The 55,749-nt window shown below is 69.0% G+C and carries 52 protein-coding genes (1 of these 52 cut by a window edge); 23 read left to right on the top strand and 29 right to left on the bottom strand.

The genetic code is table 11. The features are described from left to right. Window positions 1-55 precede the first annotated feature (55 nt). Together H0B54_RS02430 and H0B54_RS02435 are read left to right on the top strand one after the other, a co-directional pair. Window positions 56-565 (top strand): disulfide bond formation protein B, encoded by a 510-nt coding sequence (locus H0B54_RS02430; RefSeq protein WP_246472223.1) that lies wholly within the window; start codon window positions 56-58, stop codon window positions 563-565. Continuing rightward, a complete protein-coding gene (locus tag H0B54_RS02435) occupies window positions 562-1,176 on the top strand; it encodes a demethoxyubiquinone hydroxylase family protein (protein WP_188259083.1) in 615 nt (204 codons plus the stop codon). The genes H0B54_RS02430 and H0B54_RS02435 overlap by 4 nt, the downstream gene beginning before the upstream one ends. 21 nt (window positions 1,177-1,197) lie before the next feature. Here H0B54_RS02435 and H0B54_RS02440 read toward each other — a convergent pair whose 3' ends face one another. Further along, window positions 1,198-1,383, bottom strand: coding sequence for a DUF1289 domain-containing protein (locus tag H0B54_RS02440; protein ID WP_211109119.1), 186 nt, complete (start codon window positions 1,381-1,383; stop codon window positions 1,198-1,200). A 27-nt stretch (window positions 1,384-1,410) separates the two neighbouring features. Next, entirely contained in the window at window positions 1,411-1,974 is a 564-nt protein-coding gene (locus H0B54_RS02445; RefSeq protein WP_094301906.1) for an HNH endonuclease, read from the bottom strand. 334 nt (window positions 1,975-2,308) lie between these two features. On the opposite strand from H0B54_RS02445, the gene H0B54_RS02450 reads away from it, so the two are divergent. From H0B54_RS02450 to H0B54_RS02460, 3 genes are all read left to right on the top strand, one after another. Continuing rightward, window positions 2,309-2,476 (top strand): hypothetical protein, encoded by a 168-nt coding sequence (locus tag H0B54_RS02450; RefSeq protein WP_014241314.1) that lies wholly within the window; start codon window positions 2,309-2,311, stop codon window positions 2,474-2,476. A gap of 83 nt (window positions 2,477-2,559) precedes the next feature. Continuing rightward, window positions 2,560-3,411 carry a tRNA glutamyl-Q(34) synthetase GluQRS gene (gene gluQRS / locus H0B54_RS02455; protein WP_188259084.1) on the top strand — a complete coding sequence of 284 codons (852 nt, stop codon included), beginning with the start codon at window positions 2,560-2,562 and terminating at the stop codon, window positions 3,409-3,411. A gap of 167 nt (window positions 3,412-3,578) precedes the next feature. Next, window positions 3,579-5,141 carry a hybrid sensor histidine kinase/response regulator gene (locus H0B54_RS02460; RefSeq protein ID WP_188259085.1) on the top strand — a complete coding sequence of 521 codons (1,563 nt, stop codon included), beginning with the start codon at window positions 3,579-3,581 and terminating at the stop codon, window positions 5,139-5,141. A gap of 10 nt (window positions 5,142-5,151) precedes the next feature. On the opposite strand, the gene H0B54_RS02465 is transcribed toward H0B54_RS02460, so the two are convergent. Next, entirely contained in the window at window positions 5,152-6,000 is an 849-nt protein-coding gene (locus H0B54_RS02465) for a DUF4743 domain-containing protein (protein WP_188259086.1), read from the bottom strand. A gap of 195 nt (window positions 6,001-6,195) precedes the next feature. Between H0B54_RS02465 and H0B54_RS02470 the strand changes: the two genes are divergently transcribed. From H0B54_RS02470 to H0B54_RS02485, 4 genes are all read left to right on the top strand, one after another. Continuing rightward, complete coding sequence (locus tag H0B54_RS02470; protein ID WP_094301910.1) at window positions 6,196-6,585, top strand: response regulator; 390 nt, start codon at window positions 6,196-6,198, stop codon at window positions 6,583-6,585. An 816-nt stretch (window positions 6,586-7,401) separates the two neighbouring features. Then, window positions 7,402-9,348 (top strand): PrkA family serine protein kinase, encoded by a 1,947-nt coding sequence (locus H0B54_RS02475; protein WP_094301911.1) that lies wholly within the window; start codon window positions 7,402-7,404, stop codon window positions 9,346-9,348. Window positions 9,349-9,398: 50 nt separating this feature from the next. Then, complete coding sequence (locus tag H0B54_RS02480; RefSeq protein WP_094301912.1) at window positions 9,399-10,691, top strand: YeaH/YhbH family protein; 1,293 nt, start codon at window positions 9,399-9,401, stop codon at window positions 10,689-10,691. Window positions 10,692-10,815: 124 nt separating this feature from the next. Beyond that, entirely contained in the window at window positions 10,816-12,372 is a 1,557-nt protein-coding gene (locus H0B54_RS02485; RefSeq protein ID WP_188259087.1) for a SpoVR family protein, read from the top strand. Between the two features lie 115 nt (window positions 12,373-12,487). Here H0B54_RS02485 and H0B54_RS02490 read toward each other — a convergent pair whose 3' ends face one another. The 5 genes from H0B54_RS02490 to H0B54_RS30460 form a co-directional block, all read right to left on the bottom strand. Next, a complete protein-coding gene (locus H0B54_RS02490; RefSeq protein WP_188259088.1) occupies window positions 12,488-13,720 on the bottom strand; it encodes an adenylate/guanylate cyclase domain-containing protein in 1,233 nt (410 codons plus the stop codon). 56 nt (window positions 13,721-13,776) lie between these two features. Beyond that, the gene (locus H0B54_RS02495; protein ID WP_188259089.1) at window positions 13,777-14,304 is read right to left on the bottom strand and encodes an SLOG cluster 4 domain-containing protein; all 528 of its coding nucleotides are present in this window, start codon (window positions 14,302-14,304) and stop codon (window positions 13,777-13,779) included. 17 nt (window positions 14,305-14,321) lie between these two features. Continuing rightward, window positions 14,322-16,862: an ATP-dependent helicase HrpB gene (gene hrpB, locus H0B54_RS02500; protein WP_188259090.1), complete on the bottom strand. Its 2,541-nt coding sequence runs from the start codon at window positions 16,860-16,862 to the stop codon at window positions 14,322-14,324. A gap of 88 nt (window positions 16,863-16,950) precedes the next feature. Then, window positions 16,951-17,349 carry an AAA-associated domain-containing protein gene (locus H0B54_RS29435; protein ID WP_211109120.1) on the bottom strand — a complete coding sequence of 133 codons (399 nt, stop codon included), beginning with the start codon at window positions 17,347-17,349 and terminating at the stop codon, window positions 16,951-16,953. Window positions 17,350-17,694: 345 nt separating this feature from the next. Continuing rightward, window positions 17,695-17,850: a hypothetical protein gene (locus tag H0B54_RS30460; protein WP_188259091.1), complete on the bottom strand. Its 156-nt coding sequence runs from the start codon at window positions 17,848-17,850 to the stop codon at window positions 17,695-17,697. Between the two features lie 458 nt (window positions 17,851-18,308). Between H0B54_RS30460 and H0B54_RS02515 the strand changes: the two genes are divergently transcribed. Beyond that, window positions 18,309-18,779, top strand: coding sequence for a ferritin-like domain-containing protein (locus tag H0B54_RS02515; RefSeq protein WP_014241291.1), 471 nt, complete (start codon window positions 18,309-18,311; stop codon window positions 18,777-18,779). 56 nt (window positions 18,780-18,835) lie between these two features. Here the strand turns inward: H0B54_RS02515 and H0B54_RS02520 are convergent, their stop codons facing one another. The 4 genes from H0B54_RS02520 to H0B54_RS02535 all read right to left on the bottom strand — a co-directional run bounded on the left by H0B54_RS02520 (window position 18,836) and on the right by H0B54_RS02535 (window position 21,897). After that, window positions 18,836-19,048 (bottom strand): hypothetical protein, encoded by a 213-nt coding sequence (locus H0B54_RS02520; RefSeq protein ID WP_094301918.1) that lies wholly within the window; start codon window positions 19,046-19,048, stop codon window positions 18,836-18,838. Window positions 19,049-19,141: 93 nt separating this feature from the next. After that, entirely contained in the window at window positions 19,142-20,404 is a 1,263-nt protein-coding gene (locus H0B54_RS02525) for a PP2C family protein-serine/threonine phosphatase (protein WP_188259092.1), read from the bottom strand. 19 nt (window positions 20,405-20,423) lie between these two features. Further along, on the bottom strand, window positions 20,424-20,741 hold the full coding sequence (locus H0B54_RS02530; protein ID WP_246472225.1) for an STAS domain-containing protein: 318 nt from the start codon (window positions 20,739-20,741) through the stop codon (window positions 20,424-20,426). A 160-nt stretch (window positions 20,742-20,901) separates the two neighbouring features. Further along, the gene (locus tag H0B54_RS02535; RefSeq protein ID WP_188259093.1) at window positions 20,902-21,897 is read right to left on the bottom strand and encodes a hypothetical protein; all 996 of its coding nucleotides are present in this window, start codon (window positions 21,895-21,897) and stop codon (window positions 20,902-20,904) included. A gap of 214 nt (window positions 21,898-22,111) precedes the next feature. On the opposite strand from H0B54_RS02535, the gene H0B54_RS02540 reads away from it, so the two are divergent. Then, on the top strand, window positions 22,112-22,528 hold the full coding sequence (locus H0B54_RS02540; RefSeq protein ID WP_188259094.1) for an HRDC domain-containing protein: 417 nt from the start codon (window positions 22,112-22,114) through the stop codon (window positions 22,526-22,528). A gap of 364 nt (window positions 22,529-22,892) precedes the next feature. Here H0B54_RS02540 and H0B54_RS02545 read toward each other — a convergent pair whose 3' ends face one another. From H0B54_RS02545 to H0B54_RS02555, 3 genes are all read right to left on the bottom strand, one after another. Continuing rightward, complete coding sequence (locus H0B54_RS02545) at window positions 22,893-23,321, bottom strand: NfeD family protein (protein WP_188259095.1); 429 nt, start codon at window positions 23,319-23,321, stop codon at window positions 22,893-22,895. A 31-nt stretch (window positions 23,322-23,352) separates the two neighbouring features. Further along, the gene (locus tag H0B54_RS02550) at window positions 23,353-24,417 is read right to left on the bottom strand and encodes an SPFH domain-containing protein (RefSeq protein WP_188259096.1); all 1,065 of its coding nucleotides are present in this window, start codon (window positions 24,415-24,417) and stop codon (window positions 23,353-23,355) included. Between the two features lie 69 nt (window positions 24,418-24,486). Then, window positions 24,487-25,599: an AI-2E family transporter gene (locus H0B54_RS02555; RefSeq protein WP_188259097.1), complete on the bottom strand. Its 1,113-nt coding sequence runs from the start codon at window positions 25,597-25,599 to the stop codon at window positions 24,487-24,489. A gap of 199 nt (window positions 25,600-25,798) precedes the next feature. Between H0B54_RS02555 and H0B54_RS02560 the strand changes: the two genes are divergently transcribed. Then, the gene (locus tag H0B54_RS02560) at window positions 25,799-26,260 is read left to right on the top strand and encodes a CreA family protein (RefSeq protein WP_246472227.1); all 462 of its coding nucleotides are present in this window, start codon (window positions 25,799-25,801) and stop codon (window positions 26,258-26,260) included. A 307-nt stretch (window positions 26,261-26,567) separates the two neighbouring features. Here H0B54_RS02560 and H0B54_RS02565 read toward each other — a convergent pair whose 3' ends face one another. Continuing rightward, window positions 26,568-27,629 carry an AbrB family transcriptional regulator gene (locus H0B54_RS02565; protein WP_188259099.1) on the bottom strand — a complete coding sequence of 354 codons (1,062 nt, stop codon included), beginning with the start codon at window positions 27,627-27,629 and terminating at the stop codon, window positions 26,568-26,570. A gap of 19 nt (window positions 27,630-27,648) precedes the next feature. Beyond that, complete coding sequence (locus tag H0B54_RS02570) at window positions 27,649-28,599, bottom strand: M14 family metallopeptidase (RefSeq protein WP_246472229.1); 951 nt, start codon at window positions 28,597-28,599, stop codon at window positions 27,649-27,651. Window positions 28,600-28,856: 257 nt separating this feature from the next. On the opposite strand from H0B54_RS02570, the gene H0B54_RS02575 reads away from it, so the two are divergent. After that, a complete protein-coding gene (locus H0B54_RS02575) occupies window positions 28,857-29,723 on the top strand; it encodes an N-formylglutamate amidohydrolase (protein WP_188259101.1) in 867 nt (288 codons plus the stop codon). A gap of 30 nt (window positions 29,724-29,753) precedes the next feature. Here the strand turns inward: H0B54_RS02575 and H0B54_RS02580 are convergent, their stop codons facing one another. The 3 genes from H0B54_RS02580 to H0B54_RS02590 form a co-directional block, all read right to left on the bottom strand. After that, on the bottom strand, window positions 29,754-30,608 hold the full coding sequence (locus H0B54_RS02580) for an NAD kinase (RefSeq protein ID WP_188259102.1): 855 nt from the start codon (window positions 30,606-30,608) through the stop codon (window positions 29,754-29,756). A 183-nt stretch (window positions 30,609-30,791) separates the two neighbouring features. Continuing rightward, entirely contained in the window at window positions 30,792-31,817 is a 1,026-nt protein-coding gene (moaA, locus tag H0B54_RS02585; RefSeq protein WP_014241273.1) for a GTP 3',8-cyclase MoaA, read from the bottom strand. A gap of 197 nt (window positions 31,818-32,014) precedes the next feature. After that, window positions 32,015-34,084, bottom strand: a complete 2,070-nt coding sequence (locus H0B54_RS02590) for a 4Fe-4S binding protein (RefSeq protein WP_188259103.1) — start codon at window positions 34,082-34,084, stop codon at window positions 32,015-32,017. Between the two features lie 140 nt (window positions 34,085-34,224). Here H0B54_RS02590 and H0B54_RS02595 point away from each other — a divergent pair, with 140 nt between their 5' ends. After that, window positions 34,225-34,788: a GNAT family N-acetyltransferase gene (locus H0B54_RS02595; RefSeq protein WP_094302032.1), complete on the top strand. Its 564-nt coding sequence runs from the start codon at window positions 34,225-34,227 to the stop codon at window positions 34,786-34,788. On the opposite strand, the gene H0B54_RS02600 is transcribed toward H0B54_RS02595, so the two are convergent. The 3 genes from H0B54_RS02600 to H0B54_RS02610 form a co-directional block, all read right to left on the bottom strand. Continuing rightward, complete coding sequence (locus tag H0B54_RS02600) at window positions 34,785-36,659, bottom strand: response regulator (protein WP_188259104.1); 1,875 nt, start codon at window positions 36,657-36,659, stop codon at window positions 34,785-34,787. The genes H0B54_RS02595 and H0B54_RS02600 overlap by 4 nt on opposite strands. A gap of 109 nt (window positions 36,660-36,768) precedes the next feature. Beyond that, window positions 36,769-37,251, bottom strand: coding sequence for an MmcB family DNA repair protein (locus tag H0B54_RS02605; protein WP_188259105.1), 483 nt, complete (start codon window positions 37,249-37,251; stop codon window positions 36,769-36,771). A gap of 94 nt (window positions 37,252-37,345) precedes the next feature. After that, complete coding sequence (locus H0B54_RS02610; RefSeq protein ID WP_246472231.1) at window positions 37,346-38,575, bottom strand: sensor histidine kinase; 1,230 nt, start codon at window positions 38,573-38,575, stop codon at window positions 37,346-37,348. A 455-nt stretch (window positions 38,576-39,030) separates the two neighbouring features. Between H0B54_RS02610 and H0B54_RS02615 the strand changes: the two genes are divergently transcribed. Continuing rightward, window positions 39,031-40,485: an ATP-binding response regulator gene (locus H0B54_RS02615; RefSeq protein WP_343068878.1), complete on the top strand. Its 1,455-nt coding sequence runs from the start codon at window positions 39,031-39,033 to the stop codon at window positions 40,483-40,485. Window positions 40,486-40,729: 244 nt separating this feature from the next. Beyond that, window positions 40,730-42,970: a sensor histidine kinase gene (locus tag H0B54_RS02620; protein ID WP_188259107.1), complete on the top strand. Its 2,241-nt coding sequence runs from the start codon at window positions 40,730-40,732 to the stop codon at window positions 42,968-42,970. Window positions 42,971-43,051: 81 nt separating this feature from the next. Here the strand turns inward: H0B54_RS02620 and H0B54_RS29445 are convergent, their stop codons facing one another. Beyond that, on the bottom strand, window positions 43,052-43,201 hold the full coding sequence (locus H0B54_RS29445) for a hypothetical protein (protein WP_211109121.1): 150 nt from the start codon (window positions 43,199-43,201) through the stop codon (window positions 43,052-43,054). A 348-nt stretch (window positions 43,202-43,549) separates the two neighbouring features. Between H0B54_RS29445 and H0B54_RS02625 the strand changes: the two genes are divergently transcribed. After that, the gene (locus H0B54_RS02625; protein WP_425489994.1) at window positions 43,550-45,004 is read left to right on the top strand and encodes a bifunctional enoyl-CoA hydratase/phosphate acetyltransferase; all 1,455 of its coding nucleotides are present in this window, start codon (window positions 43,550-43,552) and stop codon (window positions 45,002-45,004) included. Between the two features lie 14 nt (window positions 45,005-45,018). Continuing rightward, window positions 45,019-46,227, top strand: a complete 1,209-nt coding sequence (locus H0B54_RS02630) for an acetate/propionate family kinase (RefSeq protein WP_188259108.1) — start codon at window positions 45,019-45,021, stop codon at window positions 46,225-46,227. Between the two features lie 86 nt (window positions 46,228-46,313). Here H0B54_RS02630 and H0B54_RS02635 read toward each other — a convergent pair whose 3' ends face one another. Beyond that, entirely contained in the window at window positions 46,314-46,652 is a 339-nt protein-coding gene (locus H0B54_RS02635; RefSeq protein ID WP_246472233.1) for a hypothetical protein, read from the bottom strand. Between the two features lie 470 nt (window positions 46,653-47,122). Between H0B54_RS02635 and H0B54_RS02640 the strand changes: the two genes are divergently transcribed. Beyond that, entirely contained in the window at window positions 47,123-47,563 is a 441-nt protein-coding gene (locus H0B54_RS02640) for a CBS domain-containing protein (RefSeq protein WP_188259109.1), read from the top strand. Between the two features lie 70 nt (window positions 47,564-47,633). Here the strand turns inward: H0B54_RS02640 and H0B54_RS02645 are convergent, their stop codons facing one another. Continuing rightward, a complete protein-coding gene (locus H0B54_RS02645; protein ID WP_188259110.1) occupies window positions 47,634-48,911 on the bottom strand; it encodes a hypothetical protein in 1,278 nt (425 codons plus the stop codon). A gap of 178 nt (window positions 48,912-49,089) precedes the next feature. On the opposite strand from H0B54_RS02645, the gene H0B54_RS02650 reads away from it, so the two are divergent. Further along, window positions 49,090-50,247 carry a DUF3095 family protein gene (locus H0B54_RS02650; RefSeq protein ID WP_188259111.1) on the top strand — a complete coding sequence of 386 codons (1,158 nt, stop codon included), beginning with the start codon at window positions 49,090-49,092 and terminating at the stop codon, window positions 50,245-50,247. On the opposite strand, the gene H0B54_RS02655 is transcribed toward H0B54_RS02650, so the two are convergent. After that, the gene (locus tag H0B54_RS02655) at window positions 50,241-50,690 is read right to left on the bottom strand and encodes a YccF domain-containing protein (protein WP_094301941.1); all 450 of its coding nucleotides are present in this window, start codon (window positions 50,688-50,690) and stop codon (window positions 50,241-50,243) included. The genes H0B54_RS02650 and H0B54_RS02655 overlap by 7 nt on opposite strands. A gap of 232 nt (window positions 50,691-50,922) precedes the next feature. On the opposite strand from H0B54_RS02655, the gene H0B54_RS02660 reads away from it, so the two are divergent. Then, window positions 50,923-51,483, top strand: coding sequence for a hypothetical protein (locus tag H0B54_RS02660; protein WP_188259112.1), 561 nt, complete (start codon window positions 50,923-50,925; stop codon window positions 51,481-51,483). Window positions 51,484-51,710: 227 nt separating this feature from the next. Beyond that, window positions 51,711-52,481, top strand: a complete 771-nt coding sequence (locus H0B54_RS02665; protein WP_188259113.1) for an alpha/beta fold hydrolase — start codon at window positions 51,711-51,713, stop codon at window positions 52,479-52,481. Window positions 52,482-52,508: 27 nt separating this feature from the next. Here H0B54_RS02665 and H0B54_RS02670 read toward each other — a convergent pair whose 3' ends face one another. Beyond that, window positions 52,509-53,171: a LuxR C-terminal-related transcriptional regulator gene (locus tag H0B54_RS02670; protein ID WP_188259198.1), complete on the bottom strand. Its 663-nt coding sequence runs from the start codon at window positions 53,169-53,171 to the stop codon at window positions 52,509-52,511. 248 nt (window positions 53,172-53,419) lie between these two features. Then, window positions 53,420-54,109, bottom strand: coding sequence for a LuxR C-terminal-related transcriptional regulator (locus H0B54_RS02675; RefSeq protein ID WP_014241248.1), 690 nt, complete (start codon window positions 54,107-54,109; stop codon window positions 53,420-53,422). Window positions 54,110-54,671: 562 nt separating this feature from the next. On the opposite strand from H0B54_RS02675, the gene H0B54_RS02680 reads away from it, so the two are divergent. Then, window positions 54,672-55,749 carry the 5' end (the start) of an ATP-dependent helicase gene (locus tag H0B54_RS02680; protein WP_188259114.1) on the top strand. 1,274 nt of this gene lie beyond the right edge of the window, so only the first 1,078 of its 2,352 coding nucleotides appear in the window; it begins with the start codon at window positions 54,672-54,674; its stop codon lies beyond the right edge, outside the window.

Below are 55,749 nucleotides of genomic sequence, written 5' to 3' on the forward strand. Positions count from 1 at the left end.
CTGGCCTAAGCCTGTGGGGCGCGCTAATCTCACCCGCATGATGAACCGCTTCCCCATGGACGATCCGCGCTACACCGCCGGGCTGCTGGCCATCGCCAGCGCCGGCGTGCTGGCCGCCGCGCTGTTTTTCCAGTTCGCGCTGGGCTACCAGCCCTGCGTCCTGTGCCTGTGGCAGCGCGTGCCCTACGGGGCGGTGATGGCCTTCGGCATCGTCACCCTGCTGTTCCGCCAGTGGCGCGGGCTGGGCGACGCGCTGCTGGTGGCGAGCGGGCTGGCCCTGCTGGCCGGCGCGGGGATCGCCGCCTACCATGTGGGGGTGGAGCAGCATTGGTGGGCCGGCACCTCGGCCTGCGGCGCCAGCGGACGCGCTCCCCAGACTCTGGAGGAATTGCGCGCCCAGGTGCTCGCCGCGCCGGTCACCCGCTGCGACGAAGTGGCGTGGTCGCTGTTCGGGATTTCGATGGCGGGCTACAATGTCGTGATTTCGCTCGCGCTGTCCGCCTTCGCCTTCGCGGCGGCCCGCGCCGCCTACATCCGGACCTCGGTTTCCAGGACCTTCGCATGACACCGCTCGACGCCACTGCCGCCACCGCTTCCGCTCCGTCCGCCGGCGAGTCGCGCCCGCCCCGGCTCCGCCCGCGCGGACGCCTGCCCGGCGACCCGACTCCGGAACAGCGGCTGGCGCGGATCGTCCGCGTGGACCACGCCGGCGAGTATGGGGCCAAGCGCATCTACGAAGGCCAGCTCTCCGTCATGGGCCGGGGGCGGCACGCCAAGACCCTGCGCCACATGGCCGACCAGGAGCTGGAGCATCTCCAGTACTTCGAAAAGCAGCTCGTCGCCCGCCAAGTCCGCCCGACCGTGCTGCAGCCGCTGTGGCACGTCGCCGGCTTCCTGCTGGGTGCCGGGACCGCGGTGATGGGCGAGCGGGCGGCCATGGCCTGCACCGTGGCCGTCGAGCAGGTCATCGACGGCCATTACGAGGCGCAGCTGAAGCACCTAGGCCCGGAAGAGGAGGAGTTGAAGACCTCCATCCTCAAGTTCCAGGCGGAGGAGGTGGAGCACCGCGACATCGGCCTGCTCAACGGCGCGGAGCAGGCCCCGGCTTACCCGGTGCTGTCCGCCGCCATCAAAGCCGGCACCAAGGCGGTCATCTGGGTGGCCGAGCGGGTGTGATCGGCGACCGACGGAGCGGACTCAGCCGGCCTTGACGTCCGCTCCGGTCACGGCCGGGGCGGGCGTCGGGGCGGGGGGCGTGCCGTAGATCTCGTCCTCGCTCCGCCCGCAGCCTTCGCAATAGCCATCCTCGCCGATGACGCAGATGCCCACGCAGGGGTTTTCGTCCTCGTCCACGCCCAAATTGTCCACGCCCAAATTCTCCATGGTCCAGCCCTCCCGATCGCGGCGTTTCTACATCGGATCGAGTTCGGTGTCCCAATAAAGAAAATCCCGCCAACTTTCGTGAAGGAAGTTTGGCGGGAATGCACGTCCGTTCTCTTGAAGCTGGTAGGCACTCGGCTGGAAGGGGGGACTGAGGGGGATCATGCCGCAACTGTGCGGCAGCCTGTTTCCCTTCGCCAGATTGCAGGCCGAGCAGGAGGTGACGACGTTGTCCCAGGTGGTGCGCCCGCCGCGCGACCGTGGGGTGACGTGGTCGAAGGTCAGTTCCTGCGTGGGGAAGTGGTGGCCGCAATACTGGCAGGTGAAGCGGTCGCGCAGGAAGACGTTGAATCGGGTGAAGGCCGGCCGCCGCGTCGCCGGGATGAACTCCTTCAACGAAATGACGCTCGGCAGCTTGATCTCGAAAGTGGGGGATCGGACGACGCGGTCATATTCGGAGATGATGTTCACCCGGTCCAGAAAGACGGCCTTGACCGCCTCCTGCCAGGACCAGAGCGACAGAGGGAAGTAGCTGAGCGGCCGGAAGTCGGCGTTCAGCACCAGGGCCGGACAGTGATCGGGTGGTGGAGCCAATGGCCACTCCCTTATCTGAGACGTGTCTGGAACCTTTCTGGTGTTCCGTTCCCCCAATGCGGGACGACACGCCGCCGGGTGACCGGAACACCAGATACATAGATGATCTGTGCTTCGAACTCAATATGTCGCGCCGCACTGCGTCATTTCTTCACGGTCCTGTAACCCTTTCGATGGACATGGGCCGGACGTTTCCGGGCGACCATGGTGATGCCTGTGACATTTGGTTGTGACGCCCGCATCGTGCATTTTCCGACATCGTGGTTACTGTGCGTTAACCATGCTCTGAGATGGTGGCGGCGCCTTCCGGGGGACGCTTTCAAAGGGAACATCCATGAGCGCCACGATCATCGACCTTGCCGAGAAACGCGCCGAGCGCGAGGAGCGCGACCGTCAGCGCCGCATCGACGCCTTCGACCGCGAACTGCGCCGCCGCCTTGCCATGTATCTGGAGGGTGAGGACATCCCGGTCGAGCCGATCAAGGACAATCCTTACATCTGACCTATCACGGCGGTCAGCCTTCCCCGTCCGCAGCGCCCGCCGTCCCACATGCAGGCCGGGCGCGGTTGGGGTATAAGGCGGGAATGACCGATGTCGTCACCCGCTTTGCGCCGAGCCCGACCGGCCATCTCCACCTCGGGCACGCCCATTCCGCTCTGTTCGGCTGGACCGCCGCCCGCAAGGCCGGGGGGCGCTTCCTGCTGCGCATCGAGGACATCGACCCGCAGCGCTGCCGTCCGGAATTCGACCGCGATCTGCGCGAGGATCTGGCCTGGCTGGGCCTGACCTGGGAAGAGCCGGTGCGCCGCCAGTCGGAGCATCTGGAGGATTATCGCGCCGCGCTGGCGCGGCTCGGCGGCATGGGCGCCATCTATCCCTGCTTCTGCACCCGCAAGGACATCGCCGCCGAGATCGCCCGCGCCGGCCATGCGCCGCACGGGCCGGACGGTCCGCTCTATCCCGGCACCTGCCGCGGCCTGTCGGACATGGAGCGGCAGGATCGCGTCGCCGCAGGCGACGCCTATGCCTTGCGCCTGGATGTGGAAAAGGCGATGGCCATGACCGGGCCGCTGCGCTGGCATGACCGGCGGCGCGGCTGGCAGGAGGCCACCCCGGGCATCTTGGGTGACGTCGTCCTGGCCCGCAAGGACGCCCCGACGAGCTACCATCTGGCGGTCACCGTGGATGATCATCTCCAGGGCGTGACGCTCGTCACCCGCGGCGAGGACCTCTTTTTCGCGACTCACGTGCATCGGCTGATCCAAGAACTCCTTCGAGTCGATCATCCCGATTACAGCCATCACCCTTTGCTGGTGAATGAACGGGGTGAGCGTCTTGCCAAGCGCGACAACGCCAAGACCTTGCGATCCCTTCGGGAATCGGGTCAAACGGCAGCGGCGGTGCGCGCTTTGGCCGGCTTTCCGGAAGAGTTATGATCTACCACCAACTGTGTATTACAAAGATTAGCAAACTATCCGTTTGAGGCGGGTCGCCTGGAATCTTCTTCCTCTTGCGCGTATCTTTTGATCGCGACCGATTGTTTGCCCATCCCAACGGTTGGCGGCAAACGGTTGGCCGGCTTGCAATCCGAAGGAGGCAAGCGATGCGAGAGGAGGACAAGGCGGAGGACGAGCGTTGTTCCGCCGACCCCGCCGGACTGCGGCGGGTCTTCGACACGATCGGCGTGGCGATTGCCCTGCTCGATCGGCAGGGGCGCATTGCCGATCTCAACGCGGCGATGCAGCGTGCCATCGGATGCCCGCAAGATCTGCTGATCGGTCAACCCATGGTCAGCGCCTTCGTCTGGGGCGGCCGGGAGGATGCGGCGGAGCGCTTCGCCCAGGCGGTGGCCGCGGCGGGCCGGGGCGTGGTCCAGGAATTGACCCTGACGGGTGACGGAAACTGGCTCGACATTGCGCTGGTGCCGCTTCCGGCGGAGTGCGGCGGACAGCCGGCGGACATCGTCATGACCGCGGCGGACGCCAGCCGCCGCATGGGCGCGGAGGCGCGGCTGCGCGGGCAGGAGGAGTGCCTGCGCGCCGCGCGGGACGAGGTGGCGCGCGCCGGCCAAGCCAAGGTGCGCTTCCTGGCCGCCGCCAGCCACGACCTGCGCCAGCCCGCCCAGTCGTTGACCCTGTTCGGCGCGGTCCTGGCGGAGCGGCTGTCCGACCATCCGCAACTGCCGCTGGTCCAGACGATGAACCGGGCGGTCGAGGCGATGCGCGGCCTGCTCGATGCGTTGCTGGACGTGGCCCGGCTCGACTCCGGGATCGTATCGCCCGACATGGCGCCCTTCGCCTTGGCCGAGATGATGGAGCGGCTGGAGGCCGATTATGGTCCGCGCGCGACCGCCAAGGGATTGAAGCTGCGGGTGCGCCCGTTCAAGGCTCAGGTCCGCAGCGACGCCATCCTGCTGGAACGGCTGCTGCGCAACCTGCTCGACAACGCGGTGCGCTACACGGCGTCGGGCGGCGTGCTTCTCGGCTGCCGTCGGCGCGGCATGATTTTGTGCATCGAGGTGGCCGACACGGGCGTCGGCATCCCTGCCGACAAGCTCGACGAGATTTTCGAGGAGTTCGTCCAGCTCGGAAACGCCGAACGCGACCGAAGCCGCGGCCTCGGCCTCGGGCTAGCGGTGGTGAAGCGGCTGTCGCATCTGCTCGGCCTGCCGGTCCGCGTGCGGTCGCGTCCGGGGCGGGGCACATGCTTTACGGTGGAGGTTCCCTTGCACGCTTCCTGGAATCCCAACGGGACGGAACGCGCGATGCCGTCCTTGGACCGGCCCGGTGCCCTGGCCCTGATCATCGACGACGAGGAGCTGATCCTGCAGAGCCTCCGGCTGGTGCTGGAGCAGTGGGGGTGGGACGTGCTGGCCGCCGCGTCGGGGGAAGAGGCGCTGCGCCAGCTCGACGGGGCGGAGCGGCTTCCCGACGTCATCATCGCCGACTACCGCCTGCGCTACGGTCGGACGGGGGTGGACGCGATCCGAGACATCCACGCCTTCGTTGGGGAACCCATCCCCGCGATCCTGCTGACCGGCGACACCAGCCCCGACCGCATCCGGGAGGCGCGGCGCAGCGGCTTCACCGTCCTGCACAAGCCGGTCACCCTGTCCGAGCTGTCGTCCCACCTGGAGGAGGCGCGGGCGCGCGCCGCGGCGGAGTGATGCCTGGCCCTCAGCGCCGCAGGCCCTTGACAATCTCCAGATAGTCCGGCTCATCCGGCGTCAGCCGGCCGTGCCGGACGAGGAAGTCGATGACCACAAGGGGGACGTTGAACTTCCAGTCCGTCGTCTCGCGCACCGACTCCACGACGCGGTCGAGGGGCCACAGCTCGAACCGCTCGACCTCGCCATCGCTGTTCCGCGGGACGAAATCGGCGTCGAGTTCCAGGTCGTAGAGGAACAGGGTGTCCTGCTTCAGCCCGGCCTCCGTCTCCATGCGGTAGGTCACAGCCCCGACGGGAACGGCCCGGGACGCCAGGGTGGCGTCGATTCCGGCCTCCTCCTGCGCTTCCTTGACGAGATTCTCCGCCAGCGTCAGGCCGATGGGCTGGCCGCCGGCGATCAGGTTGTCGAGCTTGCCCGGCGCCACCTCGCGGTCGCGGGCGCGGCGCCCGACCCACAGCGAGAGGCCGCCGTCCGGCTGGCGGACGAAGCCGTTGACGTGCAGCCCATAGGCGGAGATGCCGAACTGGGCCACCGCCGCGCGGTCGATGCGCATCAGCGGCTCGGCCCCCCAGCTCGGCATGACCGGGTAGAACTCGCCGCGCAGGGCGGTGACCGCCCCCGTCTCGACGAGGAACTGGGCGGCGTGCGCCAGCACGGAAGACCGCGCCTCGAAATCGCGGACCTCCGGGACCAGCGTCACCCGATCGGCGGTGACGACGAAGCCCGGATCGACGCCGGGAAGCTGCTCGGCCAGCGCGTGGCGGACCCAGCCGAGGCGATGCCCTTCCAGCTCGAACGGACGGAAGCCGGAGAGGTCGTGCGCGTTGCACGCGCGGATGTGGTCGAGGAAGCTCATGTGACTCCGTGTAGCCGCAGCGCCCCCCGCCATGCAACCGTTCTTCCGTGAACCGTTCCCAACCAGCCCTTGGGCCAGCCGCTGGGCCAGCCGCCGGACCCGCCGCCGGACCCGCCGCCGGACCCGCCCGTGGCGATTGCAAAGGGCGTCCTTGCGGCGTACACACACCGCCTATCGGACTCGGGGGACAGGTCGATGCCGGCGGCGTTCGGGGAATTTTCGGTTCTGGTGATCGAAGACGAGAGCTTCACCCGGATGGTGCTGGCGAAGATGCTGGCCACGCTGGGCTTCCGCTCCGTCCATCAGGCCGCCGACGGCGAGGCCGGGCTGGCCGCCGTGCAGGCGCATGGCCCCGATCTGGTCGTCTGCGACGTGGAAATGCAGCCGATGGACGGGTTGGGCTTCCTGAAGGCGTTGCGGGCCAGTCCCGATGCCCGTCACCGCGCGTTGCCGGTCGTCTTCATGACGAACCGCGCCGACCAGAGCCGCATGGACGAGGCCGCGGCCTTCGGTGCCGACACCTTCATCCTCAAGCCGGCCACGCCGGCGTCGCTCAAGGAAACGCTGGGCGCCAAGCTCGGCTGAGGTCGCATGGCCAGCCAAGGCGGCCCCGCCGGTCACACTTTTTCCCCGACCTGTGGCAGGACTGCAAAAACGCGGCCAAGTGCTTGATTCCAGGCGCGTTCCGGAATCCTTGGGGTTTGTGCGCCGCAACGGCGACGGTGGCTCACCCAAATTCTGCCTTGTTGATCTGCTGTGATGAGGCTCACCATCCTTCTTTGGAAGGTGTGGACCGCGCCGATCGCCCATGCGTTAATATCCGAAGGCAAGGCGGTGGTCTTGGACGTGGAAGTGTGTTGTTAAGAAATAGTCGGCACACTTATCGTTAACCGTAGCGCCTTAGTAGGTTAAGGCGCGTGGATGCACTGGAGGTCGATGGGTGATCGGCAAAGTCCAGCGAGTCCCCGACGAACGGCATCCGGGCCGCGTTCCGGAAGCCGGCTGGAAGTCTCAACCCCATCGAACTTCGTTGCTTTTGCCGTCCTTTCCGCCGGTGCTTGCGCGCCGGATTTCCCGGACAACCCGGCCGCGTGGTCTATTACTGACGACCGGTGTGTCCGACCGGCCATCTTTTCAGGCTATCAAGGCTTTCGTGCTGGAAAGCTCTAGGTCGAGCATTACATTCAGTTTTGAAGCATTCGAGTTTAGCACTCCGAAGGGGGCGCTTCATTTGAACCGCAACTGGATAAAAGGTCTGGCTTTCGACGGTGAGCGGGGGTGCCGCGGGACCGTTGTGTCCGTGACGCCCCAGAGTTCGCACCTGCGGCAGGTGCCGCCCCCGCCGCCCGGGTCCCCCGGCGGCAGCCCCGACGCATCGGACTAAGAGACACGGAGAGCGGAATGTTCCCGGCCGACGAACTGTTCACGCGCTACACACAGTCCTACGAGGGGCGCCGTGAGGTTGAGATGAGCCTCACGGAATACCTCCAGGAATGCCGCGACGACCCGATGATGTATGCCTCCGCTCCGGAGCGCATCCTCGCCGCCATCGGCGAACCGGAAGTCGTCGACACCGCCAAGGACCCGCGCCTTGGCCGAATCTTCATGAACCGGACGATCAAGATCTATCCGGCCTTCGCCGACTTCTACGGCATGGAGGAAACGATCGAGCGGATCGTCGGCTTCTTCCGCCACGCCGCCCAGGGTCTGGAGGAGCGCAAGCAGATCCTCTACCTGCTGGGCCCGGTGGGCGGCGGCAAGTCGTCGCTGGCGGAGCGGCTGAAGTCGCTGATGGAGAAATGCCCGGTCTATGTTCTGAAGGCCGGCAAGGAGGTCAGCCCGGTCTTCGAAAGCCCGCTCGGCCTCTTCAACCCGGACGAGATGGGCGACCTGCTGGAGGAGCGCTACGGCATCCCGCGCCGCCGCCTGACCGGCCTGATGAGCCCCTGGGCGGTGAAGCGGCTGGATGAGTTCGGCGGCGACATCTCGCGCTTCCGCGTCGTCAAGCTGCACCCCAGCAAGCTGCGCCAGATCTGCGTCACCAAGACGGAGCCGGGCGACGAGAACAACCAGGACATTTCCTCGCTGGTCGGCAAGGTCGACATCCGCAAGCTGGAGATGTACAGCCAGAACGATCCCGACGCCTACAGCTTCTCCGGCGGCCTGAACCGGGCCAGCCAGGGCCTGCTGGAATTCGTCGAGATGTTCAAGGCTCCCATCAAGATGCTGCACCCGCTGCTGACGGCGACCCAGGAGGGCAATTACGTCGGCTCGGAGAACATCGGCGCCATCCCGTTCCAGGGCATCATCCTCGCCCACTCGAACGAGGCGGAGTGGCAGTCCTTCAAGAACAACAAGAACAACGAAGCCTTCATCGACCGCATCTGCGTCATCAAGGTCCCCTACTGCCTGCGCGTGCAGGAGGAGCAGCGGATCTACGACAAGCTGGTCAAGGGCTCCGACCTCGCGACCGCGCCCTGCGCGCCGTCGACCCTGGAGATGCTGGCGAAGTTCTCGGTGCTGTCGCGCATGCGCGACCATCCGAACTCCAGCCTCTACTCCAAGATGCGCGTCTATGACGGCGAGAGCATGAAGGAGACCGACCCCAAGGCCAAGTCCATGCAGGAATACCGCGACCAGGCGGGCGTGGACGAGGGCATGGACGGCATCTCCACCCGCTTCGCCTTCAAGGTTCTGGCCGCGACCTTCAACTACGACTCGAACGAGATCTCGGCCGATCCCGTCCATCTGATGTACATCCTGGAGCAATCGATCAAGCGGGAGCAGTTCCCCGACGACACCGAGAAGAAGTACATCGAGTTCATCAAGGCCGAACTGGCGCCGCGCTACGCGGAGTTCATCGGGAACGAGATCCAGAAGGCGTATCTGGAATCCTACAGCGACTACGGGCAGAACCTGTTCGACCGCTATGTGGATTACGCCGACGCGTGGATCGAGGACCAGGACTTCAAGGACCCGGACACCGGCCAGTTGATGAACCGCGAGCTTCTGAACCAGGAGCTGACCAAGATCGAGAAGCCCGCCGGGATCGCCAACCCGAAGGACTTCCGCAACGAGGTCGTCAAGTTCGCGCTGCGCGCGCGGGCGGCGAACGCCGGGCGCAACCCCTCCTGGACGTCCTACGAGAAAATCCGTGAGGTGATCGAGAAACGCATGTTCTCCCAGGTGGAGGATCTGCTTCCGGTCATCAGCTTCGGGTCCAAGAAGGACGGCGAGACCGAGAAGAAGCACAACGAGTTCGTGTCGCGCATGATGTCGCGCGGCTACACCGAGCGGCAGGTCCGCCGGTTGGTCGAGTGGTACATGCGCGTGAAGCAGGCCGGCTGACGGCCCGCTTCGCCACACGAGCGTGAACGGGTAGGAGGGGCTCCCCCTTGATGAACATCATCGACCGTCGCCTGAATCCGCAAGGCAAGAGCCTGGCCAACCGCCAGCGTTTCCTGCGCCGTGCCAAGGAGCAGGTGGTGAAGGCGGTGCGGGATGCCTCCGGCAAACGCGGCATCCAGGACATCGAAAACGGCGAGAAGGTGACCATCTCGACCGGCGGCGTGCGGGAGCCCTCCTTCCACCGCTCCGGGGCCGGCGGCGTGCGCGACTACGTCGTGCCGGGCAACAAGGAGTATGTGGAAGGGGACACCATCGCACGGCCGGAGAGCGGTGGCGGCCGCGGCGGAAACGAAGGCAGTCCGGACGGGGAGGGCGACGACGATTTCCGCTTCGTCCTGTCCCGCGAGGAGTTCCTGGACATCTTCCTGGAGGACCTGGAACTTCCCGACCTCGTCAAGCAGAAGGTCAAGCAGACGGAGTCGCACTCGCTGACGCGGGCGGGCTATTCGGTGACCGGCTCGCCGGCCAACCTGAACCTCGTCCGCACCATGCGGAACAGCCTCAGCCGGCGCATCGCGCTGAAGCGCCCCAAGCCGGCGGAGATGCTGGAACTGGAGGAGCTTCTGCGCCAGGCGGAGGACCGCGGCGAGGATCCCGAGAAGCTGCGGGAGATGCGCGACCAGTTGGAGCGGCACTATCTCCGCTCCAAGCGCATTCCCTTCATCGACCCGATCGACGTCCGCTACAACCGGTTCGAGACGGTGCCGAAGCCCATCGCGCAGGCGGTCATGTTCTGCCTGATGGACGTCTCCGGCTCCATGACCGAGCACATGAAGGACCTCGCCAAGCGCTTCTTCATGCTGCTCTACCTGTTCCTGAAGCGGCGCTACCGGTCGGTCGACATCGTCTTCATCCGCCACACCCACGAGGCCAAGGAGGTGGACGAGGACACGTTCTTCTACTCCACCGAGACCGGCGGCACCGTGGTCTCCACGGCGTTGGAGGAGATGCAGCGCATCGTCAAGGAGCGCTATCCGGAGAACGAGTGGAACATCTACGCCGCCCAGGCGTCGGACGGCGATAACATGTCGTCGGACAACGCGCGGTCGGCGGGTCTGCTGCGGGACGGCATCCTGCCGCTGTGCCAGTACTTCGCCTACATCGAGGTGGCGGCGGAGCACAACATGGGCCTCTCGGCGCTGGGCCGCGAGACGGAGCTGTGGCGGACCTACAAGACGGTCCAGGGGCCGGACCTGCCGATCGCCATGCGCCGCGTCCGCTCCCGCCGGGAGATCTTTCCGGTCTTCCGCGACCTGTTCGCCCGCGAGAAGGCGGGGGCGTAGCCGTCCTTTCCCCCTCCCCTGCGACGCGGGGGAGGAGGGTCGGGGTGGGGGCGAGACCCGCCACCGCGAGGCCGCACCAAAGAATCGGGGCCAACACCCCGCAGAGTTTGAGAGGATGTGAGGCATGACCGCTGTGATCGACAAGCCCGACAGCCTGCTCTACGACGGGGCGGACTGGGATTACGACAAGATCAAGCGCGTCTACGACGCCATCGAGGACATCGCCCTGAAGGACATGGGCCTCAACGTCTATCCCAACCAGATCGAGGTCATCACCGCCGAGCAGATGCTCGACGCCTATTCGTCCATCGGCATGCCGCTGATGTACAAGCACTGGTCCTTCGGCAAGCATTTCGCCCGCGACGAGATGCTCTACCGCAAAGGCTACCGCGGCCTCGCCTACGAGATCGTCATCAATTCCAGCCCCTGCATCAGCTACATCATGGAAGAAAACACCATGACGATGCAGACGCTGGTGATCGCCCACGCCGCCTTCGGCCACAACCACTTCTTCAAGAACAACCAGCTTTTCCAGCAGTGGACGGACGCCGAGGGCATTCTCGACTATCTGGAATTCGCCAAGTCCTACATTGCCCAGTGCGAGGACCGCTACGGCCACCACGCGGTGGAGCGGGTGCTCGACGCCGCCCACGCGCTGATGAACCAGGGCGTGCACAAGTACCCGAAGAAGCGCAGCCTCGACCTGCGGCTGGAGCAGAAGCGCGAGCGGGAGCGGCAGGAGTACCAGGAGCAGACCTTCAACGACCTGTGGCGCACCGTGCCGAAGGTCGCCATCGGCGGCAACCGCCCGTCCAAGTCGGTGTCGGAACGCAAGAAGCTGCTCGGCCTGCCGGAAGAGAACCTGCTCTATTTCCTGGAGAAGAAGGCGCCGCGGCTGGAGCATTGGCAGCGCGAGATCCTGCGCATCGTCCGTCACATGGCCCAGTATTTCTATCCGCAAAAGCAGACCAAGCTGATGAACGAGGGGTGTGCGACCTACACCCACTACACCATCCTGAACGAGATGCACCGGCGGGGGATGATCAGCGAAGGCGCGATGCTGGAATTCCTGCATTCGCACACCTCGGTGGTGTTCCAGCCGGAATTCGACGACCAGCGCTTCTCGGGCATCAACCCCTACGCGCTGGGCTTCGCGATGATGCAGGACATCCAGCGCATCGCCGAGAACCCGACCGACGAGGACCGCTACTGGTTCCCCGACCTCGCCGGGCGGGGCGACGGCATGGGTGCGCTGCGCGACGCCTGGGCCAACTTCCGCGACGAGAGCTTCGTCCTCCAGTATCTCAGCCCGCACCTGATGCGGAAGTTCAAGATGTTCAGCGTGCGCGACGACGCGGAAGACCCCTATCTGCTGGTCGAGAACATCCACAACGAGCGCGGCTACCGCGGCATCCGCAAGCTGTTGGCGCGGCAGTACGATCTGGGCTTCCTGGAGCCGGACATCCAGATCGTCGACGTCGATCTGGCCGGCGACCGCAAGCTGATCCTGCACCACCGCGTGACCAACGGCGTGTTGCTGGACGAAAGCGACGCCAAGGCGGTGCTGCGACACATCGCCAACCTGTGGGGTTACGAGGTCCAGCTCGTCGAGGTGTCGGCCCTGTCCGACGCCATCCTGAAGGAGCACGCCGTCACCGCGCCCAGCGGCATCGGGGGGTGATGGGGCAGGGTGGGGCTGCGTGTTTGCCCCCACCCCGGCCCTCCCCCGCTTTCGCAGGGGAGGGAGATTTTAGCGAAGTTGCGGCAGTCCCCTCCCCTGCGAGAGCGGGGGAGGGTCAGGGTGGGGGCGACGCCTCCGGGTCGAGCGTGTACAGCTCCTGCGGGCGGCCCACGCCGCGCAGCAGGTAGCGCCCGACCGAGATCAGCCGCTGCCGGCATTCCGGAGCGGATTCGGTGAAGGCGGAGGACAGCAGGATGTCCTGGTCGAGCGACCGGCACATGGCGGCGATGCGGCTGGCCTCGTTCACCGCGGGGCCGACCACGGTGAAGTCCAGCCGATCCACCCCGCCGATGTTGCCGTAGAACACCTTCCCCTGGTGCAGCCCGAGATAGAAGCGCGTCACCGGCAGCCCGGCGGCGGAGCGACGGGCGTTCAGCTCCTTGCAGCGCTCCCGCGCCTCCTCCGCCGCATCGAGGGCGGCGCGGCAGGCGTCCTCGGCGCTGGAGCGGTCGAAGACGGCCAGGATGCCGTCACCGATGAACTTCAGCACCTGCCCGCGGTGCCGGTGGATGGCCGTCACCACCAGCTCCGCATAGTCGTTCAGCAGCGGCAGGATGGTTTCCGGGGCGGCCGTGTCGGTGATGCGGGTGAAGCCCTGGAGGTCGCTGAACCACAGCACGGCGTCCAGCTCCTCCGCCACGCCGCGGCGGATGTGGCCGCGCAGCACCCGGTGGCCGGCGTCCCGCCCCAGATAGGTCTCGGCCAGCGTGTTGGCGATGTGCGCCATGGCGTGGCCGCGCAGCGCCAGCGCTAGGCTGCCGGTGAGGGTGAGCAGGGCGTCCCGCTGGGCGTCGCTGAAGCCGTCCGGGTGGTGCGACACCCAGGAGGAGAAGATGCAGTCCAGCTCCCCGATGGCGGCGCGGGGGCCGAGGCGGTTGACGATGGCCATGTAGTCGGTGGCGCCCTGCGCCCGCAGCTCGTCCACGATCGGGAACTCGCCGCCCTCCGTGCCGTCGGTCAGCCGCAGGCGCAGCATCGTCTCGCCGGAGGTGTAGAGCCGGTGAAAGGGGCTGCGCAGCCATTTCTCGTCGATGTCGGGATCGCTGCCGTCGCCGCCATACTCGGTCTGGCGCACCTCGGCGGCGTTGCGCCCGGTGCTGTCCCAGGTGACAACATGGCCGGCGATGGTCGGGTGCAGCGTGTCCGCCCCGACCACCGTCCGGGTCAGCGGCACGCCTGCCGCGACCAGCCGTTCGCAGAAGCCGCCGATGAGGTCCGTCTCCGGCACCCCCCGCAGCCCGGCCTCCGCGATCCAGCGGCTGAGGTCGACAATCCCTTGCGCATCCATGCCCGCCATCCTGCCACAGGTCGCCTTGTCCGAGAACCTTGTCCGGGAACGGAGGATCAGCGGCGGGACAGGGCGTCCGCGATGAAGGCCGTGACCGTTCCGAAGTCGCCGGTTGTCCGCAATTCGGCGGGCATGGCCCGAAAGTCAAGCTCCGGTCCGAAACCGATCATCGGCTTTCCGAAGCGCAGGGCGAGCCGCACCTCGTCCAAGGTCCCGTGGCGGCCCGGCAGGACGACGATCACGTCGCTGGTCAGGATGTTGACGTGGTTGCGGCTCAGCTCAGTCGGCGGCGCGCCGGCCGGCTTGCGCGCGAAGGGCGTCAGGATGGGCAGGTCGATGTAGGGGTTCGGATAGCCAGGCAGGGGCGCATGGCCGCGGATCGGGTCGGGCTCGGACGGTAGGATGCCGATGGAGCGGCCCCGGCGTCCCGGCGTGCCGTGGAAGGCTCGCGCGGCCGACCGCATCACCCCGCCGCCGCCGCCGGTCAGCAGGTCGTGCCCGGCCCCGGCGATCCACGCGCCGAGCGGCTCGGCGTAGTCCGCCCACTCCTCCTGTCCCGACCCCATCACCCCGATGATCGCCATGTCCTTCCGCCTTTCCGTTACCGCCCGCGTGGTTTCGCCCGCGCCGTGGGTTCGGCCTCCAGCGGGTTGTCGGGCCAATAATGTTTGGGATACTGCCCCTTGAGGTCGGCCTTCACCGCCTTGTAGGCGTTGGCCCAGAAGCTGGCGAGGTCGCGGGTCACCTGCACCGGGCGGCGGGCTGGGGACAGCAGATGCAAAAGCAGCGGCACCCGCCCGCCGGCGATGCGCGGCGTCTCGGCCAGCCCGAACATTTCCTGAAGTCGGACGGCCAACACCGGCTCGTCCCCGCTGTAGTCGATGGGGATGCGGGAGCCGCTGGGCACCTCGACGTGGGTCGGCGCCTCCTTGTCCAGCCGCTGCTGCATCGCCCAGGGCAGCAGCCCACGCAGCGCGTTGCCAAGTTCCACCCGGTCGAGATGGGCGCGGCGCGAGGCGCCGTTCAGGAAGGGCGCCAGCCACTCCTCCATCGTCTCCAGCAGGGCGGCGTCGGAGACGTCCGGCCACTCCTCCCCCTCCCGGCGGCGCAGGAACAGGACGCGCGTCTGCCACTTGCGCAGCTCGTCGGTCCAGGGCAGGGCGGTCAGCCCCATCTCCCGGATGCCTTCCAGCATGGCGGTGGCGATGGCCTCGGCGGGCGGGTTGGGCAGGCGCTTGTCCTCCAGCGCCAGGGCGAACAGCATGCGGCGGCGGCGGGCCAGCACCGTCTGCTCCCGGCCGTCCCAGGCGACCAGCGTCTCGCTGCGGATGTGCTCGGCGAAGGCGTCCTCCAACTCGGCCAGGGTGAGCGGAGCGGCCAGGAAGACGCGCGACTCGCGGGCCGCTCCGTCCAGGTCGGCGACGGCCAGCCAGTCCTCGGCGGTCAGCGGCTCGGCGTCCTGGAAATAGGCGCCGCGCCCGTTGGACAGCCGGTACTGGGCGGCGGCACCGCCCGTACTGCCGCCGGGACGGCGCTGGCCGATGCGGTCGGGATAAGCCAGGGCGACCAGCAGGCCGGTGGCGCCGAGATCGCCACCATTGCCCTTCACGCCCAACTGGCGCTTCCAGTTGCGGGCCTGCTTCAACGCCTGCTGGGCGCCGCCGCGCTCCACCGTCAGGCCGCGCCCGGCGCCGCGCACTCTCCCATCGTCGTCCAGCCCGCGCAGCAACTCCACGCGCAGCCGCAGGTCGGCGTCGCGGAAGCCGGGCTGGGCGCGGACGATGTCGCGCTCGCCGAGCAGGGCGGCGACCTCGCAGGCGAGCGCGCCCAGCCCCATCGCCTTACCTTTCAGCATCATGTGGGCCAACCGGGGATGCACGCCAAAGCCGGCCATGCGGCGGCCGTGGGCGGTGATGCCGCCGTCGGCGTCCAGCGCCCCCAGCTCGCGCAGCAGCTCCCGCGCCTGGGCCATGGCGGCGGCGGGCGGCGGGTCGAGCCAGGCCAGCGACGCCGGGTCGGATACGCCCCACACCGCCAGCTCCAGCGCCAGCGGGGCGAGGTCGGCGTCCATGATCTCCGGCGGGGTGAAGGGGGCCAGCGCCTTGTGCGACGGCTCCGGCCACAGGCGGTAGCAGACGCCGGGCTCCAGGCGGCCGGCGCGACCCCGCCGCTGCTCCGCCGAGGCTTGGGAGACCTTGGCGGTGACCAGCCGCGTCATGCCGCTGCGCGGGTCGAAGCGGGGGACGCGCATCAGCCCGCCGTCCACGACGATGCGGATGCCCTCGATGGTCAGGCTGGTCTCGGCGATGGGGGTGGCGAGCACGATCTTGCGCGTGCCCGGCGGGCTGGGGGCGATGGCGCGGTCCTGGGCATCGGCCGTCAGGTCGCCGTAGAGCGGGGCGATCACCGTGCCGGGGCCGAGGTCCGCCGACTCCAGAAGGCTCTGCACCCGCCGGATCTCCCCTGCGCCGGGCAGGAAGACCAGCGCGTTGCCGCTCTCCTCGCGCAGGGCGCGGCGGACGGCGGCGGCCACCGCGTCCTCGACGCGAGTGCCGGCGGCGGGAGCGTCGAGGTGGCGGGTCTCCACCGGGAAGGCGCGGCCCTCGCTGGTCACCATCGGGGCGTCGCCCAGCAGGGCGGCGACGGGCGCGCCGTCCAGGGTCGCCGACATCACCACCAGCCGCAGGTCGTCGCGCAGCGCGCCGCGCGCCTCCTGCACCAGCGCCAGCGCCAGATCGCTGTCGATGCCGCGCTCGTGGAACTCGTCGAACAGCACGGCGCCGACCGCCGGAAGTTCGGGGTCTTCCTGGAGCTGGCGCAGGAAAAGACCGTCGGTCACCACCTCGATCCGGGTCTTCGGCCCGACCTTCGTGTCCAGCCGCACGCGGTAGCCGACCGTCTCGCCGACGCTTTCCCCCAGCATTGCGGCCATGCGGCGGGCGGCGGCGCGGGCGGCCAGCCGCCGCGGCTCCAGCACGATCACCTTGCGCCCGGCCAGCCAGGGCCGGTCGAGCAGAGCCAGCGGCACGCGGGTCGTCTTGCCGGCCCCCGGCGGAGCCTGGAGCACCGCCACGCCGCGCCCGTCCAGCGCGGCCAGCAGCTCGGGAAGCACCGGATCGATGGGAAGGGGCGGGATGCTCATGAATTTCGTGAACCGGTGGAGAAGGGCGCTGCCTGTGTTCCTGGCAGCGGCGGGCGCCCCGGTCAAGCCTTCCGCCGGGCTTTGGCGGCTATTCGGCTTCCTCCCGGCAGAAGACCCCGGCCTCGGTGTCGTGGATGAACAACTCGGCGTAGCGGGCCCAGCCGGTGACGGCGTTCAGCGTCTCCTCGGCGTAGTCCTCGCTCATGAAGGCCTCCAGCTCGTGGGCGAATGGGGCGTAGGGAACGCGGTGGTCGGCGCGCTCCGCCAGGGCGGCGTGGATGTGCGCGGCGAGCGGCACGAAATGGACCAGATGCTCGGCGAACAGCGCCTTGCGGTCGTCCATCCCGGCCTCGGCGAACAGGCGGCCCGGCTCGGTCAGTCGGATGTCGCCCTCCGCCATCTCGGCGAATCCCAGCATCCGGAGCGTCTCGGCGATGGGGAAGAGGTCGTCGATCTCGTGCCGCAGCGCCGCCGCGAGGTGCGGCAAGGCGCAGCCACGCCACCCGGCCGAGCGGGGCCTCGAACGGCACCAGCAGCGAGCGGCAGACGCGGGTGCGCTGGAACAGGCGCAGCACCCAGGACTCCGGCGCCTCCTGCGCGCCGGTCTGCTCGAAGCGGAACTTGTCGGGCCAGACGACCAGCGGGCGGAACAGGAACTGGTCGTGGAGCAGGATGACCGCCAGCATCGCCAGCACCGCCCAGCCGACGGCGCCGAGATTCTTCTGAGCGATGGCCTCGGCCAGATAGGAGCCGGTGCCGGGCAGCGCGACGGTCCGGTCGCCGACCGTGATCGCCTCCGATGCGACGACGAAGAACCAGCCGCCGGACATCATCATGTTCCAGACCAGCCCCGGCATGGCGAAGGGCGCTTCCAGCCGCCAGAAGCGCTGCCAGCCGGGATCAGCACCATGCCGGCCCGGCGGCTCTTGGCCGCCAGCGTGGCGTAGGTGAAGGTGAACAGCAGCGAGGCCGCCATCGCCGCCGGCATGCGCAGCGTCGAGCGCAGCGCGTAGTCCGCGGCAGGTTCCAGGGGTCGAGCGAGATGGCCGGCGCGTCGAGGCTCGCCAGTGGTGCTGCCATCTGGTGACCGCCGACGGCGGCCAGGGCGAGCAGGCCGACGACCAGCGGCAAAGCCACGAGATCCCAGCGGTTGGGCGTGGCGGCCGCCGTCTTCACGGAAACGCTTGTCTGGGTCCAGACCATGGCCCCCTCCTGCGGCCGGATCGGCGTCCGGCCGCGTTCGGCAAAAGCGCACCCCCCTCACCCCAACCCTCGCCCCAGAGGGGAGAGGGAACCTGTGAACAGAGGCTCAGGAGACGGGTCTCATGGGCGTGTCAAAGTGTCGCAGAAGCCCGCAACCGGCCAGCGATCCGAGAACCTTTCGCAACAAGGCGTTATGGTTCGAATAACCACAAACCATTTGTGACTTAACGATCTCGGGACCCTATGGCCAACATTCACGACCCCGCCCTGTTCCTCGCCCACGCCTGTGCGCTGGAGGAGGACGCCGCCAACCGTTTCGCCGACCTGTCGGAGGCCATGAAGACCTACGGCAACGCGGACGTCGCGGCCTTCTTCGCCAAGATGGCCGAATTCTCGCGCCTGCATCTGGCCGACGCCCGCAAGCGCTCCGCCTTCCGCGACGTGCCGGTGCTCGCCCCGGAAGACTTCCAGTGGCCGGACGACGAGAGTCCGGAAGCGGCCTCCATGGAGGGTTCGCATTATCTGATGACGGTGGATTACGCGCTGGAACTGGCGCTCGACAGCGAGAAACGGGGGCACGCCTTCTACGCCGACGTGGCGGCCTCCACTACGGACCCGGAGGTCCGCATGATGGCCGAGGAGTTCGCCTCCGAAGAGGCGGAGCATGTGGCGGAGCTGGAGCGCTGGATCGAGCGTTTCCCCAAGAAGGGGTAAAGGCCGTTTCCCGCGGTTTCCGCCCTTGCGGGAACCGCGGGAAGGGCGAACGCGCCTTACTTGGACAGTTCGGCGTAGTCGTACTCGTACTTCTTGTCCGCCGGCTTGAAGGTCTTGAAGGCGGCGATGATGTCGTCCACCGACACGCCCGCCGGCACGTTGAGAATCTCGTACACGACCGAGCTGCCGCTGGTCGGGCCAACGTCGGCGTTGCGGTGAGCCTGGGAAATCAGGCCCTCGCCGGCCTTCTTGATCATGATCGAAGCCATATCCGTTCCGTCTCCTGTTACACGTCGCCCGACGCAGCAATATCCATAACGCGAATAAGGGTATGAGGCCAATGGATAAATTGCTGCGGCGCGTCAGCGGCGGGTGATCCAGAGCGCGGTCACGTCATCGCATAACTGCTCGCCATGGATCGCGGCGTGGCGCGCCATCAGGGCGGGCAGGGGGCGGTCGGGAGCGTCCCCCGCCGCGCGCTCGGCCAGACGGAGCAGACCGTCCTCGCCCAGCATGGTGCCCTCGGCGTCCCTGGCTTCGCTCAGCCCGTCGGAGTAGAGGAACAGGCCGTCGCCGCGCCGCAGCGGAACGCGGTGGTTCGTGTAGGCCGAGTCCCGGAAGGCGCCGAGGAGCGGGCCGGACGCGTCCAACGGCTGGAAGCTTTGGCCGTTCGCCAGAATGGGGCTGGGCGCCGCGGCGGCGGCGTAGAGCAGCGTGTCGTCGGCGCGGTCGATCACCCCGTAGAAGGCGGTGGCGAACTGGCCCAGCGGCAGGATCTCGCACAGCCGCCCGTTCAGTTGGCGCAGCAGGCCGGCGGGGTCCCGCATCTCCTCCGGCGGGGTGCGGGTGAGCAGCGTGTGCAGGCGGAAGGCGTTGATCGCTGCGGCGATGCCATGGCCCGACAGGTCGGCGGCGAAGATTCCGACGCGGGTCCCGTCGAACTCGAAGGCCGTCCAGAAATCGCCGCCGATTTCGTCCGACGCGCGAAAGACCGAATCCACCGTCAGCCCGTTCCGCTCGGCGAGGGCGGCCAGCTCCGCCGGTTCCGGGACCAGGGCGAGCTGCATGGCGCGGGCCTGCCGCAGGTCGCGCTCGACCCGCTCGTGGAAGGCGCGCAGCTCCTGCACCATGGACCGGCGCTCCAGATGGTAGCGCACGCGGGCGATGCATTCGCCGGGGTTGATCGGCTTGGCGATCAGGTCGGTCGCCCCGGCGCTGAAGCAGACGGTCCTCATCTGGTCGGAGTGCAGCGCGCTCTGCATCAGGATCGGCAGGTCGCGCCAGCGCGGGTCGCCGCGCAGGCTGCGGCAGACGCCGATGCCGTCCATCCGTGGCATGGCGGCGTCGAGCAGCAGCAGGTCGGGGGCGAAGCTCTCCAGCCGCTCCATCACCTCGTCCGCGGAGGAGGCGAAGGCGACCTGGGTGATGCCGGCCCACTGCAGGAAGCGGGTGAGCGTCTTGCGGTTGAAGGCGCTGTCGTCGGCGATCAGCACGCGGCAGCCGCCCAGCGGGATGCCCAGCTCCATTCCATAGACCGACGCGCCGGCGCCGTGGCGGGCCGGGCGGGGCGAAGCGGCGGTGCGGTCCGTGTCGGGCGGCACCGTCATGGCGCGGGCGTGGCCCATCGCGTCCGTTCCCGCCGCGTCAGTCGTCGATGTTGAACATGGTGTGGAACTTGGCGATCGTGATCAGACGCCGCACCTCGTCGCGGGCGCCACGGATCGCGAAGTCCAGATTGCGCCGTTGCGCGGTGTCGCGGGCGATGATGAACATGCCGAGACCGGAGGAGTCGACGAAGTCGAGCCGCGACAGGTCGAAGACCACCCGGTGGCCCGCCGGGCGCTCGAAGGTGGCGATGACGTCGCGGAAGGTGTCGTGGTCGGCAAAGGTCATGCGCCCGCTCAGCACGATCTCGGTGCTGGCCGGGGCCTCGCGGACGGAGAAATCCATGGCGGCGCTCATCTGTGGTTCACCCGTGGCCGAAGAGAGGCGCATCCCTCCGCCGGTCGGACCCGGCGGGGACGCGGGCGCATTCTAGGGCGCCGGGAATTGCACTTTGATGACGCTGCCGTGTCAGCATCGGGTTATTCGGGGCGCGTCGTCCGGCCGGAATGGGCGGATCTTATTGCAGCGCGGCCTCTTCGACCCTTGGACGCGACAGGCGTTCGGCGATTCCACCGGCCAGCCATGCCGAATAGGCATCGCGCCCCTCCGGCCCGAGCATGCCGCTGCGGCAGAAGGCCGCCGCTTTGGCCGGCTTGGGGAGCGCCGAGTCGGGAAGGCGCCACAGCGGCAGGTCGACATGACCGCTCAGCCGGTCAAGCGCCGCCGGCCGGTAGCCGTTGCCCGCGCCGTACAGCCGCTCCTCCACCGCCGCCGGGCGGGGCGAAAGCAGCAGGGCGATCCCGACCCCGGCGGCGCGCGCCTGATCGGCGAAGCGGCGCACCCGCTCGAAGGCCGGCGAATCGTCGTTCATCCGGACGGCGGCGCTGCGGGTTTTCACCCAGCGGTCCGCGGCGGCATCGGTCCAGCCCTGCGCGCCGACGGCGCGGCACGGCTTGTCGTATTGCAGGGCGCTCTGGTCGGGCAGATAGGAGCGGCCCAGCATCGCCACCTCGGTCAGGTGCGAGCCGTAACGGCGCAAGCCGGCGAGGTCGCTGCGCTCCGCGAACAGCAGGTCGACGTCCAGGAGGACCAGCGCCGGCTTCAGCTTCAGCACGTCGCCCAGCAGCGGTTCGAAGTCCTCGAAGCGGGCGTGGTCGTGGACGATGCGCAGGAAATGCAGGCTCTCCACCCCGTGCTTCGCCGCCAGCGCGGCCATGCCCGGCTCGTCCAGGGTGGCGTGGCGCAGCGCCGAGTCGCCCAGCGCCACCACCACGACGGGGGACAGGTCCCGCGCCGCCCGCGCCGCCCGCTCCGCCGTGGCGGCGATGCGGTTGCTGTTGTACCAGGCGAAGGGCCGGTCGTGGAGGCTGTAACCGGTCCAGAAGGCCCCCGCGGTCCCGGCCGCGAACAGGGCGGGGATCACCGCCAGAAGGGTGATCCACAACCGCCGCGGCTTCGCTTGCGGCCCGGTCCGGTCCATCCGGTGCTTTTGCGGTTCGACTGGCCCGGTCATGGTCCCTCTGCTCCTCCCAGCGGTGCGTCCAGCGATGCGCGGTGTCCTATGGCTCAAACACTCCGGGAGGGGGCTGGGTCCCGCGCGCCGCCATGCTTTCCGCCATGCGTTCCTATGACGAAGGGGACAGGGATCGTGATCGTGCCGGAGTAGCCGGGTGCGGGCACTTTCGTGTAGTCTTGCGCGAAAGGCGAGGCACGCATCGAGGAACAGGATGAGCACCGAAATCCGCACCTTCATGATCCCCGACGCGAGCGCGGACGAGGCCCAGGGGCAACTCTCCTCCTTCCTGCGCACCGTCGAGGTGCAGCGCATCGACACCGCCTACGCCGACGGTGCCTGGCGTATTCTCGTCCTTTACAAGGACCTGAAGCGCAAAGAGGAATCCTTGCAGATCGAGGCCGCGATCAACGCGGCCCTCAACGGTTGGCGGGACCGCGCGGCGGCCCGCGAAGGGCTGTCGCGCGACGCCGTCCTGTCGGACGAGTTGGTGCCGGAAATCGCCCGCTTCGCCCCCACGACGGAGCGCGAGCTGTCGATCATCGTCGGCGCCCGCGACCTCGGCGTCGGTCACTTCGGCGGGGAGATCGTGCAGGTCGTCCGCGCGACTCTGGACGAACTGATCGACTGACGAAACCGCTCCCCGGAAAAGCATAGGCCGAAGGGCAGGGCGGCCATCCCCACTGTGCCGAAAGAGAAGCCGGACCCGCCGTAAGCCCGATTCCAGACCCCTTCACGCTGTGCCAGCATACCCTTGTAATTTGCGGCAATGCAGCATGGCGGGGGCCATGGACGGGACATCCGGATCGAGAGGCGACGTTCCCGATTACCGCGCGATGGCGCGGGAGTTGGAAGCCTTCAGCCGTCAGGCGGCGGAGCGTGCGGCGGCCACCGGTGACGACAGCATGGACGCCCTGGCGCAGAGGCTGGGACGCCACGCCGAACAGATCCGGCACGATCTGGCCGAAGCTCCGATGCGCCGGTTCGGCTGGCGCCTAGGCCTTCTCCACCTTCAGCAGAGTGCCCTCGGCACCGACGATGCGCACACGGGTTCCGGCGGGGAGGTCGGGCCCCTCGACGGTCCAAAGCCCGTCGCCGATCTGCGCCCGGCCCCGCCCGTTGACGATGGGGCCGTCCAGCGTGTGCAGCGTCCCGATGTATTGCGCCGTCCGGCGGTTCAGATGCGGCGTGTGCGTCGTATGCGCTGAGCCGCGGGACAGGAAGCGGGTTCCCGCCAGCGCGGCGATGGCGAGCAATGCGAACAGCAGCCCCTGATGCTCCCACGGCAGGGACGGCCAGATCAGAAGCGCGAAGCCGACCAGCGCCGCCGCCCCGCCCAGCCACAGAAAGGCCGCTCCCGGCGCCACCGTCTCCAGCGCGCCCAGCAGCACGGCCAGAACCCACCAGTGCCAGAACTCGATCATCGCGGGTCCGCCTTCGGAGTTTCGCCCAATCTTACGACCCCGGCGGCGTTGGCGCATCGCTCCTGTTCGGCTCCTCGCGATTCCAGGGTCCACGCGGCGCGTCGGTCCCCGCTGGGCGCGGCGCCTGCGGCGGAATGGAGGCTGCTCCGGAATTCTGCGGCCGGTTCGGGAAGGCTTCGCGGGCGATCTCCGCGATGCCGCCGATGGCGCCGATCACGTTGGCGGCCTCCAGCGGCATGAACAGCACCTTCTGATTCGGGGCGGCGGCCACCGCGGTCAGGGCGTCCATATAGCGCTGGGCAACGAAGTAGTTGATGGCCTGGGCGCTGCCCCCGGCGATGGCGTCGGACACCAGCCGGGTGGCCTCGGCCTCCGCTTGGGCGGAGCGCTCGCGGGCCTCGGCGTCGCGGAAGGCGGCCTCGCGCCGGCCCTCGGCCTGGAGGATGGCGGCCTGCTTGGCGCCCTCCGCGCGCAGGATCGCCGCTTGGCGCTGGCCCTCCGCCTCCAGGATGGAGGCGCGGCGGTCGCGCTCCGCCTTCATCTGGCGGGCCATGCTGTCCACGAGGTCGCGCGGCGGCTGGATGTCGCGGATCTCGATGCGCGTCACCTTGACGCCCCAGGGGCTGGTTGCCTCGTCCACCACGCCCAGCAGGCGGGCGTTGATCTGGTCGCGCTGGGACAGCAGTTCGTCCAGGTCCATCGAGCCCATGACCGTGCGGGTGTTGGTCATGGTCAGGTTCAGGATCGCCAACTCCAGGTTGTTGACCTCGTAGGAGGCCTTGGCGGCGTCGATCACCTGGAAGAAGACGACGCCGTCCGCTGTGACCATGGCGTTGTCGCGGGTGATGACCTCCTGCGAGGGCACGTCGAGCACCGTCTCCATCATGCTCTGCTTGCGCCCGATCCGGTCGACCAGCGGCAGCAGGAGATGCAGGCCCGGCTGGAGCGTGCGGGTGTAGCGCCCGAACCGCTCCACCGTCCATTCCTGGCCCTGCGGCACGGTCCGCACGCCCAGCAGAACCAGCGCCAGCGCGAAGATCAGGAGTGCGATGACGAAGAGCGTCAAGCCGCTGACCACCATCACCCCACCTCCCATCCGGTCGCTTCCTCCCTCGGACCATGCCACGGCGGGGCCGCCCCGGCCAGAGATTCGGCGGCCAGAGCGTCAGCCCAGCAAGGCGCCGACGGGCTTCAGCGGTTCGTGCGCGTCGAACAGGATCTTCAGGATGGCCAGGATCGGCACCGCCAGCAGCGCGCCGGGAATGCCCCACATCCAGCCCCAGAACAGGATGGATACGAACACCGCGATGGGGTTGAGCGCCAACCGCCGCCCGACGATCATCGGCGTCAGGAAGTTGCCCTCCAGCATGGTCAGCGCCACGAAGGTCAGCGGCGGCCCGAAGATCTGCATGCCCCCGTCGAAGCTGAGCGCCGATACCAGGAACAGAACCGCCGTCATCACCGCCGGCCCGATGAAGGGGACATAGTTGATGAGCCCGGCGAGCGTTCCCCACAGAGCCGCGTTGGGCACCCCCCACAGCCACATCGCCAGCGCCGTCGCGAGGCCGAGCCCGATGTTGATGACGGTGATGGTCGCCAGATAAGCGGCGATGTTCTGCTGAACCGTGGCGGCGACCATGGCGTAATGCACGCGGTCGTCCACGTCGCGCATCGTGCCGATCAGCGCCTCCAGGCTCTGCCGCCCGCGGGCCAGGAAGAAATAGAGCAGCACCTGGAGGATCACCACGTTGGCGATCACCGCCTCCGCCTGATGCAGAACCTGCTCGGCGAGCGACGGGCCGCGCACCACCACTTCCCGCGCCGCGCCGTTGCGGTCGGAGGCCATCTGCTCGATCTGGCGGGAGGCCTCGCGGGCGCGCTCGATCCCTTCGCGGATGTCGCCCAGCTTGAACTCCAGCTCGTGGACCACGCGGGGCATCCGGTTGACCCATTCGGTGGCCGGGGTCGCCAGCGTGAAGATGGCCCCCAGCCCGGCGCCGAACACAACGATCACCACCACCGCCGCGCCCAGCGCCTCCGGCAGGCCGAGCCGGTAGAGGCCGCGCACGCAGGGCCGCAGCAGAAGGCTGAGGATCAAGGCGAGCATGATCGGCAGCAGCACATCGCGCCCGAAATACAGCGTGAACAGAATCGCGATGACGAACAGCCCCACCACCGCCACCCGCACCGGGTCGCGGGGATTCCGGGCCGGGGGAAGGGGCTCGGTCACCGGCTCCGGCGGCGGGCTCAGGGGCGGGTCGATCGTGCGGTCGCTCATCGTGGGCAGGCACTCCGGGAGTAGCGGGCCGGGGGGCGCTTGACGGCGCCGGACCCCCGCCCGATTTAGGGGTATTCCAGGACCGCGCCCACGCGGCCCCGCTTCGCGACGACCGGAGTTCCACGAGATGCGCAGCCCGTTCCCTTCGATAAACATCCGCCGCGGCCTGATGGTCCTGGCGCTATCCGTGCTGCCACCGATGGCTGCCTCAACCGCGGCTCTGGCCGAGGACCTCGTCGTCGGGCGCTTCTCCAACGACTGGACCGGCAACGGGCTTCAGGTGCAGGCGGTCGAGGACCCGAAGGTGAGGGGCGTCACCTGCCATCTGGTGGACTTCGACCGCAGCGTGCTCGACCGGCTGACCAAGGGAAACTGGTTCGAGGACCCGTCCAACGCCTCCATCTCCTGCCGGCGCACCGGGCCGCTGGTGATCGGCGACATCGAGCTGTCGCAGAAGGGCGAGGAGGTCTTCTCCGAGCGCAAGAGCCTGATCTTCAAGTCCATCGCCATCCGCCGCATCTACGACCGGGTGAACGACACGCTGATCTACGTGGTCTACAGCCGGCAGGTGAAGGACGCCTCGGCGAAGATGTCCATTTCCAGCGTGCCGCTGATCGATACGAACCCCCAGTGGGAAAAGGGTAAACCTCCCGTGAAATGATCGGATGGCTTGCAATTGGGCGGGTCCGGCGCCATCATCAGGCTTGGGAGGCAGGGGCTGCTATCCCCCGCCTCCCGGCCCGATCGCTGCCGGTTCAGAAGATCAAGGATCGCCTTGACGATCTGAAGCAGCAGGATCAGGAGACCGAGGATTTCCTTCATCCTCCGAGCCTCCTCGTTGAGCGGCGGGGTGGTGGCGCTCCACCACCCGTCCGCGCCTCCACCTCGCACGGGGTGCGGGATGGGTGCAACGGAAACTCCACACATGCGTGTGCGGCGGATTGGCCGGCCCGGCCAGAGGGGAACCGTCAGGTCTTGCCGCGGTGGGAGCGCCACTTGCGCCACAGCAGGTAGAAGCCGGGCGCCAGCGTCACGATCAGGATGATGCGCACCATGTGGTGGGTGGCGACCAGCGCCACGTCGATGTTCAGCGCCAGCGCGACCAGCGTCATCTCGGCCAGCCCGCCCGGCGCGAAAGCGAGGATCAGCGCGGCCAGCCCCAGCCCCGTCGCCTCGTCCACCATCCAGGCCGCCGCCGTGGTGACCAGCAGCATCAGCCCGGTAAGGCCCAGCGCGGTCAGCCCGTCACGCCCGATGCGGCGGATGTTCAGCCCGGTGAAGCGGCAGCCCAGCGACGCCCCGATCACCACCTGCGCGGCGGCGACCAAGACCCCCGGCGGCTTGCCCTCGGTCAGCCCGGCGAGGTGGATCGCGGCGGACAGCAGCATCGGCCCGACGATCTGGGCGGCGGGGATGCGCAGCAGCTTCGCCAGGGGATAGCCCAGCGCGCAGGCGGACAGCAGCGCCACGTCCAGCGGGGCGAGCGACAGCAGGGGCGGACCGAGCGCGCCGCGCCGCGCCGTGTCGTATAGTCCCAGCGCCTGGAAGGCGAAGGGGATGACCAGCACCACCAGCATCACCCGCAGCGCGTGGGACAGCGCCATGGTCCGGCTGTCGCCGCCCATCTGCGTGCCGACCATCACCATCTCGTTCAGCCCGCCGGGGGTGGCGGTGAAGAAGGAGGTCGGCGGGTCCAGCCGCGCCGCGCGGCGCAGGTACTGGACTCCCAGCGTGGTCGCCAGGACGAGATAGACGGCCAGCGCGCTCAGCGACAGGCTCCATTCGCCGAGCCGCCCCAGGATGTCCGGGGTGAAGCCGCTGCCCAGCATCACGCCAAGGATCATGATCATGGCGTTGCGCAACGGCTTCGGCACATGCAGCGCGACACCGGCCATGGCGGCGACGGTGGTGGCGGTCATGGCGCCGATCATCCAGGCCAGCGGCAGATGAAAATAGTTGAACAGCGCGCCTCCCGCCGTCCCCAGCGCAAGGGCGAGCGCGAAGGGCCAAAGCCCCGGTCCGATGGTCATGCCGTTCGTGGTGTTCGGTTCAAGGAACGATCCGCCCCAGCCGGACGGCGGTCTGCCCGGTTTTGGGGCGCCGCGCCGGCATGATCAGCACGCAGTCGTCGTAGGGCGTCACGATCGGGCGGTTGCCGTCGCGGCCCAGAACCGTTCCGGCGCGGGGGATGATTTCCATTCCCACATAGGGCTCGTTGAAGAAGAACTCGTCGGTTTCCGCAGTCACCGCTTCGGTCACCTCGACGGTGCGCTGCGGATCGGGGTGCGGGCGGATGTGGCGGTCGGCCAGCGACGGGTCGATCATCTCCTGGGCCAGCAGGAATCGCATGGCGCTTTCCAGGGCGACCAGCGCGGTCTCATCCCGCCAGTGCTGGCCGCATTCGACCAGGATGGCGGTGCGCCGCCCGTCCGCCGCGGCGAAGTCGGCGTAGTCGATCACCCGCCGCCCCGCCGCGTGCCCCTCGTCGGCAACGATCCAGGCCGGGTGGCCAAGCCGGCGGGCCAGCGCGCGGGCGCGGTCGGTCCGCCCGCACAGCGTCAGGGGCGGGGTGTCCGCCGTCATGGAGTGCAGATCGAGGATGACGTCCGCGGCGTCGAACACCGGGCGGAGTTGCCGGGCGCGGCGCAGCTCCACGCTGTCGCGCGGACCGTCCAGCACCTCCGGCGACCAGACACGGTTCATGTCCTCGTCGACGAAGCGGGAGGCGTAGGGACGCTCGGCATCGAAGTTCTGATAGGCGGCGGTGTTGGCGAAGGCCAGCGTCAGCCGCCCGCGGGTGGGCCGGACGCCCATCCGGAACAACCGGTCCATCGCCACCGCGCCACTGATCTCGTTGCCATGGATCAGCGACACAATGACGGCTTGCGGGCCGGGGCGCCCGGACTCCAGCGTCGTGACGTGGTCGATGCCGGTGTTGCCACGACGGTAGGGGCCGATGTCCGGCGGCGTCAATTCGATCGGTGGCAGGGATTCGGTCAAGCGGATCTCGCCTCTGCGGGTCTGGCCGGCGCCGGGCGCTTTCGCCGAATGGTCAGTATGGCGGAGAGTCCGGCGGTGCGCCAGCCCCGCCATTTCCACCGCTCCATCATGTCCTTTGCCTTACCGGTGTATGACGGTTTTTGGTCGACGCACACCCGGTCATCGTCTATACCCGAATCCAACCGCCGCAGCGCCATGCTATGCCATCCGGGCAGGTGCCGTGGTGCGTTGGAGCCGTTGGTACACCGGGGTCAGCCATGAGTTTCGTGATCGAGGACGTGCTCGTCCGCAACGATCCGATCGTCCCGCGCCTGCCGGTGTTGTTCGATTCACCGCACAGCGGCACCGTCTATCCGCGCGACTTCGCCTTCGTCTGCCCGCTGTCGACCTTGCGGCAGGCCGAGGACACCCACGTGGACGAATTGTTCGCCCACGCGCCGGAGCATGGCGCGACTCTGCTCTGCGCCCTCTTCCCGCGCACCTACATCGACGCAAACCGGGCCATCGACGACATCGACCCGGCGCTTCTCGACGGGCGCTGGCCCGAACCGCTGCGCCCGACGGAGAAGAGCGCCGCCGGCATGGGGCTGATCCGCACGCTGTGCCGTCCGGGAATGCCGCTCTACGACGGGCGGCTGTCGGTCGCCGAGGTGGCGGAGCGCATCGACCGCTACTACCGTCCCTATCATTTCCAGGTCGCCAGCGTGATGGACGATCTGGCCGCGCGCTTCGGCGCCGTCTGGCACGTCGACTGCCATTCCATGCCCTCCGCGGTCGGGCCGGGGGCGGCGTACAAGCTGGGCATGGATTTCGTGCTGGGCGACCGCGACGGCACCACCTGCGAGCCGGGCTTCACCGCCTTGGTCGAGCAGGTGCTGACCGGGCTCGGCTACAAGGTCGCGCGGAACCATCCCTTCAAGGGAGTCGAACTGGTGTCCCGCCATTCCAACCCGGCGCGGGGCCGCCATTCCCTCCAGCTCGAGATCAACCGCCGCCTCTACATGAACGAGGAGACGCTGGAGCGGAACGAGGGCTTCGCCCGGCTCCAGGCCGACCTCGGCACGCTGATCCGCCGCGTCTGCGCCCATGCGCAGGCCAGCACCGCGCGCCGCGCCGCCGAGTAAGGGCCGGGCCAAAGAGGCAGAGCAGGGGCGTTACGGCGAGAACTGCTCCTTCAGAATCCGCTCCTCGAAGTTCAGCTCCGGGTCGAACAGCAGGGTGAGCGTGACGTCGCGGGCTTCCTCGACGTCGACTCGGATGACCTCGCGCACCTCGGTCGAATCGGCCACGGCGCTCACCGGGCGCTTGACCTCTTCCAGGATGTCCACGGTGATCTTGGAGCTGTGAGGCAGCAGCGCGCCGCGCCAGCGCCGCGGCCGGAAGGAGCTGATGGGCGTCAGCGCCAGCACCCCGGCGCCCAGCGGGATGATCGGGCCGTGGGCCGACAGGTTGTAGGCGGTGCTGCCGGCGGGGGTGGCGACCAGCACGCCGTCGCAGATCAACTCCGGCAGCCGGACGACCCCGTCCACGGTGATGCGCAGCTTCGAGGCCTGCCGAGTCTCGCGCAGCATCGACACCTCGTTGATGCCCAGCGCCTCCACCTGGTCGCCGTTGCAGCGGGTGGCTCTCATGCGCAGGGGGTGCAGCTTGACGCTCTGGGCACTGGCCAGCCGCTCGGCCAACTCGTCTTCGCGGAAGACGTTCAGCAGGAAGCCGACCGACCCCCGGTTCATGCCATAGACCGGCGGCGGGTTCTGTCCGTCGCGCTTCAGCGCGCGGTGCAGCGTCTCCAGCAGGAAACCGTCGCCGCCCAGCGCCACGATGACATCGGCGTCCTCCAGCGGCGCGTTGCCGTAGCGGTGGACCAGCCGGGTGCGCGCCCGCATCGCCTCTTCCGTGTTCGCCGCGCAGAAGGCGATGCGGAGGTCGGCGGGCTTGCGGGCGGAGGGATCGGGCGCCAGCGGGTCCAGGGTCGGATCGGCTGGCAGCTTGGCGGCGGTTTCGGTCATGTCCGGAGGACCATAGCGCAGGATGCCCGGTTGCAGAAGGCCGCTTCGGTCAAGAGGAGAAGATGCACTCCTTCGGGACGCATCACAACGCGCATCCCCCTCACCCTCCCCACGCCTGCGGCGCGGGTCCCCTCCCTCTCCCCGGAGGGGCGAGGGCGATCCAGCCGCCGGTTTGGCGGTTCGTCATCCGCCGGTCACGCTCATGTGGCGGGGCACCGCCGGGCCTTGGTGGCGGCGGTCGATGATGAAGTCGTGGCCCTTGGGCTTGCGGGCGATGGCGTCGCGCACCGCCTGGACCAGCAGCCCGTCGTCGTCGCTGAGGCGCAGCGGGGTGCGCAGGTCGGCGGCGTCCTCCTGGCCCAGGCACATGTAGAGGGTGCCGGTGCAGGTCAGCCGCACGCGGTTGCAGCTTTCGCAGAAATTGTGGGTCAGCGGCGTGATGAAGCCGATGCGCCCGCCGGTCTCGGCCACCCGGACATAGCGGGCCGGGCCGCCGGTGCGGTAGTCGATCTCGTCCAGAGTCCAGCGCTTCGCCAGCTCCGCCCGCACGAGGCTGAGCGGCAGGTATTGGTCGAGCCGCGCCTCGTCGCCGATCTCGCCCATCGGCATGACCTCGATGAAGGTCAGGTCGAAGCCCTGCTCGCCGCACCAGCCGACCAGCCGGTGGAACTCGTCGTCGTTCACGCCCTTCAGCGCGACCGTGTTGATCTTGACCTGGAGACCCGCCTCCTTGGCGGCCTGGAGCCCGCCCAGCACCTTGTCCAGCCGGCCCCAGCGGGTGATCGCCTGGAACTTGTGGGGGTCGAGCGTGTCCAGCGACACGTTGATGCGGCGCACTCCGGCCTCCACCAGATCGCCGGCGTACTTGAACAGCATCGTGCCGTTGGTGGTCAGCGTCAGTTCATCCAGGTCGCCGGCCTTCACATGGCGGCCCAGACTGTGGATCAGCTCGTGGATGCCCTTGCGGACCAGAGGCTCGCCGCCGGTCAGGCGCAGCTTGCGGGTGCCCAGCTTGACGAAGGCGGAGCAGACGCGGTCGATCTCCTCCAGCGTCAGCACCTCCGCCTTGGGCAGGAAGCTCATGTCCTCCGCCATGCAGTAGACGCAGCGGAGGTCGCAGCGGTCGGTGACGGACACGCGCAGATAGCTGACGGTCCGCCCGAAAGGATCGACGAGCGGGGCGGCGGCGGTCGGCGGAACGGTCGTCATCGTCAGGCTTCTCCCCAAGGGGGTCCGTATCGTGCAGTCCGGGCGGCGATTATGACCCCGAACCCGATCCTGATATATAGGTCCGAGTTGCGGATTTTTCGCCACCTGGAATTTCAGGCGCAGGAGACCACGGAGCGCGGAGCCGGGACTTGACGGGGATCAAATCCCGGCACCGTGCGCGGGTCCGGCGGCCGCACTCAGTGGATGCTGCCGCCGTCCGGACCGCCGTCCTTGCTGTTTTGGGCCAGCTCCCGCTCGCGCAGATAGTCCTCGGTCGTGCGCGGCGCGCGCGGCGCGCCGAGCGCGAAGGGCGAGTCCCCCCGCTCGAACTGGTCGACGACGCGGCAGTCGCCGCACATCCGCATGCGGTCGGCGGCCTCCGGCGTGGCGAACATGGCGTGCCGCCCGGCCAGCACCGCCATGATCTTGTCGATGGAGGACTTGGTGGCGAAGGGCTTGCCGCACTTGACGCAGCAGAAGGGCTCCTCCTCCTTCAGCACCTTGGCGCCGCGGGCGCTGTCGCGGAAATCGATCTCCGGGACCAGCGCGATGACCTTCTCCGGACAGGTCGTCTTGCACAGGCCGCACTGCACGCAGGCATCCTGCGAGAAGGACAGCATCGGCTTGTCGGCGTTGTCGAGCAGCGCCCCGGTCGGGCAGGCGCCGACGCAGGACAGGCAGAGCGTGCAGCCTTCCACCGTCACCTGGACCCGCCCGAAGGGGGCGCCCGGCGGCAGAGGCAGGACCTCGACCGGCTCCGGTGCCACCTTGTGCAGGTGGCGCAGCGCCAGCATGGTGACGGTGCGCTTGCCACCCATCGGCAGGAACGAGCCGGGGGCGGGAGCGTCCTCGCGCGGCAGGCTCCACAGCTCCGCCGCCACCGCGTCGGGATCCTGGGCGTCGATGATCGACACCCGGCCCGAGCCGTAGCCAAGACCCGCCATCGCCGTCTCCGCCAGACCGATCTGGCTGGCCAGCCCCGCCGTTTCGCCGGCGTTGCCCGGCCCGACCAGAACGCGCACCCGCGCCGCGCCATAGGCGAGCGCCGCCGCGAACACGTCGAAGCCGAGCTGCGTCACCTCGTTCACCGCGAAGGGCAGGACGCGGGCCGGCAGGCCACGGCCGTACCGCGCGATCAGCGAGATCATCTCGTCGCCGTGCCGCGGGTCGTGGACGAGCAGGACCGGCTCCGTCCCGCCGGCCTTGGCGTAGGAGGAGAGCAGCGTGCGCAGCCGCTCGTAGACCGTTTGGAGCGGCGGCAGGGCGTAGGTGCTGGCCCCCGTCGGGCAGACCGAGGCGCAGGAGCCGCAGCCGGCGCAGATGTGCGGGTCGATCGCCACATGGTCGCCGTTCGGCGTGATGGCGCCGGTCGGGCAGACCTCCAGGCAGCGGGTGCAGCCGGTCTTGCGGCTGCGCGAATGGGCGCAGAGGTCGGCCTTGAAGTCGATGTAGCGCGGCTTCTCGAACTCGCCGACCAGATCGGCGGCCTCGAACACCGCCTTGGCGACGGCGGCGGGGCTCTCCGGGTCGGGGCGCAGGTAGCCGTCGCGCTTGCCGTGCGCGGGGAACAGAGGGGCGCCGCCGGTCAGGTCCACGATGACGTCGCAGCGCGAGGCGGCGCCGTGCCGCGGCGGCTCGAAGCCGAGGACGGCGCGCGAGGCCGGGATGGCCGGGGCGTAGTCGTCCACCACGATCTCGAAGTTGCCGAGCCAGCCCTTGGCGGCGCGGATGGTTCCCTTGAACACAGGCACGTCCATGACGCGCGGCGGGGCGACGTCCTTCGGGGACTTCAGCAGAACGGTCACGTCCAGGCTGCCGGACAGCTGCCGGGCCACCTCGATGGCGCGCTCGTCGGTGCCGTAGACCAGCGCGGTGCCTTCCGACGCCAGGGTGATGGTGCCGGTCGGCGGGATGTCCATCGCCGCCTCGGCCAGCAGGGCGGCGATCTTCGGCCCCGCGAGCGCGCCCTCGTCCGACCAGCCGGCACGCTCGCGGATGTTGGTGAAGGCCAAGGCGGCGTCGGGGTTGTCCTGGGCCGCGATCTCCGCGAACAGCGGGGCTTCCTGGGTGCAGGCGACGAGCAGCGGAGCGCCCTCCGCCACGCGCGCCTCGAACCGGTCGAGCTGGGTGCGGCAGAGCTGGGTGGCGACCGACAAATCGCCCTCCGCCCCCGCCGCGGCCCCGCAGGCCCTGGCCAACGCCTTGCCGTCGAGCGCCATGCTGTGGGCGCAGTCGCAGACGAGCACCGTCCGGCCGTTGATCTTCATCGCTTCAAACCCCTTGCCCTAAAGCCCTGATGCAAACCGCAGGTTCCATTTCTGTACATATCGGCTGGGTGGCATGGTTGCGACAGCAAAATGCGTGCGGCAGGATGGTGGCCTTATCCATCCTTCGGATTCCCCCGGCCATGACCAGCGCCCCCACCGTCCGCGACGCCCGCATTGACGACGTTCCCGCCTTCCGGCGGATCTACGAACACCATGTCCTGCACGGCGTCGGCACCTTCGAGGAGGAGCCCCCCGACGCGGCGGAGCTGGAAACCCGCTTCCGCGCCATCACCGGCGCCGGGCTGCCGTGGCTGGTGGCGGAGCGCGACGGGGAGATCCTGGGCTACGCCTACGGCAGCGCCTATCACGTCCGCTCCGCCTACCGCTTCACCATCCAGGATTCCGTCTACATCGCGGAGGAGGCGCGCGGCCAGGGCCTCGGGCGCCTGCTGCTCCAGGCGCTGATCGACCGCTGCGTGGAGCAGGGCTACCGCCAGATGGTGGCGCTGGTCGGCGGGTCGGAGAACGCCGGCTCCATCGGGCTGCACACCGCCTTGGGCTTCCGCACCTGCGGCGTGGTCGAGGCCGTGGGGTTGAAGTTCGGGCGCTGGCTGGATGTGGTCATGATGCAAAAGGATCTGGGCGCGGGCCGGTCGGACATACCGGAGGGCAAGGGGCCGAGCCAGCCGGTGGCGGTGCGTTAGCCGCCGCTCCACCGGTCCAGGGCGGCGAGCGCCGGCGGAACGGCGGCATCCAGCGCGCGGCACAGAGCGCCGGGGTCGCCCTCGCCGGTGTCCAGGGCGCGCTCCAGCGCCTGCGCCGCGCCGCGCAGTGCCGGGCAGCCGTAGATGCCCGCCACCCCGGCGATCTTGTGGGCCATCGCTCCGGCGGTCGCCCGGTCCCCGGCGTTCCAGGCCTGCTCCAGGGCGGCGTGGTAGCCGCGCAGCGTGACGAGGGTGTTGGTCACCAGGGCGGCCACCCGCTCCGCCGGCAGATGCTCGCGCATCTGGCGGATGGCGTCCTCATTGAACACGGGAAGGCCGGGCTCCCGGTCGGGTACGCCCGCGGCGGCGAATGTGGCACCGGAGCCGGTGGACAGGCGGTCCAGCAGGGCAGCCAGCGCGGGCACGCGCAGCGGCTTTTCCAGGACGGCATCGGCCCCCGCCGCCCGGCAGCGCTCCGTGGCGTCGGGCGTGGCGGAGGCGGTCAGCGCGACGATGCGCAGCCCAGCCGCCGCGGTTCCGGCGCCATCGGGGAGGGCGCGGATGCGGCGGGTCGCCTCGACCCCGTCCATGCCTGGCATCTGCATGTCCATCAGGACGAGGTCGTAGCGCTCCCGCTCCACCGCCGCCAGGGCGGCCCGCCCGTCGGCCACCACCGTCACCTCGTGACCGGCGCGGCGCAGCAGCATGGCCGCGGCCTGCTGGCTGACCGGCTCGTCCTCCGCCAGAAGGACGCGCAGCGAGGGCGTTCCAGGCGGTGCGCCGGTCCGAACTGCCGGACCGGGCTGGGGGGGACGCGGGGCGCGGGTCCGCGCAACGCCCAGACCGGCCGCGAGGACCGCCAACCCGGCGACCAGCCCGACCCCGGCGGGAGCGGCGGCCGACAGATCCGCCCCGGTCCGGTGGATGGATGCGTCCCCGTCCCGCAACCCGTCGCGCAGGGCCAGCGCGCCATGCCCGGCCCGCTGGGCGAGGTCCGTGGCGGTGCCGCGCAGCATCGTGGCGATCCCCGCCGCCTTGGCGGTCAGCGCCTCCTGCTCCTGCCGCAGGTCGAAAACGTTCTGCTCGTCCATTCCCAGCGCGACGAGCTGGCGCGCGGCGTCGGCGCGACGCGGGCTCGCGGCGTCGATCGGCAGGTCGTTCAGCGCGTCGAACAGCGCCCCGGCGGCCTTGCGGAATTCGCCCCGTGCGGAAGTGGCCGGGAGCGGTGCCGTCGTGGCGGCAAGCAGCCGGAGAGCCAACGCCTGCCGCGAATCGTCGATCCGGCGTAGCGGTTCGCCGTCCAGCGGCGGCGTGCGCGAGCTGGCGAGCGCCTCCGCCAGCGCCTCGCTGCGGGCCGCCACCTGCTCGGCGAGGTCCTGTAGGCCGCGCTGCACGGTCAGACGGCGCTCCACCGTGGCGTTCAGCTCGTTCGCTTCCGCACGGATGGCCAGGGCGGCGAAGCGCAGCTCGGCACGCCACTCCTGCGGCAGGGTGTCCAGCGTGGCGCCGAGCTGGTGCGTCCTCTGGCGCAAGGCGTTGTGGGCAGCCAGCCGGCGCTGGGCGGTGCCCGCCGATTCCAGCTCGGCCGCGTTGGAGGACAGCCCGGCGGCCAGCTCCGCGACGCGCATGAGGTCGAGCGCCTCGTCGAGGCTGCGGGCGGCTTGGCCGCGGGCGCGGGCGTCCATCTCGGCGAGGGCGAGCCAGACGGAGCCGCCGGCACCGGCACCGGTCAGCAGAGCGGCGAGGGCGAGCGCGGCGATCCAGCGGGCGCCGATCCAAGGAGCGCCGAACTTGGGGATGCCCATCCGCAGGCCGCGGTCTCGATGGTGCGTTTGCGCCGGGGCGGCTGGCCCGGCGTCCTGTGCGTGCATGTCCGCCCGCTCGTTCCCGTTCGTGGCGCAGATTACATCGGCTTGGCGGGGCTTTGCCAAGGACCTTCGGCAAGGACCTTCGGGTGGATGGAGCGGTCGCGCCGTGCGCTCACACCGGCGAGGTGTCCTGGGTCCAGGATGGGTCCTCGATCCGGTGCAGACGCCCAGCCCCGGTGAGCGCGGCGCGCAGGGTCAGCGCCTTGCGCCGCGCCGGCGCCAACCGATGTTCCGGCGCCTCGCGCAGGATTTCCGCGCCATAGGCGTCGGCCACCATCAGGCCGCAGTCGTCGGGGATCAGCTCCGCCGGGAAGGCGTCGTCCACCGCGAAGTAGAAGACGTCGCACCAATCCCGGTATTCCGGCCATTTCTGGTCGGCCCGGAAGTCTGCCACGCAGCTTTTCACCTCGACGATGACGACGGTGCCGGAACCGTCCATCGCCAGTACGTCGGCGCGGCGTCCGCTGGCCAGCCGGAACTCCGCCATGCTGACGAATCCGCGCGCCGCCAGCGCGCGGCGCACCCCGCGGAAGATCGGGACGGCGCCGCTCGCCGGGATCGGCCTCTCGTCGCCCTGCAACAGGATATCGACCATTTGAAACGGAACAGTTCGGGAACGAAGCGGCACAATGACTTGGCGTCGCGCCTTTGCCAAGGGACTTTTGCCGAATCCGGACCGCGCGAAAGGGTCAGGCGCGCGCGACGGCGTGAGGCATGCCGTGGGGGGCGGCCCCGTGAGAGGCGGCCCCGTGAGAGGCGGCCCCGTGAGAGGCGGCATGAGGCAGGCTGCGCCGCGGCGGGAACATCAGAATGGCCGTCGTGCCCGCGCCGGGTTCGCTGTAGAGGTCGAGCCGGCCGCCATGCATCTCCATCAGTCGCTTGACCACGGGCAGGCCGATGCCCGTCCCGGTGGCGCCGCGGGGGACGGCCATGTCGGTGCGGCCGAAGGGCTCGAGGACGCGGGCCAACTCGTCCTCGGCGATTCCGGCGCCGGTGTCGGCCACCATCAGCCCGATTCCGCCGTCCGGCATGGGGCTGGCCGACACCATCACCTGCCCGCCCGACGGGGTGAACTTCACCGCGTTGGACAGAAGGTTGGTCAGCATCCGCTGAAGCGCACGGGCGTCGCCGTAGAGCAAGGGAAGGTCGCCGGACAGATCCTCTCCGATGTCCACGCCGCGGGCCGCCGCCTTGTCGCCCACCTGAGCCAGCGCCTGGCGGGCGGCGTCGGCCACGTTGATGGCCTCCTCCAGCATTTCCGTCCGGGTGGTCTCGCTCTGCGACAGATCGAGGATGCCGTCGATCAGCGACAGAAGATGCGTGCCGCTGGCGTGGATGTCCGCGGCGTAGCTGCGGTAGCGGGGGGAGCCGAGCGGGCCGAAGGTTTCCGCCAGCAACACCTCGGAAAAGCCCAGAACCGCGTTCAGCGGGGTGCGCAGCTCGTGACTCATGTGCGCCAGGAATTCCGCCTTGGCCCGGTGGGCGCGGTCCGATTCCGGCACGGCGGGGATCTCGGAGCCAAGCTCCACGAGGGACACGCAGACGGTCGGCGCCGTGCGGCGGGCGCTGGGAGGGGCGACGCTGAGGGGAGCGGTGTCGAGCGGTGTGGCGGCGATCCGCCAGCGCGCGCCGCCGGGAGCGATCACCAGGCGGCGCACCGCTTGCTTTTCCATCAGGCAGTCGGCGAGACAGGCGAACAGACCGGCCCCCTCGCCATCCTGGAGATCGTCGGCGCGCAGCCGGCGCCCGGCCAGGGGATGCCCGAACAGCCGCTCCGCCGCGCGGTTGGCCGTCAGCCATTCGAAATCATCGACGGCGCCCGTGTCGTCCTGGATCGCGGCCAGCACGCCGATGCCGTCGGCGAGCGCCGCCAGCGCCGCACCCATCAGGGCATCGCCGACCAAGGAGTGATTGGCCAAGGAGTCACTGGCCAAGGAGTCACCGGCCAGTGCATTGCCGCTCGAATCGTTCCCGCCCGGCTTGCGACCGTCCAAAAGCGCGACAGGGTCCGTGCCAGCCGGCGTTGCCGCCTCCGGTTGTCGGTCGCGGAAAGGGGGTTCGGTCACGGCATCCATTGGTCGGATAGTCGAAAAATTTTGAGGAACATGCAACCAACAAATTGCGACAACCTCTGTCGTTACTATGGCATCCCAGGGGATTCCCGCGGCCTTTTCTTGACTTTTATATAAAAATGCGCGGAACTGTTCGCAGGGCCAGCGGCCACGGGTGCTGATGCCGGATGTCCTGCCGAATAGTTCTGTCGGTGGTCGGACGAACGGTGGGCTTGATCCTGAACGCCGCTTCCGTAGCCTGTTCGCAAGGGACCGCTTCCGGTCACCAGGAAACCGCGTGCACGCAGCAGGGGGCGCCGCCCGTGACGAGCGAAGGAGCTTATCCGCATGGCGTGGGACGGCATGGCGCGGTCCTGGTCTTCGACGCCGACGACCGGCTGACCGCCTGGAACGAGGCGGCGGAGGCGCTGGCCGGTGCCGGCGGCCTTCTCGTCCGGGGCGCCCTGCCGGAAGCGCTGGCGCCGCTGTTCCGCGGCCTGCCGCCCGGCCACACCGTCACCGACTGGCCGCTCAGCGGGGGCGGGTTCGTCCGCCGCACCGCCGGAGAAGACGCCGCGGCAGGCGGGACCGCGGTCGGCGCCGACCTGTCGGGCCGCCTGTTCGCCGCGGCCAGCCACGATCTGCGCCAGCCGCTGGCCGCGCTGTCGCTCCTGCTTGGAGCCTTGGAGGGGCGTCTCGAGGGAGCCGCAAGCGGTGGCAAGGGGGCGGCGGGGCGGACCGGGACCCTCGCCGACCCGGCGGCGCGCGACCTGCTGAACGCCATGGGCAACGCGGTGCAGTCGCTGCGTGGGATGGTGGACGGGCATTTCGATCTCGTGCGGCTGGAGGCCGGTCTGGTGCAGCCGGACATCGGCACGCCCGTGGTCAACGGCATCCTGACGCGCATGGCGCTCGACGCGGCCCCGCGCTTCGACGGGCGCGGGCTGCGCTTCTCGGTTCTGCCCTGCTCGGTGCGGATCGCCACCGACGCCTCGCTTCTGGAGCGCATCCTCCAGGGATTCGTCGCCAGCGCCCTGCGCCACACGGAGCGAGGCCGGGTCGTGCTCGGCTGCCGCCGCCAGGGGGCGGATCTGCGGATTGAACTGTGGTCCACCGATCGCGGCCTGCTGCCGGACCAGCTGCGCGCCCTACGGGAGGAGTTCCAGCGCCCGGACGGGTCCGGCGATCCGTCGGCGATCGACCTTGGCCTGCGGCTCGCCTGCGGGCTGGCCCGGCGGTTGGGGCACCGGCTGGAGGTGGATTCGGCCCCCGGCCGCGGCACGATGCTGGCGGTTCTGGTGCCGCGGGCGGTGGACGGCGCGGACGAACCACCCTCCGCCGGGGAAACCGGCCCCGCCGATGCCGCCGCTCCCGCTCCCGGCGCGGACGTCAGCCGCGCCCGCGTGCTGGTCATCGAGGACGACCCGATGGTGCTGGAGGCGCTGGGCGCGCTGCTCGGCCAATGGGGCTGCGCGGTGGTTGCCGCGGATTCGGTGGACGCCGCGCTGGAGCGGCTGGGTCCCGGCCCGCAGCCGCCCGACCTCGTCATCTCCGACCTGCGGTTGAAGGGGGCGATGAACGGGATCGTCGCCATCCGCCAGATCGGCAAGGCCCTCGACGCCACGCTGCCCGGGCTGATCCTGACCGGTGACACCGACCCGATGCGCCTGCGCGAGGCGCGGCTGTCCGGCTATCCGTTGCTCCACAAGCCGGTGGCGCCGATGGCCCTGCGGGGGGCCGTGGCGCGGCTTCTCGGCCGCGAGCGGCTGAAGTCCTGACAAGGTTTCGGGTCGCTCTCACTTGCACAGTGCCGCGCTGTGTCTTGTATTTCAGGATTGACATCGAAATGAGGGCGCAATCCCGCTTCAAGTGACAATCAATAGTCGGCGCCTTGCGTGTTCTCCCCGGAACAGACTATCCATTTGGGAGGATAATGGCTTTTCCATTATCGAGGCGCGGGGCCGCTTGCTATAGTCGAACGATCCGACGAATTCGGTGAAAAGGCCGTTGGGAACGGGTGGCATGGCGCTGCTGGACAGAAGGAGGCGGGGCTCGTTTGCGGTTCCGGTGCTGGTCGCCGCGGGCCTGACGCTGACCTTTGGCGCCTTTTTCCAGATGCGCGCCGCCAACCGCGAGGCGGAACGCACGCAGCACGAGCGGCAGTTCACGCAGTTCCATGACGCCTTGACGGAGCGGATCGGAAGCCACGCACTGCTTCTGCGCACGCTGCGCTCGGCCTTCCCGGACCCGCGCCCGGCCAACCGTGACGGCTTCGCGGCGGCGGTCCGGCCGATCATGCCGCTCTATCCCGGCTTATGGTCGGTCACCTGGGTGACCCGCGTTCCGCCGGCGGGGGTTCCCGCGCTCGAGGCGGAAATGCGGGCTGCGGGCCGCCGGGACTTCACCGTCCGGGATGCGGACGAGACGGTCGAGGGCATTCCGGGCACGGCTCCGGCGGCCTCCCATGGGGATCTGTTCGTCAACACGCTGGCGGAGCCGGAGCGGGACGGTGCCTTCGGGCAGGGGGTCAACATTCTCTCCCTGCCCAACCGGGCGGAGGTGCTGGCGCGGGCTTGCGCGTCCGGCGATCTGACGGCGACGGAAGCCCTGCCGCCGCGCCAGCAGGGGGAGACCGGGCGCAGCATTGGACTGTACCTTCCCGTTTACCGCTATCCCGTGGACGAGATGGATGGGGCCGACCGCTGCGCGGAGGTCGCCGGCTACGTCGCCTCGGTCTTCGGCATCGCCCACCTTCTGGAGGAGGCGGGCAATCGCGTGGACGGCCTGCATGGGGCCGTGCATCTGCTCGACGGGCCGGCGGGGGACGGCGGGCGGGTCCTGGCGTCCCGCGACCTCGACGTCCCGTCGGCGAGCCGGGAGGGCGTTCCCTTCAGCGACATCCGCAAGGACGGCGAAACGGTGCTCGAACGCCATCTGGTGATCGGCGGGCGGCGCTGGACCCTGGCGCTGGTGATTCCGCCCGAACCGGGCTTGGCGTCGGTGGATTATCCGGCCTGGATCGTCCTGGTGATGGGGCTTCTGCTGACCGGTGCCCTGGCCGGCTACACCCGGCGCGAGGCGCAGGCCAAGCGCCTCCTGGTGACCGAAGCCCGCGCCCGCGCCGCCATGGCCCGCGCGCTGCGCGAAAGCGAGGAGCGGTTCCGCATGGCGCTGCGCCATTCGCGCGTCGCCGTCTTCAGCCTGGACCGCAACCTGCGCTACATGTGGATGTACAACCCACAGACCGGACGGGCGGCGGAAACCTTCATCGGGCGGACCAACGCCAGCATCCACGCGCCGGACGACGCGGCGCGGCTGGACGCGGTGAAACGGGCCGTTCTGGACACCGGCACCGGCGCCCGGCAGGAGGTCCGCATCGGGGCGGCGCCCGGCCCGGAGCAGGTGTTCGACCTGATCGTCGAGCCGCTGCGGGACGAAACCGGGGTGGTGTCGGGCGTGATCTGCGCCGCCATCGACATCTCCGACGGGGTGCGCATCCGCGAGGCGCTGGCCGAGGCCCATGCCGAGGCGGAGCGGGCCAACCGGGCCAAATCGCGCTTCCTCGCCGCGGCCAGCCACGACCTGCGCCAGCCCTTCCAGGCGATGAGCCTGTTCCACCACATCCTGTCCGCACGCCTGTCCGACCCCAAGCAGATGGAGGTGGCCGACAAGCTGGGGGAGGCGATCGCCGCCGGCAACACGCTGCTGAACACGCTGCTCGACACCTCCGCGCTGGAGGCCGGCAACGTCAAGCCGCGCCCCATCGTCTTCCCGTTCCAGGACATCGCCGACCGGCTGAACCGTGAGTTCGCGGAGCAGGCGGCCAGCAAGGGCATGGTCCTGCGGATGGTGCCGACCTCCGCCTATGTGGTCAGTGATCCGGTGCTGCTAGAGCGCATGGTGCGCAATCTGCTGGTCAACGCGCTGCGCTACGCCGGGACCGGGACGATCCTGCTGGGCTGCCGGCGCCGCGACGGGCACGCGCTGGTCGAGGTGTGGGACACCGGGCCCGGCATTCCCACCGACCAGCTCAAGCTGATCTTCGACGATTTCTACCGTTGCGGCACCGACCAGCGGGACAGCGGCCGCGGGCTCGGGCTCGGGCTGTCCATCGTCCGGCGCACCGCCCAGATCCTGGGCCATCAGGTCGATGTCCGGTCGCGTGTGGGCAAGGGCACGGTCTTCTCCATTGCCGTGCTGATGGTCGGCGACCGCCACAACCCGTTGCCGGAGGAGCCCACCTCGTCGGTGGCGAGCGCCTGAACCTTTCCGGCTTTGCCATGCGTGCGACAGGCGTGTGCATCGCGGAATCGGCAGGGATGGCCGTGCGCCTTCTTCACCCTTTCACGAAAATCCCAACGATCCGTCAATCTTGCGCCCCGGCGCGCAAGGTCTTGCCATGCTGCGCCTGCTCAGTGATACAATGCTGCGCGAGCGGATTTTGTTGCCGGAAAGTAAACGAATTCCGTCTTCCAACCGCTTGACATAGGTCATGGGGTGAGACCTTGGGCCGTCGTAAGACCGTGACGGAACGACATTTCCGCCGGCCCGCAAAGACGGACGGCGCGGGGTGCGGCAGGGCTGCAGGATCGGCGACGACGGGGGTGCGACATTGTTGCACCGCAACGGAACCGCGAAATGCGCCACCCTGTCACATCTCTTTCACGGTGCCACGCTATTCAGGGCACCCCGAACCGGCCCCTGGCGGGCGGCCCTTCCCGGGTCGACCGATCCAGAGGTCCAACAAAAAGGCCGCGGACGACAGGGCGATCCGCAGGCCGGGAGGATTCGGCCCGGGGATCACGCGACTCCGAGCCGCTATCCGATTGAGGAGCTTCTCCAATGGACCGTGTTACCGCGCCCGCCACCCCCGACTTCGGCAAGAACGGCTCATCCGCCATGATCGAGAACGTCACCTTCGAGGAAATCCAGATCGGCCAGCAGGCGAGCCTGTCGCGGCGTCTGACCATGTCCGACATCGAGCTGTTCGCCACGGTGTCCGGCGACATCAACCCGGCGCATCTCGACGAGGAGTATGCGGCGGACAGCCAGTTCCACAAGGTGATCGGCCACGGCATGTGGTCGGGATCGCTGATCTCCGCCGTCCTCGGCACGCTGCTGCCGGGACCGGGCACGATCTACATGGGCCAGGACCTGCGCTTCAAGCGCCCGGTGGGCCTGGGCGACGTCATCACCGTGACGGTCACCGCCAAGGAGAAGCACGGCGAGAAGAACATCGTCGTCTTCGATTGCGTTGCCCGCAACCAGGACGGCAAGGAGGTCGTCTCCGGCCTCGCCGAGGTGATCGCGCCGACCCGCAAGGTCCGCCGCGCCGCGCACGAGCTGCCGCAGGTCCAGGTCATCCGCCACGACGGCCATGACGAACTGCTCGGCAAGACCGAATCGCTGCCCCCGGTGCCGACCGCGGTCGTCCATCCCTGCGACGAAAGCTCGCTGAAGGGCGCGGTCGAGGCCGCCGAGGCCAACCTGATCGACCCGGTGCTGATCGGCCCGGCCTCCAAGATCAAGTCGGTCGCCGAGGCCCACGGGCTGGACATCAGCCGCTACCGCATCGTCGACGTGGCGCACTCCCACGCGTCGGCCGAGACCGGCGTCCGGCTGGCCCGCTCCGGCGAGTGCGAGGCGGTGATGAAAGGCAGCCTGCACACCGACGAGCTGATGGCCGAGGTCGTCCGCAAGGAGACCGGCCTGCGCACCGGTCGGCGCCTCAGCCACGTCTTCGTGATGAACGTGCCGACCTACCCGCGCACGCTGCTGATCACCGACGCGGCGATCAACATCTACCCGACGCTGGAAGACAAGGTCGACATCGTTCAGAACGCCATCGACCTCGCCAAGGTCCTGGGCGTCGAGACGCCGCGCGTCGCCATCCTGTCGGCGGTCGAGACGGTCAACCCGAAGATCGCCTCGACGCTTGAGGCGGCCGCGCTCTGCAAGATGGCCGACCGCGGCCAGATCAAGGGCGGCATCCTCGACGGCCCGCTGGCCTTCGACAACGCCATCAGCCTGGAAGCCGCCCGCACCAAGGGCATCGTGTCCGAGGTCGCCGGCCAGGCCGACATCCTGCTGGTCCCCGACCTTGAGGCCGGCAACATGCTGGCCAAGCAGCTCTCCTTCCTGGCGAACTCCGACGCCGCCGGCATCGTTCTGGGGGCGCGCGTGCCGATCATCCTGACCAGCCGCGCCGACAACGTGCGCACCCGCCTCGCCTCCTGCGCCGTGGCCGTCCTGGCCGCCGCCGCCCGCCGCCGCGGCGCCGCCGCCGCGGCCGAGTGAGAGGGGCGACCGTCATGAGCAGCCAGAACGCGGGTGGCGGCGACGCCATCCTGGTCATCAACGCCGGCTCCTCCAGCCTGAAATTCTCGGTCTTCCGGGAAAGCGGGGCGGGGGGGCTGCGGGTGGCGATCAACGGCCAGATCTCCGGCATCGGCACCGAGCCGAAGTTCGAGGCCAAGGACGCCGCCAAGCGCCCGCTGGCCGAGCGGGTCTGGGCGGCGGGCGAGCCGTCGGACCGCACCGCCCTGCTGGCCTTCCTGCTGGAATGGATCGAAGGGCGGCTGGACGGGGCGAAGCTGCTGGCCGCCGGCCACCGCGTCGTGCATGGCGGCACCCGCCACGCCGCCCCGGTGCTGCTGACCCCGGCGGTGATGGAGGAGCTGGAAAGCTTCATCCCCCTGGCGCCGCTGCACCAGCCGCACAACCTCGCCGCCATCCGCGCGCTGGCCGAGGCCCATCCGGAGCTGCCGCAGGTCGCCTGCTTCGACACCGCTTTCCACCGCGGCCAGCCCTGGCAGTCGCAGATGTTCGCCATCCCGCGGGAACTGACCGACGAGGGGGTGCGCCGCTACGGCTTCCACGGCCTGTCCTACGAGTACATCGCCCGCCGCCTGCCGGAGCTGGCGCCCGAGCTGGCGGACGGCCGCGTGGTCGTCGCCCATCTCGGCAGCGGCGCCAGCATGTGCGCCATCCATGCCGGGCGCAGCGTGGACAGCACGATGGGCTTCACGGCGCTGGACGGGCTGCCGATGGGCACCCGCTGCGGCAACATCGATCCTGGCGTGCTGATCTATCTGATGCGCCAGAAGGGCATGGGCGCAGACGCCATCGAGAAGCTGCTCTACAACAAGTCGGGGCTTCTCGGCGTGTCGGGCCTGTCGAACGACATGCGCGCCCTGCTGGACAGCGGGGACCCGCAAGCCGAGGAGGCGGTGGAGCTGTTCTGCTTCCGCATCGCCAAGGAGACGGGCGCGCTCGCCGCGTCGATGGGCGGCATCGACGCGCTGGTCTTCACGGCCGGCATCGGCGAGCGCTCGGCCCCGGTGCGGGCGCGGGTGGGCGACAAGCTGGCCTGGCTCGGCGTGGTCCTCGATCCGGCGGCGAACGAGGCCAACGGCCCGCTGATCTCCGCCCCGACCAGCCGCATCCCCGTCTACGTCATCCCGACCGACGAGGAGCAGATGATCGCCCTGCACAGCCGCAAGGCGCTGGAGACCGCCTGACCCGCGGTCCGTTTGGTGACGCTGAATGAAGAAGGCCCGCCGTTGTGACGGCGGGCCTTCCTTTTGCGGGGGAGAGCGGTCTGCGATTACAGACCTTTCCAGAGCTTCAGGTACTCGATCAACTTGCGCGTGTGAATCGGCGGCGGCTGGTGGAAGCGGGCGACCAGACCGGCCTGCTCGTCCATCTTCACGACGACGCCCCGGCAGGCGAAATCCGAATGTTCCTCGCCAAGCCGGAAGAGGATGCGGAAGTCGAACTGCTGCTTGGCGATCAAGTCGCCGTCATAGGGGCGGATGCGGAAAGAACCGAGGACGAATTCCTCCGGCACATATTCGTGGCTATCGATCCGGATGGTCGGCGGATTGGCGGGGCGTTCCTTGGCGGAAGACGGGGAAGCCGCGGTGGATTTGCCTCGTCCGCTCAATTTCGACAACCACGACATGGCGGCGCAGGCCCCTTCCAGACAACATCGTGACAGAACTGCAATTATCCGGAGTTTCGGACCAATTTCCTTTAATAATGGTTAAGGGTGATCCGCCGGGGCGAAGGACATGATTTTTCATGCCAGAACCGGCACCGCTGCCCAATGGTGAGTGGTTTTGTCGCATGTTGCGCCGTCATGGCAACCATGACGTTGCTTTGCGGCGGCTTCGCTCGTCGGTTGATGGGAAAGTGATTACCTTTTTCAACACTTGATGAGCAAGTCTGTGGACAGACTTCGGCCGTTTCGGCATTTCGCAGATGCGGCATTTTTCGCAGATGCAAATGGACAACGAAGTGAGGCGCGAGCCGACGACGAGGCGCGGCACGGCGATCCAATCAAAGAAAACAGCCGCCCCAAAAGAAAAAAGCCGCCGCGGTCTTCCAAAACATCGCACTTGGAGGAGGAAAGCCATGATGCACCGCAACATCGGGGATCTGTTGAACCGCCGCCGCGTGGTCAGCCTTCCGGCGGGGGCGTCGGTGCGGGATGCCGCGCGACAGATGAAGGCCGCCCATGTGGCGTCCGTCGTGGTCACCGCCTCCATCAACGAACGGATCGAGGGCATCTTCACCGAGCGCGACCTGACCGACCGCGTGGTGGCCGATGGGCTGGACCCGGATCACACACCGCTGTCGGAGGTGATGACCCCGTGCCCGGTCACCGTGGCCCACGACATCCCGGTGGGCGAGGCGTTGCGCCGGATGGCCGACCATGGCCTGCGCCATCTGCCGGTCGTCCGCGACGGACACGTCATCGGCGTCGTCTCCATGCGTGACTTCATGGGCGAGGAGCTGATGCTGATCGAGCACGAGCGGGAGATGATGGACAGTCTGACCGAAGTCATGATGTGAACGCGCGCAACGCCTCCCGCGCCTTTCCGGGCGGTGCGGGAGGCGTTGCGCGGTTCCGTTATCCCACCCTCTAGCCCAGCTTCTTCAGGGCAGTCTCGACCTTATCGATCTTGGTCTCGGCCTTGGTCAGGGCCGCGTGAGATTCCTTCAGGCCGTCCAGGGACACCTTCGCCTCGGCGAGCAGCGGGCCGAAGTCGGGGTCCTTGTCGGAGACCATGGACGGGAAGGACTTGCGGGTGCCGGTGATCTCGTTGGCGGCGGCGAGGATCTCCTTCTTCGCCTGGGCGGCCTGCTGGCGCACCTGGGTGATGTAGAAGGTTGCCGTCTTGATCGACGCCGCCCGCTTGTCGTCTTCCGTCGCGTCGTCGGCGACCATCTGCTCCTGCTGCGCGCGGTCGGCCTGCCCGCCGACGTCGCGGGCGATGTTGTCATAGAAGGCGTCGGCGTCGCGCGCGCGCTTGGCCAGCTTGCGGCAACTCGCCAAATAGGTGGCCCGCAGGTCCAGGGCACCCTTCAGCGCCTGGGCGGCCTCCTTGACGATGCCGGCGGCCTCGGTGGCGGCCTCGGCGGTGTCGTCCTTCAACTGGTCCAGCTTCATGACGATGGCGTCGGCCCGGTCGAAGGCGCCCTGGGCCGGGTCGCGCCCGCCATACTGCTTGGGGTCGAGCTTCATCTTGGCGACGGCCGCCTTGGCCTGCGAGAACAGCTTGGCGGCCTGGGCGGCGGTCGCGGCGACCTTTTTGGCCTGGGCGTCCACCGTCTTGGCCGCGGCCTGGACCGCGGCGGCCTGGGCCTTCGCCTCCTTGGCGTTGCCGGCCCCCTGCGCCTCCAGCACGTTGCGCAGCGCGAGGTCGGCGTTGGCGGCGGCCTGATCGAGAAGCTTGATGTCGGCGTTGGTGGTCTTCAGCAGACCGTCGATCTGCACCGCGGCCTTGTCGGCGATGGCGCGGGCGGCCTTGCCCTGCTCCTCCGCCTCCTTGGCCTTCTCCGCCTCGGCGTCCTCGCGCATCTCGGCGATGCGCTCGTTGACCGCCACGCCGGCGCGGCGCCCGATGTCGTCCAGCGCCTGCCCGAGCTTCTTCAGCTCCGCCGCGATGGTCGCCACGCCCTCGGCCTTGGCCGACTTCTCCAGCGTCGTCTGATAGGCGGTGGCGCTCTTCACATAATCGAGCAGCGCCTTCTCCAGCGCCTTGGCGTCGGTCTTGCCCAGGGCGGTGTCGAGCGCCTTGGTCACGTCCTCCAGCCCGGACTTGTGGAAGACGCCCATGAACTTGGCGCTCGGCTTCTTCTTGCCGGTGGCGGTTTCAAAAGCCGTCTTGGCGGATTTCCAGTCGCTCGCGAATCCCATGGCGTTCCTCCCCGGATTGGACGGCGGAACGATGGGCCGGTCGGTGTGGGCCGACAATCCGGGATGGGTCCATTGCGGATGGGTTCGGGAAACGTTTCACGGGGGTGATTCACAGGGCGCGGGCCGGGGCGTAGACTGGGGCGGTTCGTCCCTGGAACTTCCTGGCGTGAGGAAGGCGATGTTTCTGCCGTCCATCCACGATTTCACCATCGAAGCCGCCGACCCCGCCCATTACGCGGCGCTGGACGGCGACTGGTCACTGGCCGTCGCCGACGTGGTGGCGAGCACCCGTCTGGCCGGGGAAGGGCGGCACCGCGACGTGAATTTCGTGGCCGCCGCGGTGGTCGCCGTCCTGTCCGAAGCGGTGCGGGAGCCGGAGCAGGCGCCGGCCTGCCAGTTCGGCGGGGACGGCGCCATCGCCGCGGTTCCGCCGGGCCGCCGGGCGGCGGCGGAGCAGGCGCTGGCGGCGCTGGCCCATTGGGCGACGACGGAGATGGACGTGCCTCTGCGCGTCGGCCTCGTGCCGGTGCGGGCGCTTCTCGACGAGGGGCTGGAGGTGCTGGTCGCCCTTCAGGACTTCGGCAACGGCGACGCCTTCGGCCTGTTCCTCGGGCGCGGGGTCGCCGCGGCGGACGCCTGGGTGAAAGCCGATCCGCGCTGGCGGCTCGAGCCGCGGCCCGGTCCGCTGACCGGGCTGGAGGGCGTGTCCTGCCGCTGGAACCCGGTGAACAGCGGACGCGGCGTGATCCTGTGCGTGATCGTCGACCCGCTGCCCGGCGGCGGACCGGGAATGCCGGTGCTGGCCCGGGTCCAGGCCGACATCGAGCGGATCGTGCCGACCGCCACGGCGGCGCCGCTCGGCATGGGGGAACGGCTGGCGGTGCGCTGGCCGCCCTCCTGGCGGTCGCTGTGGCTGGAAGCGCGGACGCGCCCGCGCGGGCGGCGGCTGGCCTGCGTCCTGTCGCTTCTCGGAAAATCCGCCCTGCTCGCCGCGATACTGGGCGGCGGGTGGCGGGTCGCCGGCTTCGACCCGGACCGCTACCGCCGCGGCATGGCCGAACGGTCGGACTTCCGCAAGGCGGCGGGCGGGCCGCGCCTCGTCCTCGACGTGACGGAGGCGGAGGCGGAGGCCATCGAGGCCATGCTGGCCGACCACGCGGCGGCCGGGCGCATCCGCTACGGCACGGCGCGGGCGGCGGCCTCCACGGTGACCTGCCTGGTCGGCGACCTCGCCGCCGACCGGCACGTCCATTTCGTGGATGGGGCTGACCTCGGCTTCTGGCGGGCCTCGGTCATGCTGAAGCGGATGCCGGAGCGGGTCCCGTCCGGTCAGTAGCTCCCGCGGCTCAGCAGGCGGCGGCGGGATTCCGCCTCGTCCACCGTGACGATCTCGGTGCCGACCGGCCACAGGGCCAGCAGGGCGAGCTTCAGATGCGCCCAGGCGAAGGGCAGGCCGATGATGGTGATGGCGAGGCCGACCGCGGCCACCAGATGGCCGAGCGCCAGCCACCAGCCGGCCAGCACGAACCACAGGATGTTGCCCAGCGTGCCGAGCAGGCCGGTGCCGACGTCCTCGCGGCCACGGAACTCATCCCGGCGGACGGCGGTTTGTCCAAAGGGCAACAGGGTGTACCAGGCGATCGTGAAGGCCGATCGCGCCCACGGAATGCCGACGATGGTGACGACCATCAGAACGGCCGCGAGGAGCCATCCCGCGGCCATCCAGATGCCGCCGGTCACCACCCACAGGATGTTGAGAAGAAGGCTGAGGAAGGGCATCGGGTGTTTCTCCTTTTGCCCGCACATGTGGGGATGGTGGGCGGCTTCGCCCAGAGGAGGGATCGGCGAAAGTGGCGCATCGAAAGATTCACCCCCTCCCGGCTTCCGGCGGCTTGAATGCCCTCCGGAAAGGCCACAGATCGAACGAGGGGCCTTTGAGCAAAAAGCGGTTCCGCAGGGAACCGGGGTCCGCGCCGCACGCCATCCAGGGTATCACCGGATCGGAGGCCGCATGAACGAGGTCCAGAACCACGAAGAGACCACCGACGCCGCCATTATGGGCGACGACGCCGAGAGCATGGCACCGGTGGTCACCGCCATCCTTGGCACCGCCATCGCCGCGGCTGCCAAGCGCGCCGGCACCGCCGACGTCGCCCACGGGGTGATCGCGGGTTTGCGCCTGCTGCGCTCCGCCGCGGAGTCGGAGGCCGGCTACACCATGGGGGCGGCGATCGACACCGCCATCCGCACGCGCCTTCTCGTGGAGAATCTGTCGGCCCTGCGCACCACCGGGTCCGCCCCGGCGCCAGTGCCGCTGCCCGAACCGGGGCCGGGGGTGGCCATCGCGTCGGCCATCTTCGTCAGCGCCGCGGAATCCTGCCTGACCGTCAACGCCCATGCCGAGGACAACGGGCCGCTGGAGATGGCTGTCTTCGCCTTCTCCACGCAGTTGATCCAGCAACTCGGCGGGTCGCCGGACTGGCGGGACCTGATGCGCGAACTGCACCGTCCGTCGCAGCCGCGCGACGATCGTCCGGTCGAGGCGCTTCCCGACGGCAACACCATTCACTGACGTTTCCGGTCACCGACCGTTCCAATTCTTGTGCAGGGTTCGCCGATAATGGCGGAACTGCACAACAATTGGGGTAAAAACCTGCGATTTTCGGGATTTGTGGCCACCGTTCGCGCCATTTCGGGCCTTTTTATGGTACGGGACAAGGCTGCGAACCCTCCATTAGGCTCCCTGTCAATCGGCGGAGACGATCTCCGCACAATGTTCGGGAATCGGGGAGCGGAGCCTTGACCATACACAGCAGCGCCGGGCGGCCCGCGGGAGCCGCGTTCGGCATCGTGCCGTCGTCGCCCGGCGAGGCGCCAACCGCACGCTGCGGCGCATCGCGGGAGGTGGGGCCGGGCTGCGTCGTCGCCGGCGATCCCGCCGGTCGGCGGATCATCCTGGTCCATGCGGCGTCGAGTGAATCCAGAGCCTGGACCCGCCTGCTGCGCGCCGTTCCGGCGGGGCAGGAATGGGTGGCCGTGCCGCGGCCCGATCCGGCGCCGATCAACGGCGCCTCCCGGCTGCGCGGCGGCGACCCCGGCGTGCCGGCGGCGGCGCTGCGTCCGCTTCTGGCGCTCCGCCGCTCGCGCAAGCCGCTGCTGATCGGCTGCGGCAGCGGCGTTCCGGTAGCGTTGCGGGCCGTGCTGGATTTCCCGGAGCTGGTCGGCGGTCTTCTGCTGATCGACCCGATGACCGAGGAGGCGGCCCGGCCCGGCGTGCTTCGCCGCATCGCCGCCCGCATCCTGCCGCCGGTCGCCCGCGACAGCGCGGCGGAGCTTCAGGCCATGGCGCCCACGCTCGACGCGGTTCGCGTGCCGGTCACGCTGGTGCAGGGGAAGGACATGCCGGACGGCTTTCCCGGCGCGTCCTTTCTGGAGCAGCGCCTGACCGGCTGCCGCAACCTGACCGTGGTGACCGTTCCCGGCCAGCAGGTTCTGCCCGCCAAGCATGAATCGGCGATCCGCGGCGCCCTGGCCGCGCTGGTCGCCTCGGTGGAGCGGGGAGGGGCCTGAAAGAAGGAGACCGGGAAGGGCGTCCGGTCAGAGACCGTTCGCCGTGATGGCCGCCTGGGTCCGGTTGCGGACGCCGAGCTGGCGCAGGATCGCGGTCACATGCACCTTCACCGTGCCTTCGGTCAGGCCCAGCTCGTGCGCGATCTGCTTGTTGGACTTGCCGTCGCGCAGGCGGTTCAGCACGTCGCGCTGGCGCGGGGTCAACTGGTCGCCCGTTCCATCGGCCAGGGTCCCCAGCGGATCGGCCTCCCCCGCGCCGTTGCCGGCGTGCGGCGCGCTGTCGGTCATCCGGTCGCCGCGGATCGCCTGTTCCGGCAGATAGACGCCCCCGGCCAGCACGAGCTGCAGGGCACCCATCAGCACCTTCGCGCTGCTCGACTTCGGGATGAAGCCGGCGGCACCGTTCTCCAGCGCGGCCAGAAGGTCCGACCGCTTCTCCGATCCCGACACCACGACCAGAAGCGCCTTGGGAAGCCGCTGGTGAATCTCGCCGAGCAGGGAGAAACCATTCCATCCCGGCATGCCGAGATCCAGAAGGATCAGGTCGAAGGCGATGGCGCCGTCGCACAGGCGGCGGACATCGTCGAAGGTCCCGGCCTCGTGGAACACCATGCTGTCGTCCGACTGGGCGAGCAGGCGCCGCAGCCCGTCCCGGAACAGCAGGTGATCGTCGGCAAGCAGAACGTTCAGGGTCGGCTTTTCCGCGCTGGATTCCATGATGCTCATCGTGTCGGGGCTGCGATCCAAACAAATTCGGAGCGTATTGCCGAAATAGCCATCATCATTTCGAGGCGGAAGAGGGCCTTTTGTCCTATGGCGCACCACCTATGGCATGTCGCTGCATCCTAAACGGGTGCTCCGGACGCGACAACGCCGGCCGCAGGATGGCGCGGCCGGCGTTGTCGGTGCCGGGGAAGCAGAACCGCAAGGAGGCGTCGTCAGACCACGTTGGCGCTGACCCCGGCGGCTTCCGCCGGCTGGTCGCCGATGCCGTTGTTCAACGCCCAGATCGCCGCCTGGGTGCGGTTGGAAGCGTTGATCTTGCGCAGCAGGCTCTTCAGATGGACCTTCACCGTGGCCTCCGTGATGTGGAGGTGGTTGGCGATCATCTTGTTGGAGTTGCCGTTCAGCAGGCAGCGCAGGATCTGGATCTCGCGCTGGGACAGGCCCTTGCGGCGGGCCGGGACCTCGGTCGCCAGCTCTTCGCTGCGGCCGTTGATCAGCAGCTCGGCGAGGTGGGTGGGGAACACTTTCTCGCCCATCATCACCAGCTTCAGCGACTGCATCAGCGCTTCGCAGGCGATGTCCTTCATCAGGTAGCCGTGGGCGCCGGCGCCGAGCGCGCCCGACAGGCGGCGGGTGCACAGGTCGGTGGTCAGGATGACGACGCGGATGCCGGGGTGGCCGTCGCGCAGGGCGCGGAGCTGGTCGGCCTCGTCCTCGCCGCCGTTGATGAGGTCGATGAGGACCAGGTCGGGCTGGGTGCCCGCCGCCTCGACCGCGGGGACGCCTTCGCGCAGGGTGCCGGCCTCGCCCATCACCTTGAAGGGCGTGTTTTCGAACAGACGCTTCATGCCTTCGCGGAAGAGCTTGTTCGCGTCGATCAGGAAAACGTTCACGGGGTCCATTGTTCCTACCCGCCCTCTGTTTGTTTCAATTCGGTCGTTCGTCTGGCGCCTCCGTGGACATCCGGTCCGGGGGGAGGGCCGCTCTCCGCGGCTGTCCGTTTGGTTCCGGGGTGCCACGATCTGATTGGACCTTACCCCGGATTTGCGGAACAGAAAATTTCCCCAAAGGAAAAATTATGTCTCGCAATGGGCATATGCCCTAAGCCGAAATAAGACAAACCGTCCGACGAACCGTTCACGAACGTCCAACGTGGAATAATCAATCGGTCAAAAATTCAGTTCAGCCTGTGATTTGTCTGTGACTGAAGATGATTTTTGGGCTCCTCTGGCCGATGTGACTTTGGGCTATTGTGATAAGACCAGCGCTATGGTGTGCGGCATAGTGCCGATCACGGGTATCCCGGCGCATAGGCCTAGTCCCATGCCGATTGGCGGAGCGCCCCGGCCGTTCCGTCAAGGGAAGGGGTTCGATGCGCCGGGGGGCGTGCTATATACGGTGTCCTCTTTCGATGAAGGGCGTCTCCCGACCGCGGGGGAGCCCACCCAGGAAATCCGGTGCCGCATGTCCGATCCCTACGCCTACGACGATCCGCTGGGCCATGATCCCCTCAGCCACGCGGGCGCCCCGGCCCCCGCGCCGGCGCAGCGTTTCGCCTATCTGGACGGGCTGAACCCCGTGCAGCGCGAGGCGGTGGAGGCTCTGGACGGCCCGGTTCTGGTGCTGGCCGGCGCCGGCACCGGCAAGACGCGCGTTCTGACCACCCGGCTGGCCCATCTGCTGATGACGCGCCGCGCCGCCGCCTTCCAGATCCTGGCGGTGACCTTCACCAACAAGGCCGCCCGCGAGATGCGCGAGCGCGTCGCCCATCTGGTGGGGATCGAGCCGGAAGGCTGGTGGCTGGGCACCTTCCACGCGCTGGCCGCGCGCATCCTGCGCCGCCACGCCGAGCTGGTGGGGCTGAAGTCCAACTTCACCATCCTCGACACCGACGACCAGATCCGCCTGATCAAGCAGCTTCTGGAGGCGGCGAACGTCGATTCCAAGAAGTGGCCGGCGCGACAGGTGCTGGGCGTGATCGAGCGCTGGAAGGACCGCGGCCTGACGCCGGACCGGCTGAACGATGGCGACGGCGGCGACGTGGCCGGCGGGCGCGTGGTGGCGCTCTACCGCGCGTACCAGGAGCGGCTGCGCACGCTGAACGCCTGCGACTTCGGCGACCTCCTGCTGCACAACATCACGCTCTTCCAGAAGCACCCGGACGTGCTGGCGGAATACCACCGCAAGTTCAAGTACATCCTGGTGGACGAGTATCAGGACACCAACGTCGCCCAGTATCTGTGGCTGCGCATCCTTTCGCAGGCCCACAAGAACATCTGCTGCGTCGGCGACGAGGACCAGTCGATCTACGCCTGGCGCGGCGCGGAGATCGGCAACATCCTGCGCTTCGAGGCCGATTTCCCCGGCGCCAAGGTGGTCAAGCTGGAGCAGAACTACCGCTCCACCGGGCACATCCTGTCCGCGGCCTCCGGCCTGATCGCCAACAACAAGGGGCGGCTCGGCAAGACGCTGTGGACCCAGGCGGACGGCGGCGAGCCGGTGCGCGTGCGCGGCGTCTGGGACGGCGAGGAGGAGGCCCGCT

This window comes from Azospirillum tabaci (genome assembly GCF_014596085.1).
GTDB classification, from domain to species: Bacteria; Pseudomonadota; Alphaproteobacteria; order Azospirillales; family Azospirillaceae; genus Azospirillum; species Azospirillum tabaci.

What these genes read in the sequence shown, in the direction of transcription:
- H0B54_RS02525 (WP_188259092.1), bottom strand. Translation starts at nt 20,404, where the DNA reads ATGGGCCACGCCCGCGCCATGACGGTGCCGCCCGACACGGACCGCACC.
- H0B54_RS02475 (WP_094301911.1), top strand. Translation starts at nt 7,402, where the DNA reads ATGTTCCCGGCCGACGAACTGTTCACGCGCTACACACAGTCCTACGAG.
- hrpB (WP_188259090.1), bottom strand. Translation starts at nt 16,862, where the DNA reads ATGAGCATCCCGCCCCTTCCCATCGATCCGGTGCTTCCCGAGCTGCTG.
- H0B54_RS02640 (WP_188259109.1), top strand. Translation starts at nt 47,123, where the DNA reads ATGATGCACCGCAACATCGGGGATCTGTTGAACCGCCGCCGCGTGGTC.
- H0B54_RS02435 (WP_188259083.1), top strand. Translation starts at nt 562, where the DNA reads ATGACACCGCTCGACGCCACTGCCGCCACCGCTTCCGCTCCGTCCGCC.
- H0B54_RS02655 (WP_094301941.1), bottom strand. Translation starts at nt 50,690, where the DNA reads ATGCCCTTCCTCAGCCTTCTTCTCAACATCCTGTGGGTGGTGACCGGC.
- H0B54_RS02560 (WP_246472227.1), top strand. Translation starts at nt 25,799, where the DNA reads ATGGCTGCCTCAACCGCGGCTCTGGCCGAGGACCTCGTCGTCGGGCGC.
- H0B54_RS02450 (WP_014241314.1), top strand. Translation starts at nt 2,309, where the DNA reads ATGAGCGCCACGATCATCGACCTTGCCGAGAAACGCGCCGAGCGCGAG.
- H0B54_RS02465 (WP_188259086.1), bottom strand. Translation starts at nt 6,000, where the DNA reads ATGAGCTTCCTCGACCACATCCGCGCGTGCAACGCGCACGACCTCTCC.
- H0B54_RS02520 (WP_094301918.1), bottom strand. Translation starts at nt 19,048, where the DNA reads ATGGCTTCGATCATGATCAAGAAGGCCGGCGAGGGCCTGATTTCCCAG.
- H0B54_RS02575 (WP_188259101.1), top strand. Translation starts at nt 28,857, where the DNA reads ATGAGTTTCGTGATCGAGGACGTGCTCGTCCGCAACGATCCGATCGTC.
- H0B54_RS02485 (WP_188259087.1), top strand. Translation starts at nt 10,816, where the DNA reads ATGACCGCTGTGATCGACAAGCCCGACAGCCTGCTCTACGACGGGGCG.
- H0B54_RS02440 (WP_211109119.1), bottom strand. Translation starts at nt 1,383, where the DNA reads ATGGAGAATTTGGGCGTGGACAATTTGGGCGTGGACGAGGACGAAAAC.
- H0B54_RS02495 (WP_188259089.1), bottom strand. Translation starts at nt 14,304, where the DNA reads ATGGCGATCATCGGGGTGATGGGGTCGGGACAGGAGGAGTGGGCGGAC.
- H0B54_RS02545 (WP_188259095.1), bottom strand. Translation starts at nt 23,321, where the DNA reads ATGATCGAGTTCTGGCACTGGTGGGTTCTGGCCGTGCTGCTGGGCGCG.
- H0B54_RS02620 (WP_188259107.1), top strand. Translation starts at nt 40,730, where the DNA reads ATGGCGCTGCTGGACAGAAGGAGGCGGGGCTCGTTTGCGGTTCCGGTG.
- H0B54_RS02470 (WP_094301910.1), top strand. Translation starts at nt 6,196, where the DNA reads ATGCCGGCGGCGTTCGGGGAATTTTCGGTTCTGGTGATCGAAGACGAG.
- moaA (WP_014241273.1), bottom strand. Translation starts at nt 31,817, where the DNA reads ATGACGACCGTTCCGCCGACCGCCGCCGCCCCGCTCGTCGATCCTTTC.
- H0B54_RS02600 (WP_188259104.1), bottom strand. Translation starts at nt 36,659, where the DNA reads ATGCACGCACAGGACGCCGGGCCAGCCGCCCCGGCGCAAACGCACCAT.
- gluQRS (WP_188259084.1), top strand. Translation starts at nt 2,560, where the DNA reads ATGACCGATGTCGTCACCCGCTTTGCGCCGAGCCCGACCGGCCATCTC.
- H0B54_RS02660 (WP_188259112.1), top strand. Translation starts at nt 50,923, where the DNA reads ATGAACGAGGTCCAGAACCACGAAGAGACCACCGACGCCGCCATTATG.
- H0B54_RS02480 (WP_094301912.1), top strand. Translation starts at nt 9,399, where the DNA reads ATGAACATCATCGACCGTCGCCTGAATCCGCAAGGCAAGAGCCTGGCC.
- H0B54_RS02550 (WP_188259096.1), bottom strand. Translation starts at nt 24,417, where the DNA reads ATGGGAGGTGGGGTGATGGTGGTCAGCGGCTTGACGCTCTTCGTCATC.
- H0B54_RS02515 (WP_014241291.1), top strand. Translation starts at nt 18,309, where the DNA reads ATGGCCAACATTCACGACCCCGCCCTGTTCCTCGCCCACGCCTGTGCG.
- H0B54_RS02645 (WP_188259110.1), bottom strand. Translation starts at nt 48,911, where the DNA reads ATGGGATTCGCGAGCGACTGGAAATCCGCCAAGACGGCTTTTGAAACC.
- H0B54_RS02650 (WP_188259111.1), top strand. Translation starts at nt 49,090, where the DNA reads ATGTTTCTGCCGTCCATCCACGATTTCACCATCGAAGCCGCCGACCCC.
- H0B54_RS02540 (WP_188259094.1), top strand. Translation starts at nt 22,112, where the DNA reads ATGAGCACCGAAATCCGCACCTTCATGATCCCCGACGCGAGCGCGGAC.
- H0B54_RS29445 (WP_211109121.1), bottom strand. Translation starts at nt 43,201, where the DNA reads ATGACCTATGTCAAGCGGTTGGAAGACGGAATTCGTTTACTTTCCGGC.
- H0B54_RS02590 (WP_188259103.1), bottom strand. Translation starts at nt 34,084, where the DNA reads ATGAAGATCAACGGCCGGACGGTGCTCGTCTGCGACTGCGCCCACAGC.
- H0B54_RS02595 (WP_094302032.1), top strand. Translation starts at nt 34,225, where the DNA reads ATGACCAGCGCCCCCACCGTCCGCGACGCCCGCATTGACGACGTTCCC.
- H0B54_RS02625 (WP_425489994.1), top strand. Translation starts at nt 43,550, where the DNA reads ATGGACCGTGTTACCGCGCCCGCCACCCCCGACTTCGGCAAGAACGGC.
- H0B54_RS02565 (WP_188259099.1), bottom strand. Translation starts at nt 27,629, where the DNA reads ATGACCATCGGACCGGGGCTTTGGCCCTTCGCGCTCGCCCTTGCGCTG.
- H0B54_RS02580 (WP_188259102.1), bottom strand. Translation starts at nt 30,608, where the DNA reads ATGACCGAAACCGCCGCCAAGCTGCCAGCCGATCCGACCCTGGACCCG.
- H0B54_RS02630 (WP_188259108.1), top strand. Translation starts at nt 45,019, where the DNA reads ATGAGCAGCCAGAACGCGGGTGGCGGCGACGCCATCCTGGTCATCAAC.
- H0B54_RS02555 (WP_188259097.1), bottom strand. Translation starts at nt 25,599, where the DNA reads ATGAGCGACCGCACGATCGACCCGCCCCTGAGCCCGCCGCCGGAGCCG.
- H0B54_RS02490 (WP_188259088.1), bottom strand. Translation starts at nt 13,720, where the DNA reads ATGGATGCGCAAGGGATTGTCGACCTCAGCCGCTGGATCGCGGAGGCC.
- H0B54_RS02605 (WP_188259105.1), bottom strand. Translation starts at nt 37,251, where the DNA reads ATGGTCGATATCCTGTTGCAGGGCGACGAGAGGCCGATCCCGGCGAGC.
- H0B54_RS02530 (WP_246472225.1), bottom strand. Translation starts at nt 20,741, where the DNA reads ATGAGCGCCGCCATGGATTTCTCCGTCCGCGAGGCCCCGGCCAGCACC.
- H0B54_RS30460 (WP_188259091.1), bottom strand. Translation starts at nt 17,850, where the DNA reads ATGCCGGCGGCGATGGCGGCCTCGCTGCTGTTCACCTTCACCTACGCC.
- H0B54_RS02430 (WP_246472223.1), top strand. Translation starts at nt 56, where the DNA reads ATGGACGATCCGCGCTACACCGCCGGGCTGCTGGCCATCGCCAGCGCC.
- H0B54_RS02675 (WP_014241248.1), bottom strand. Translation starts at nt 54,109, where the DNA reads ATGGACCCCGTGAACGTTTTCCTGATCGACGCGAACAAGCTCTTCCGC.
- H0B54_RS02535 (WP_188259093.1), bottom strand. Translation starts at nt 21,897, where the DNA reads ATGACCGGGCCAGTCGAACCGCAAAAGCACCGGATGGACCGGACCGGG.
- H0B54_RS02460 (WP_188259085.1), top strand. Translation starts at nt 3,579, where the DNA reads ATGCGAGAGGAGGACAAGGCGGAGGACGAGCGTTGTTCCGCCGACCCC.